We start from the raw sequence: 57,671 nt of genomic DNA, 5'->3' as shown, positions 1-57,671 counted from the left end.
CAAATGGGGGAATTGATACTTCTGCGGATCAAACATTTATGATTACTATTAATCCGGTAAATGATGTTCCTAGCTTTTCTTTACTTACTAGTCCTGATCAAACAGTTGTAGAGGATTCTGGTGCGCAAACTGTAAATGGATTTGCTTCTGCTATTAATGATGGAGATGGAGATACACAAACACTTAGTTTTAATGTAACTAATGATAACAATACGTTATTTAGCAGTCAACCTACAATAAATGCAACTGGAAATTTAACCTATACTCCAGCTGCAAATGCTTTTGGAAGTGCAACGGTTACGGTAAACCTATCTGATGATGGAGGAACTGCTAACGGAGGAGTTGATACTTCTGCGGATCAAACATTTATGATTACTGTTACTAGTGCCAATGACGAACCAACAGTAATTATTACTTCTACCGAAAGTTCTCCAACGGCAACTAATCCTATTCCTATTAGCATAACATTTTCTGAGAATGTATTAAATTTCGATATTAACGATATCACTATTACTAATGGATCACTTACTAATTTTTCTGGTTCTGATGCAATATATAATGTTCAGGTTATTCCCACTACAACCGGAGTTATCACGTTAAACATTGGTGCTAATATAGCCAATAGTGTTTCTGGCGATGGGAATCTATCAGCTGTAGAATTTAGTATTACCTATGACGAGCTACTCAGTACAGAAGAATTTGAAGAGGATACATTTATCATATATCCAAATCCAACTAAAGGCAAAGTATATATAAGTATTCCTATAGAACTAGTTACTGTCTTTGATTACAGTGGTAAAAAAGTACTAGAAACAACTAAAAACACATTTGATCTATCAGTATTAGAATCTGGTATCTATATATTCAATATACAGACCAATGAAAAACAGACAACGAGACGAATAATAAAATTATAAAAATAATATCTGAACGATACTATTCTACTCTTCAAACTTAAAGAAAAACAAAAAACGACCTATTCTCATAGGTCGTTTTTTAAATTTAAGCGCTAAAATTATATATATAATTATAGGACTATTTTATAAACTGCTTAGTAATCACTTCGCCACTCTTCATAAATGTCTTTAATATGTAATTTCCTTTTGGAAATTTTTCAATATTAATAGTATTATTATAGTATGTTCCCAACAATCTGGAGTTTAGATCATAAATTTCATACTTGTTTACCTCTCCCTTTGATTGTACTTTAATTACTTTATTACCTGGAATTGGAAATACTTTTAAATCATTTTCAGAATGATTACCTATTCCATTTTCTTTCTTATCAGAAGATAACATATCACCCTCAGGTCCGAAAGCACCTGAAAAGACTTTGCTCAATTCATTATTTTCTAATCTAGATGAGCTGCAATCTTGCATTTCAATTGCCGTCCAACGGATTACCCAATCTCGATCTGCAGCAGTACTTGCTCTAAGAGGGTTTGGAAAATTTAAAGACCCAACTGTTGGTAAATCACTAGGAGCATCGGTCCATCTTAAATACACCCTGAAACCTGTAGAAGTAGCGTTATAAACAGAAGGCACACCCGATATATACCAATGAAATCCTTTATTACTAATAGATTCTAATGTTACCAAATAATGAGGGGTCGTTGTAAACTCACAAGATTTTGTATCGACATCAACATATATACCTGTGGTATTATAATCTACCCAATCAGCTGGTGAAGTAACCCCTTGACCAATTTTTATTTGGGCATTAGAAGTCGAATAACCAAAAATCAACAAAAAAGAGAATAAAAAAGTTTTCATAATTGTGTGGTTTTAAAATGAATTTTAATTAATAGAACATAGATTTAACTAAATCTTTATTCTTTAAAATTACTTAAATCGACACATACTTATTTACGGAAGCACCATTGAACTAAGGGAATTTTCCCTTAATTAACTCAATAATAACATGAAATGATAAATTATATCATTTTATAACCTTCTATTAAAATTTAGCAACCTTTTCATACCCCAAATTAATTAAGCAACCTTTTAGCAACTATTTTGTAAAAAGTAAAAGTTTTAAAAAACTCTATTCCTGAATCAATATCAAATACTGCCAAGAATTTAACTCATATTCTTTTCCTTTAACACTATCTATATATTCTCCCGTAAGATAATCTTTAAATTTGCCCTCATATTCTGCTGTAAACGTTACCGGTTTTTTTGTCATATTTGCAACGAAAACAACTTTATCTCCATTTTTTTCCCTTTCAAAAGCCAACACTTTAGTATCTGCTGAAGTTTTAATTCTATTGTATGAAGCTGCATTTTTACCTCCATGTAATGCTGAGTTTTCATTTTTAAGCTTTCCTAATTTTTCATATAATGGGTAGAACACTCCTTTCTTTTTGATAATGGTATCCTTTTCAAAAAACAATAAACGCTTATCCATATCATATTCTTGTCCAGAATAAATTAACGGCATTCCAGGAGCTAAATATGATAATGCAGCAAATAATTCTTTAGAATCACCCATTCTTTCTTGCACAGTCCCATTCCAAGAATTCTCATCGTGATTGGAGGTAAAGTTCATTAAGATATCGTCTTTAGCATACATAGAATCCACTTGTACCATTCTTTTATCCCAAGCTTCTACAGTATTTTCTCCTTTAGCGATATGATTCATTACGTGATGCGTATCCCATCCATACCCCATATCGAATGCTTTTTCCATTAATTCTGGTTCCCAGCCTTCTGCTAACATAAATACTGGTTTAATTTTCTTAAGTTCTGTAACTGTGTTATTCCAAAAATCAACAGGTACCATCCCAGCTACGTCACAACGAAAACCATCCACTCCTTCTTGCTCTACCCAATACTTCATTGCATCTAACATTCCTTTTCTCATATCTTCATTATCATAATCAAGGTCTGCAACATCCGTCCAATCAGTACCTACAGTATGCGTAATTTCTCCTTTATCATTTTTAGTATAAAATTCAGGGTGTTCTTTTAACCAAACATGATCCCATCCGGTATGATTTGCTACCCAATCTAACACAACATAAATTCCATTATCATGTGCTGTTTTCACAAGTTCTCTAAAATCTTCTAAGGTTCCAAATTCTGGATTTACTTTGGTGTAATCAGAAATCGCATAATAACTACCTAGTGATCCCTTACTTTTGGTAGTAGATATTGGATAAATAGGCATAACCCAAAGTATTTTTATACCAAGGTTTTTTAAAGTAGGGATATCCTTAGTAAAAGCTTTGAAAGATCCTTCTTCAGAATATTGACGAATATTTGCTTCATATATCACCGCATTTTCCATCATAGCGCCACTAACAGCAGCTAATCCTTTACTTACTTCTTCTACAACAGTTTCTGCTTTTGCAACTGTTTCTTCTTTTTTTTGCTTACCACAGGAAATTATCATACCTGCAAGGACAAGACAGAAAGTTACTTTTCTCATTATTTATAATTTTATTTTTTAAGTTTATTGTAATGTTATGATCATTGATGTTTTAGCAGCAACAATTATATTTTCGCTAACATCTATTATATTATCAGTAATGATATCTTTCCCCGTCTTGAAACTACTCAACCCTTCTTTAAAGCGATTCATATCAAGTTCCTGATTCTCGGAATTATTATTAATAATAACCATTACCCTTTCTTTTTCAGTATACCTGAAATACACATACACATTATTAAAGGGTATATATTGTAATAATTCTCCATTATGAATAGCATTGCTTGTTTTTCTCCAGTTTAACACCTTTTTTGTAAATAAATGAAATGCTTCTTCATCTTGCGTTCTCCCTTTTGTTTTACCTTTAGTGGTTTCTGAAACAAATGCACTTCTTGTATCATCAGGCCATCCGCCAGGAAAATCTCTACGAATATCACCATCGCCTTTTTTATCTCTATTACCTAACATTCCTATTTCATCTCCGTAATAGATCTGAGGAATACCTCTGGTAGTAAAAATTAGGGTCATTACCATCTTATATTTATTAATATCACTCTGATAAATCTCATTGATTCTATTCGTATCATGGTTACCTGCAAACAATAATATATTATCAATATCAGGGTATAAAAAATCATTAGTAAAGTTTTCATAGGCTCTAATCATCCCTTTATCCCAAGAGTTACCATCTTCATCAAACATAACGGTTACCGCATCATGAAGCGTAAAATCCATAACCGAAGGTAAATATGAATTGTAGTTATCAATTGCTCCTATTTTACTGTCTTTTTGCCAATACGCCATCTGCGCTTGATCATGCATCCAAACTTCTCCTACTATATTAAATTTAGGATACTCATCCATAATCGCTTTGGTCCATTTTGCAATTCCTACTTTATCATTATAGGAATATGTATCCACCCTAAAACCATCCAAATCTGCATATTCTATCCACCAAATTGCATTTTGAGTTATATAATTAAGAAGTAATGGATTGCTTTGATTCATATCAGGCATTGTAGTATCAAACCATCCATCCATACATCCTTTTGCATCAATTGCAGAAGCATTGGTATCAAACTGAGTCGTCATTCTGTAATTACTTCTTCTAAAACCCTCAGGCCACTGATGAATCCAATCTTTCGTTGGCAAATCTCGAATCATCCAATGTTTTGATCCCCAATGATTTGTTACATAATCCATAATTAACTTCATATCCAACTTATGCATTTCATCAGCTAACTTTTTATAATCTTCGTTAGTTCCATATCTTGGATCTATTTTATAAAGATCACTCTGTGCATACGTATGATAGGAATAAACAGGTTCATTATCTTCTAATAAAGGTGTACTCCAAAGTGCAGTTGCTCCTAAATCATATAAATAATCTAAATGATCTATCACTCCCTGTATATCCCCCCCATGACGTCCTCCTGGATTAGAACGATCTGCTTTTTCTACAGTATCCTTCTGAGAATCATTATCTGGATTACCATTGGCAAAACGATCTGGCATAATTAGATACATTACATCACTGCTATCAAATCCTTTTCGATCTGCCGAACCTTTTCTTCTATTCTTAAATTCATATGATTTTGAAAAAGCAATTTTATTATTCTCTTTAAATTTAATGACTATTTCACCAGATGGTACATCTTTAGTATCAACAGTTACAAAAACATAATTAGGGTTTTCTGTTTTGGTGACGTCATTAATTGTTATGCCTTCTATTTCTATATTATATTTAGATATTTCTTTACCATAACACATTAATTGTAATTGATTAGAATGCATACCACTCCACCAAAACGGAGGCTCTATTTTTTCTATCTGCCCAAAGGTTAATGAAACGATTAACCCAAAAAGCATGGTTAATATATTCTTCATTGATTTAATTTTGATTTGTATATTTTGTTTAGTTGTAAAACCAGAATTGAATTAAATACCCCAAAAACTTTGGCTTTTGGGGTATTTACATTTCACTTATATAAATGAATTATACGCTCATTAAACTATTCGGAGATATTGTAAATTCTTTTCCGTCTACATATATCAATAATTCATGTTCTCCTTCTAAGTTAAAAGTAGTACCATCTTGAGAAACATTTACTTTTAATATACTGTTCCTAAAGTTCACATTAAATGCATAGCCTTTCCATTCTTTAGGTATTTTAGGTGTAAATGACAATCTATCATTCTTTACTCTTAACCCTCCAAAACCTTCTACAATACTCATCCAAGTTCCTGCCATACTTGTAATATGCAGTCCTTCTTCTACTTCTTTATTATAGTCATCTAAATCTAACCTAGAAGTTCTTAAATAGAACGTATATGCCTGATCCATTCTATCAAGAGTAGCAGCTTGTATACTATGTACACAAGGTGAAAGTGAAGATTCGTGAACTGTAAATGGCTCATAAAAATCAAAATGACGTTTCAATTCTTCTTTAGTAAATTGATCTTCGAACATATAGAAACCTTGCAAGGTATCTGCTTGCTTTATATAAGGAGATCTTAGAATTCTATCCCAACTCCACTTTTGATTAATAGGCCTTTGCGATTTATCCAGATTATCAACAGTAATAAGTTCCTTATCTAAGAATCCATCTTGTTGCAAGTATACTTGGTGTTTTTCGGAATATGGAAAATACATTTTCTCCGCTACTTCCAACATTGCTTTTATTTCTTCTTGGCCAAGTTTTGTCTTTTCTATAATTCTATTATAATCAATCTCATATTCTGACTTAACCTTTTCAATATTTTCAACACAATACTCAATACACCATTTTGCTAAATAATTAGTATACCAGTTATTATTGATGTTGTTCTCATACTCGTTCGGTCCAGTTACGCCTAGTATCACATATTTTTCTTTATCTGTAGAAAAAGTAGCTCTCTGATGCCAAAAACGTGCAATTGCTATCATTACTTCTAATCCCATTTCTGGAATATAACTATAATCACCTGTATATCTTAGATAGTTAAAGATAGCAAATGTCATCGCACCGTTTCGATGGATTTCTTCGAAAGTAATTTCCCATTCGTTATGACATTCTTCTCCATTCATGGTTACCATTGGATATAATGCAGCTCCATTAGTAAATCCAAGTTTCTCCGCATTTTCGATCGCCTTATCTAAATGATTGTATCGATATTGTAATAAGCTTCTAGCTACGTTCTGATTTTTGGTAGCCATATAAAAAGGTATACAATACGCTTCTGTATCCCAATAGGTACTTCCTCCATATTTTTCTCCTGTGAATCCTTTAGGTCCTATATTTAATCGTGCATCTTTACCTAAATACGTCTGATTTAATTGAAAAATATTGAAACGAATTCCTTGTTGAGCTTTTACGTCTCCTTCAATAACAATATCGGCCATTTCCCAAATTTTAGACCAAGCTTTCTTCTGTAAATCCAACAAAGCATCAAATCCAGAATCAGAAGCTTGTTTTAAAACTGCAGCACTAGCAGATGCTATGTCCTCTTGCTTATGATTTAAGGAAACAGTATAACCACCAAACTTATGTAGTTCCGTAGTTTGGCCTTTTTCTACTCTTACTTCATACTTAAGACTTGCATATGTTTTGTTTGTTTCCACAGTAGGATAAACATCTTGTTTTTTACCATTTAAAAACAACTGATTAAGCATTCCAGAGCACACATGGAACTCTGTTTTCATTGTTTTTGAAGATATGTACGCTGCGTTTCCTTTATGAGATACTTCATATGTATCCCAAAATTTATCGTCCCAATTGGTATCTTCATTTGTGATTCCAGCATCTAAATAAGGGGTAAAAAGAACTATAGCTTCTTTATTAAGAGGAGTAACTTCATATTTAATAGCACCAACCTCATCTAAATCCAAACTTAAGAACCTTGTAGATTTTACTAATATCTCCGTATTATTTCCTAAAACTGCTTTAAAAGAACGTTGATACCAACCTTCTTTCATATTAAGTTCTCTACGAAAATCTGATACAGTTTTACATTTATGAAGGTTTAGTTTTTCTCCATTAATCTCTACATCAATTCCAATCCAATTAGGTGCATTTAACACTTTTGCAAAATATTCTGGATATCCATTTTTCCACCAACCAACTCTGGTTTTATCAGGATAATATACTCCTGCGATATAACTTCCCTGAAAAGTAGGGCCTGTATATGTCTCTTCAAAATTTGCACGTTGCCCCATGGCTCCGTTACCTATACTAAAAAGACTCTCTGAGGATTTAACTCGTTCAACATCAAATCCTTCTTCAATTATAGACCAGTTATCTGGTTTAATATAATCCTGATTCATCGGTTCTCTTTTTTATTTTTAGTTGATTGAAACACCAAGCAAAACATCCAGTAGAATACTTTGCTTGATATTCCGAATTATTCTTAATTTTTTCTGGTTGTAACTAATTGGTTAATGAACTCTTCTTTTATTTCTGTAAAATTTTTAAATACATAATCTGCTTCGTGAAGTACTTTTGGATCCCCAATACCAATACTCACCATATTAGCAACATTAGCAGCTTGAATGCCTGCAACTGAGTCTTCAAAAACAACACAATCTTTAGGGTCTACTCCTAATTTTTGCGCTCCAATTAAAAACACTTCTGGATCTGGCTTCGCTTTAGAAACATCTGTTCCATCAACGATAGCATGAAACTTATCTCTAAGCAATACTTTATCGAGAATGATTCTTGCATTTTTACTAGCAGATCCAAGAGCAACAGCTTGATCTTCGGTTAAAAGATAATCTAAAACTCTTGGCACATCTGGAAGAACTTCTGAAGTGTCCATGGTTTCTATGTAATTTAAATACTCCTCGTTCTTTTTAGCCATCAAGGCCGTAAATTCTTGTTCAGAAATGGTTTTATTACCCCATTCTAAAATTTTTTCTAAAGATCGTACTCGGCTAACTCCTTTTAGTTGTTCATTTTGTTCTTCAGAAAAAGAAATATCAAGACCATTGGCTAAATTTTGCCATGCTAGAAAATGATATTTTGCAGTGTCCACTATGACACCATCAAGATCAAATATGAATGCTTTTTTTGTCATTCTAAATTTATTTTGGGTTATATGTGATAGCATCTTTGTTAGTAATCAACAAGTTACAAAAACCAGCTATAATTAGACTAATTCCTGCTACTATCATTGCGTTAATTGTTTCTTCTCCTATAAGTTTATATGTGTAATTTATTCCTCCCAAAGCAGCTATCACCTGCGGTATAACAATAAACATATTAAAAATACCCATAATGACTCCCATTTTTTTAGGATCAACCGAACTGGATAACATCGCATATGGCATTGATAAAATACTACCCCAAGAAAAACCTATTAGCGTAAAAGAAAGTATCAACCAAGATGGGGATGGTATAAAATACATAGATATAAAACCTACTCCACCTAATACTAATGAAAAAAGGTGTACTAGCTTTCTATTAATCCTCCTTCTAGAAGTATAAAAAGCCAAGATCAAAGCAAAAGCCATTGATGATAATCCATAAACCCCCATATATTTCCCCACTTCATTTGATGATTTTTGAAATGCTGTATTAGCTATCTGAAATTCATTTACAGATTCTTCTGAATCCATATTATAATTAGCTTCTACTGGTGCAGGTGTTTTAAAAACATGTTCTGTTAATGCAGGATTAGTTAAACTCCACATAGTAAAAAAAGCAAACCAACTAAAAAACTGAACTAGTCCGAGTTTTTTCATTGTTAATGGCATACTCCCTATATTATTCAAAATATCAGGAATAAATTGATTTTTCTTTTCTTTTTCCCTTTTAAACTCTTCCATATCCTCTGGAGGATATTCTGTAGTTGTAAAAACAGTATATAAGATACTTATAAGAAAAACAAAAGCTCCTATTGCAAAAGCAACCTTTACTGACATCGGAACAACTCCATTAGCTGCAGAATCACTAACACCTAACTGAGAAACCATCCAAGGAAGATTACTAGCTATCCACGTACCTATACCAATAATTAATGTTTGAATTACAAATCCATAAGATCTTTGTGATTCTGGCAACTTATCCGCAACTAAAGCTCTAAAAGGTTCCATTGAAATATTAATAGAAGCATCTAAAATCCATAGAAAACCAGCTGCTACCCACAAAGCTGGAGAGTGCGGTACAAAAAATAGGGCTATAGAACTAAAAATAGCTCCGATTAGAAAATAAGGTCTTCTTCTTCCCCATCTAGGGTTCCAAGTTCTATCACTTAAATATCCTATAACGGGTTGCACTAATAAACCGGTTAATGGTGCTGCAATCCACATGATTGGAATATCATGGATTTCTGCTCCTAACGTCTGAAAAATTCTAGACATGAATCCGCCTTGCAATGCAAACCCGAATTGTATTCCCAGAAAACCGAAACTCATGTTCCAAATTTCCCAGAAACTTAGCTTACGCTTGTTCATTAAGTAAATCTTTAATAATTACTATGATAAGCGCGTACACTTATCAAAACTTATGTTAGTAGAAAGTGAAAATATAAGTTCTGATAGGAGTCAAATATATTATAATATTTTAAATAAAATAATTTTAGTATGTTATTTTTTTGTGGATTGTCTTTGGATCAAGCTTGTATCTATGATCACTGTTTTATATTCTTCAGGAACATCTTCTTCTCCCTCAAGCTTATCTATAAGTAGTTTTGCAGCTCTAACACCCATCTCTTCTCCATGCTGACTAATTGTTGTTAAACTAGGAATAAAATGTTTTGATAAAATACCATCCGTAAAACCAACTATTGAAACATCATCTGGTACTTTTTTCCCTTGATCATTCAGAACTCTGGCTGCCGTAACAGCAAAAAGTTCATTTACTGCGAATATCGCATCCACATCTTTATTTTGAAGAAAATTAGATATTTCGGCTTCACAATTATCAATATCTTCAATTTTTAAGATATAATCTTCTCTAGCCGTAATATCATAAGCTCTTAATGCCCTAAGATATCCATTAGTCCTTAACTTACCTACACTGATATAATCAACAGTAGTAAGAATTGCAATCTTTTTACATCCTAAAGATAGCAAATGATTTGTAGCGGTTTGAGCTCCTTTTCCATCATCAATAATAACTTTATCACATACTAATTCATCAATAATTCTATCAAAAAGAACGACTGGCATTCCCTGACTCATTGTCTCTTCTATATGATGGTAATCTTTTTTTTGCTGTGTTTCTTTTGCTACTGATAAGATGAAACCATCTGCACTACCACTAGCCAACATCTCCAGATTTATCACTTCTTTATCAAAAGAATTATTTGAAGAACAGATAATTACGTTATATCCTTTTTCATTAGCAACCTTCTCAACACCACCAATAACAGTGGTAAAAAAGTGATGAACTATCTCTGGAATAATAACACCAATTGTCTTTGTTTTTCTGTTTTTTAGGCTAAGCGCAATGTTGTTAGGCTTATAATTATACAACTTAGCGAAGGCTTTTACCTTTTGTCGAGTATCTAAACTAATCTCTACACTATCTTTTAGTGCTTTTGACACGGTTGAAATAGATACATCTAATTCTTTTGCTATTTGTTTTAACGTAACTTTTTGCTTCATTTCCCTCGAATTTTTTATTAAAAGTTAAAGTTTAGTGCGAAAATATGCGATATGATCACAATTACCCTTAAAATTTTAACAGAATTTTAAAAGTTATCCACACGCAAACGTTTGAGTAAGGTTACGGCTACACCGTAGCTGAAATTTAACATAGATTTTACATACTTTGGACTCCAGAAAGTGAAAATATAAGGCTAAAAACAATTAAAAACTAATTTAAATTTTTATGAAAACATTTACTAAAAGCGCATTGTTTTTATTGTGGTTGATACCAATGAGCTTTTTTGCACAGTCGTCGGTCAGTGGTACTGTTACGGATGCTGGAAATGGTCAACCTATTCCGGGTGTAAACATCATCATAAAGGGAACAACAAACGGAACTTCATCAGATTTTGATGGAAATTATGTACTAAATGGGGTTAACAATGGAGACATTATTGAGTTCTCTTATGTTGGCTTTATTGCACAGGAATTTACATACTCTGGGACAAGTAGAATTGATGTTGCATTACAAGAAGATGCTGCAGAACTAGAACAAGTAGTGGTCATTGGTTATGGATCCGTAAGAAAGAAGGACTTAACAGGTTCTGTTACTACCGTTACCGCGGATGATTTTAATCAAGGTGTAAATGCTTCTCCTGATCAATTGATCAAAGGACGTACAGCAGGTGTTACTGTAATCGATAATGGTGGTGCTCCTGGTGAAGGGTCTACCATTAGAATTAGAGGAGGGTCATCTCTTAACGCATCTAACAATCCATTAATTATTGTAGATGGTGTTCCATTAGATCCAGGACCTGGAGGAACAAGAAATAATCTAAATTCGATTAATCCAAACGATATCGAATCCTTTACCGTACTTAAAGATGCATCGGCAACAGCAATTTATGGTTTTAGAGCTTCTAATGGGGTAATTATTATAACAACAAAAAAGGGGCTAAACACAGATGGTAAGCTAAAATTTAATTATAACGGAAATGTTACATTCTCCGAAATAGTTGACAAAATTGAAGCTCTTGATGGGAATCAATTTAGAGAATATGTTACTGCTAATGGATCTCAAGCACAAATTGATTTATTAGGAACAGAAAATACGGATTGGCAAGATGAGATTCTTCAAAATGCTGTATCTACAAATCATAACATTAGTCTTTCCAGTGGTTGGGATTGGATTAATTATAGAGTATCACTTGGTTTACTTAGTGAGGAAGGACTTATCAAGACTGATCAGTTAGACAGAACCTCTTTGTCAACTAATATCAGAACAAAATTCTTTGATAATCATTTAAGAATTAATACTAATATTAAAACAGCTATCGAAGACTACACGTATGCAACTACAAATATTGGAGCAGCTCTTGGTTTTGATCCTACACAACCAGTTTTCCAGGATAATAATTTCGGGAATTACTTTCAATGGTTAGATGGCAGTGGTAATGCCATTGCTCTTGCAGGACAAAATCCAGTAGCTGCTTTAGAGCAGAATGATAGTCGTGGTTTAATTTTTAGAAGTCTAGGTAACTTAGAAGTAGATTATAAATTTCACTTCTTACCAGAGTTAAGAGCAAACTTAAATGTAGGATATGAAATAGCAAGTGCTAAAACTGAAAATATTACATCCGCTAATTCAGTAGCGAATGCTGCTCGAACCGGAAATGATAGCTTTAGTAGATCTGAACAAAAAAGAGAAAACTTACTTTTTGATTTCTATCTAAATTACAGAAAAGATGTCGAAAGCTTAAACACTATTTTTGATGTAACTGCAGGATATTCTTACCAGAAATTTCTGGATAGCGGGAATAATTTTAGTAGAGGATTTGATCTTGTAGAAATAGATAATCCTTTTAATAATCCACGAGAAGTATTATTAGGTTTTTTCGGAAGAGCTACGATTTCTATCGCTGATAAATATATTTTCACAGGAAGTTTCAGAAGAGATGCAACTTCCAGATTTTCTGGTCTTGAAAATCAGTGGACAAGCAGTCCATCTGGAGCTTTTTCTTGGAATGCACATAATGAAAATTTCTTAAAAGACTCTAATCTAATTTCTCAATTAAAATTTAGAGTAAGTTATGGGGTTACCCCACAACAAAGTATTGGTGATGCTACACCTTCCCTGGCTAGAATATTAACTAGTGATCCGCAATCACAATACCAAATTGGTCAGGAACCAGATGGAACTCCAATCTTTATTTCTACCGGACTAGCACTTCCTTATAACCCAGATTTAACTTGGGAAACTACTACTCAGTACAATATAGGTTTAGATTATGGACTTTTTAACGGTAGAGTATCAGGTTCTGTAGACGTCTATAGAAAAGAAACTGAAGATCTTTTATTCTTAGCTGCTCTTCCTAGTGGTAGTTTATCAAACGAAGATGATGTTAACCTAGGTAACCTTACAAATGAAGGTCTTGAACTTTCTTTAAATGTTACTCCTATACAAACGGAAAACTTAAGGTGGCAAATTGGAGGTAATATAACTTTTCAAAAAGGAGAAGTTACAGAATTATTTGCTGTAGACAATCCTAATTTCGAAGGTTTTTTTAACACAGGTTTTGTTGGAAGTAATATCAACATCCAAACCGTAGGTTTTGCTCCTAATTCTTATTGGGTATTTGAGCAAATATATGATGCGAATGGTGTGCCTGTAGAAGGAGCTTATGTTGATAGGAACAATGACAATATCATCAATGAAAAAGATAAATACATCTACCGAAAACCCGCAGCAGATTTCTTTTATGGTTTTAATACCATCTTAGATTATAAAAACTGGAACTTCAGTATGTTCTGGAGAGGTAGTGTAGGGAATTATAATTATAATTTTGTAGATGCAGGAAGTAATGGAAGAAGAATTTTGAATTTCCAGAATACGCTTTCTAACACTACTACAGACTTATTACAGTCTAACTTTTTTGATGGTGGAGTTGATAGGTTTTCTTCTGATTATTATATCCAAGATGCTTCATTCCTAAAATTAGATAACATCTCTTTAGGATACACTTTTAAGAATTTCTTAAACTATAAGAATATTGATATGAAATTGTACGGAACAGTGAATAATGTTTTAATTATTACTGATTATACCGGTATAGATCCAGAAATCAGTAGTGGTTTTGATAGTACTATATATCCTAGACCGAGAACATACCAATTTGGAGTTAATTTGGACTTTTAAAAAAATTAATGCAATGAAGATAAAATTTAAAAACTTAGTAAACATTGGTATATGTGCCTTCCTATTATCTATGGGATCATGTACTGATGATTTAGATGTTGAAGTTAATGATGATCAGAATCAAACTACAGACGAATTCTTTAGTTCTGATCAAGCATATTTGCAAGCTCTTGGTAAATTATACTCTGGACTAGCAGTAAGTGGACAATTAGGGCCAGGTAACAGTGATATTTCTGGTATTGATGCAGGTTTCGGTCAATACTTAAGAGGGTTTTGGCAACTACAAGAATTACCAACAGATGAAGCCGTAATTGCTTGGGGAGATCCTGATTTACCTGTACTGAATTTTGGACAATGGACCTCTAGTAATGCTTTTGTAAGAGCATTCTATGATAGAGCTAACTTTCAGGTTTCATCAGTAAACGAATTTTTACGTCAAACGACTGATGGGAAATTAGATTCAAGGGGAGTTTCCGCTGCTCTAAGATCAGAAATTCAAGGATTTAGAGCAGAAGCCCGTTTCTTAAGAGCATTAAGTCATTTTCATCTAGTCGATATGTTTGGAAATATTGCTTTCTTCACAGAAGATAATCCAGTAGTTGGTTTTATTCCTCCACAAATCTCTAGAAAAGAAGCATTTGATTTTGTGGTATCTGAATTATTAGCTATCGAAGATGAAATGCCAGCACCACGAACAAATTCGTATCCAAGAGCTGACCAAGCTGCTGTATGGATGCTATTGTCAAAACTTTATTTAAATGCAGAAGTATATACCGGTGTAGAAATGTATACCGAAAGTTTAGAATACACTAATAAAATATTGAACGCAGGTTTTTCTTTAGTTGATGATTATCAGAAACTTTTCTTAGCAGACAATAATTTCAATGGTTCTCAAAGCGAAAGTATTTTTAGTGTTGCTTTTGATGGAATTAATACGCAATCTTTTGGAGGAACTACTTTCTTAACACATGCACCAATTGGTGGAAATATTCGACCTAGAGCATTTGGTATAGATGGTGGATGGTTTGGAGTACGAACTACAGAAGCTTTTGTCGATTTATTTGGCAGTAGTAATGGATCTTTTGAAATCTATGAATATGATAATGATTTAAGGTTATTAGCTGAAGATGCTGGTACATTAAAAGCATTTGATGCCGACGGTGATTTCGAATACCTAGGATCTGATGAAAATAACATTAATCCTAACTTTGACTCAAACGAGGTATATAACTATGACTTTTTGACTGGTGTTATCACAAATAATGGTACTGAAGTACCAGCACCAGCGATGGCAGTTTCGATTGCCTCTCAACCACTTTGGAATGACTCAAGAGGAAAATTTTATTCTAGCGGTCAAACTCTTGAAATTGCAACGCTTTCTAATTATTCTGATGGGTATGCAATACAAAAATGGAGAAATGTTGGGGTTGATTTAGCACCAGGATCAGATGGAACAGGCACTCACGTAGATGCTGATTTTCACATGTTTAGACTTGGAGAAGTTTTCTTAAACTATGCCGAAGCTGTAGTAAGAGGCGGTACAGGAGGTACCCCTAATGATGCTGTAGGGTATGTTAATCAATTAAGAGAACGTGCTTATGGTGACTCTAGCGGAAATATAAATGCTGGAGATCTAACATTAGACTTCTTACTCGACGAAAGAGGAAGAGAATTATACTGGGAAGGCCAACGAAGAACGGATCTAATAAGATTCGAACAATTTACCGGAGGAACCTATTTATGGCCATTTAAAAATGGTGCAACCAATGGTTCTCCACTACCTCCACACATAAGCCTTTTCCCAATCCCATCTACTGAATTAGTAGCAAATCCAAACATTAATCAAAACTCAGGTTATTAAAAAATTATATAAAATGAAAAAAATATTTTTAACATTAGCTATACTAAGTACATTATTTATTGGATGTACAAGTGATGACAACATAGAAGATAGACCAATTTTTGAATTAGCCGAAGCTCCTGTATTAACTGCTCCAGAAGCTGGAACTTCTTATGTATTTACTTTTGAAACTAAAGATCTACTTGCAGAGAGGTTTACATTTACAGATGCAGATTTCAATTTTGATTCTGCTACAAACTATATTATTCAAGTTGACACTGAAGGAAATGAATTCGCTTCTGCTCAAGAACTAGGGAGTGGTAGTTCATTACAAATTCCTGTATCCGTAGATTCTTTTAATAACGCAGCTTTAGCATTAGGTTTAGCTCCAGGAGAGCCTTCTAACGTAGAAGTTAGAATTGCCGCAAATGTTGGAGCTGGAGAACCTCAATATTCTGAATCAAGAATTGTTGTTGTAACCCCGTTTACTACAGAAGCGCCTAAGTTTTTTATAATCGGTAACTTCCTAAGTGCTGGTGGGTATGGTGACGATTGGACACCTGCGGCTACTTTACCAACTATTGAAGCTGCTGAGTTTGGAGCAACTGCTTTTCAAGGATATATTTTCTTAAACAATGCTAGTCCGGAGTTTAAAGTATTACCTACCAATACTAGTTTTGAAGGAGATTATGGAGATGCTGACGGAAGTGGATCTTCAGGAATTTTAGTACAAGAAGGAGAATCGAACATGAGAGTTTCTGAAGCTGGGTACTATAAAATAGATGCGGATTTCACCGATCCAGAAAACATTACTTGGACATCAAGAAAACAAGTGTGGGGTATTATTGGAGCTGCTACGCCAACTGGATGGGATAGTGATACAGATCTAACCTATGATGCTGCTTCTCAAACTTGGAGTATTGTAATTGATTTAACTGTTGATGAATTCAAGTTTAGAGCTAATGATAACTGGGATGATCCACAGGATAATCTAGGTACAGGTGCAGAAGATGGTCAACTAGGATTTAATGGAGGAAACCTTAGTGTGGATACCGCTGGAACTTACATGGTTACTTTGGACTTAAGTAATCCTAACAATTATACATATACTTTAACACCACAATAGTTAAATATAAACATAGAAAAGGCTGTTATTAAATTAACAGCCTTTTTGCTTTAAACATATAGCGTCATGAAAAAGTTTACTTTATTATTTATGTTCTTTCTAGGACTCATTATGTCTAATGCCCAACAACAAAATGCAACTTTTACAATTACTCCTTCAGCTTTTAACGAAGATGATGAAATCACAATTACTGTATCTGGAGTAGATCTTAGTGCATGGGGGACAACAGACTTATATTTATGGGCATGGTATTTTGATAGCCCAACTGCAACAGCTGCCATCAACTCTCCGAATAATGGTGATTGGACAGATTCATCAAATAGTGCTCAACCTCAGGTCTTTAATGATAATGGAAATGGAACGTATTCCATTACATTAACACCAACTACTTTTTATGGTGCTACTGGGATTGATCGTATAGGTATGTTAGCGAAAGCTCAGGATGGTACTGGTGACAATAAAACTCAAGACAATGTGGTTAACGTAGGTATCTTTCAACTTACTTTGGATGCTCCTACCGAATCCGTAAGCATCATTGATAATGGAAATGATCTTACTATTACTGCTACTTCTACTGTAAATGCAGATTTTGAACTTTTTGCTAACGGAACATCAGTAAACACTCAAGCAAATATTACAAATTACACTACTAATTATACAATCACAGAAGGAGTAGATTTTGAGTTAGTGGCTACAGAAACTGGAACAACAAACTCTTTATCAGAAACTTTTTCTGCTATTACTACCCCTGTAGTTACCGAAGCTCCTGTACCTGCTGGTATGAAAGATGGATTAAATCTAAATGGAACTTCTGCTACCTTTGTATTATATGCTCCTGCAAAAAACTATGTTCACTTAAAAGGAAATTTCAACAATAATGATTGGACTCTTGATAACACATATCTATTAAATAAAGATAGTACACAAGACAGGTTTTGGATTACTTTAGATAATTTAACTGATAATGCTGATATATTATATCAATATGTAGTGGACGCTTCTATTTCGGTAGCAGACCCCTACTCTACCTTAATATTATCTGAATTTAATGATGTATTTATTGATAACGTAACTTTTCCTGATTTGCCAAGCTATCCTACCGGAAAAACTAATGATGCAGTATCTTGGTTTAAAACTGGAGAAGCTGATTATATTTGGCAGACTACAAATTTCCAAAGACCTGAAGTAACTGATTTAGTTATTTATGAATTATTAATAAGAGATTTTGATGCTTTACATTCGTTTGATGCTGTAAAAGCAAGACTTGATTACTTAGAGGATTTAGGCATCAATGCAATCGAATTAATGCCTGTTTCAGAATTTGATGGAAACATTAGTTGGGGATACAACCCTTCATTTCACATGGCATTGGATAAGTATTATGGAACTCCTACTGCATTTAAACAATTTATAGATGAATGTCATGCCAGAGGAATTGCGGTTATATTAGATGTTGTTTACAATCATGCTACTGGTCAAAATCCTTATTATAGAATGTGGAATGATTGTAATGGTTGCTATAATGGTCAGGCGACCGCGGAGAACCCAATATTTAGAGAAACTGATTCTAATCCGACTTTTTCATTCTTTAATGATATAGATCACGAATCACAAGCTACAGAAGATTATATTGATCGATTAAACGAATATTGGTTAACAGAATACAATATTGATGGTTTTAGATTTGACTTCACCAAAGGGTTTACTAACACTATTGGTGATGGAGGGTCATTTGATCAAAGCCGAATTGATATACTTACCAGAATGAATACAGCGATTCAAGCTGTTGACACCAATGCATATGTTATTCTTGAACATTTCGCTCCAAATTCTGAAGAAACTATCTTAATTAATGAAGGTATGCTTGTTTGGGGAAATAGTAATTTCAACTATAATCAAGCCACCATGGGCTATGGAGATTCTAATTTTCAATCCGTTTCTTATCTAGCACGTGGTTGGACTACTCCATCAAATATTAGTTATATGGAGAGTCACGACGAAGAACGTTTAATGTATAAAAACATTCAATTCGGAAATGACACTAATTCTCCAACCTATGATATAACCGAACTATCTACTGCATTGGATAGAGTAGAACTCGCAGGTGCTTTTTACTTTACTATTCCAGGACCAAAAATGATTTGGCAATTTGGTGAATTAGGGTATGGTTTTAGTATCAATAGATGCGAGGATGCAACCATCGATGATGGGTGCAGAACAAACCCTAAACCTATACGTTGGGATTATTTAAACGTTACCGACAGAACGGACGTATATGATGTATATACTAAATTAATTAATTTGAAGTTAAACGAGAAGATATTTGCCACTAATGACTTTACATTATCATTATCATCTGCCACATCAAAGAAAATTCAACTAACAGACGCTTCTGCCACAGGAGATGAAATAGAATATGTAACCATTATTGGAAATTTTGGAGTTAGTACCATTTCTATCAATCCTACTTTTCAAGAAACCGGAACATGGTATGATTTATTAGATGAAGCAGGGTCTTCTATAGAAGTGACTGATGTAAATGCCGTTATTTCATTACAACCTGGTGAATTTAAAATCTATGCGAATCAACAACGCAGTTTAAGTACTCAGGATTTTATTAATGGGAATAGTTTTAACGCATACCCCAACCCCGCTAAAACTACATTTAGTATTGATGAATCTGTACAAAAAGTATTTATTTATAATATCACAGGTTCATTAGCTAAGAAATTTGAAGGCGATTTTGAACCAGGAACTAATTTTGAAATAGGAGAATTAGCCAGAGGACTGTACTTAGTACAAATCCAAAATGAAAAAGGAATAGCCACCACCAAGTTGAGTTTACGCTAAACTTTTAATTGTACTTTAAAAAGGAGTGTTTTTTTATGGAAACACTCCTTTTTCATTTTAGAAGCTTCAATAGTACTATTTATCGCTACCAAAATCTTTTTTTAAATACCCCTTTTTAAAAATCAATTAACCTTCTTCTAAAACCATATACCATCAAATTATGTTTTGATAAAAAAATAACATTTTAACTAACACCTGTATTGGTATTATGTTAAAAAACGGATAATTATAGCAACTTATCAACACTACAACGTTTAAGTGATTTTCTCCCTAGTAACATTTCTCCTTTTCATCGTATTATATAGTAATAGTATACTATCAAATCATTATTAATTTAAAATCATGTAAAATGAAAAAATCAGAAATTTTAAAAAAAATCAAAGGTGAAATCTTAGACAGAAAAGAAGCTAAGCAGATTACTGGTGGTTACGAATATGGGTCTTACCCAAATTGTCCATCTGGTAAAATGTATCCTCCTCATGGGTCTTGGATTAATGGTCAGTACTTATACTATGATACTGAACTGCACACTTGGTGTAAGCCTAACTACTAAGATTTATTCATCTTAATTTATAGAGGATGTTTAACAACATCCTCTTTTTTAAACACACAGTATCATGAAAATAATTCAAAGCTTTTGGACAAAACCTACATATCACAATTCAGATGATGCAAATGCTCGATTTAATGGTGGCTGGCCAAATCAAAAGTATGCATTTTACAGCTTCGCGTTAAGCGCACTAACTATCAATAGATTTTACAGGTCAAATGAACTATTTACTGACAAGAGAGGTAAAGAACTATTTGACGACATGTTAGAATTACCTTATTCTGACATCTATACTAGTTTGGAAAAAATCAACAATTACCATCCAAAACTATGGGCTTTCGGAAAACTCGTTACCTGTGCAGAACAAAGTGAACCTTTTATACACTTGGATAATGATATTTTTATTTGGGACAAAATCCCTTACGACATCAATCACTATGATATCATTGCGCAAAATATTGAGACCAACTTTCCTGGGTATGCAAAAACATTTAAATATATGCTTGCCAGTTTTGATTTTATTCCTAGTGAGCTCATTAGTAATTACTACAAAAACGGAAAGATTTTAGCTCATAATGCTGGTTTTATTGGTGGAAAAAACAATGATTATTTTAAACAATTGTATACTACGGCCAAAAGTTTGATTGAAAAAAACCAACATCATTTTCCTCAAATAGATGTTGGGATTTTTAATACCATTTTCGAACAGCAATTAGGATATGCAATTACAGAAAAAGATAAGTTAAAAGTTCAATATCTATTCGAAAATGTACAACCAAATTTTGCCGAGATCATTGACTTAAGTACAGTTCCTCTTATCTCTAAATTTATTCATTGTATTGGGTTTGCAAAAAAATCAATCTTTGCATGCGAACAGATTGAAGCTAGACTTCAGTATCATTTCCCTGAGTACTATAAAAATATAAAGGCTAAACTTCATAAATTATTTCCTGATCAAGGTTTTGACATTGAGATTAAACCTTCTAGATTACAAAACATATTTGATTTTTATGATTTTGTAGAAAATATAACTATTGAAAAACTATTAACAACAAAGTTTGTTTTAAAAAAAGAATGTATCATTGATTTTAATACAGATCCAATAACTATACAATTTACCATTCCGTATAACGGTAAAGTGGATAAAAAAGATCTAGTAGGTTGGCATAGTATTTTACTCTATTTTATGGAACCTGTTTCTGTACAGGAGCTATATGATGAATTATCAGAAGATGAGGATTTCCTAAAACAATTTGGAGAAAATATTGCGAATTTTAAAACTAAGATGATTTCTTTTGTACTAGAAAAAACGTTATTACTAGAAATTCTACAACCAGAAGAAATTAAAGTTCCGCAACCAACATAAAAATAATAGTTAAAAATAATTGATCTTTCATGGGTAACAAATTGCTAATTAGTTAAACTAATTCATGTAAACAATTTAGTATCTAATCAAGTTTGATAGTATAATCAAAAAGAATTACTTTTCTTTGTAGAACAACTCATCACTCAAAATTAAAACTTTTAATGCCTAAATTTCCTTTTTACAAACAAGCCGAATCAAAAGATTGTGGACCTACTTGTATTAAAATTATAGCTAAACATTACGGAAAAGTACTAAACACTCAGAAACTTAGATCACTTAGTGAAACAACAAGAGAAGGAAGTTCTTTACTCGGTTTAAGCGAAGCAGTAGAAAGTATAGGATTTAGATCCTTAGGAGTAAAACTATCATTAGATCAATTATTAGAAGTCCCTCTACCATGCATAGTACATTGGAATAAAGTGCATTACGTAGTGGTTTACAAAGTAAAAACTACCAAAAAGGGAGGTATGACAATTTATGTATCAGACCCTGCTCATGGTTTAATTACATATACCAAAGAAGAATTCATTAAAGCTTGGATTGGTAATAATGCCGATCAAACTACCGAAGAAGGTGTTGCCTTATTAGTAGAACCTACACCAAAATTCTATAATGATAATATCGATGAGAAAGATGAAGAGTTTGGATTTAAATTTATATCTAAATATGTTTTTCAATACAAAAAATTCATTTTTCAGCTTATTCTTGGATTAACTGCGGGGAGTTTATTACAATTAATCACTCCGTTTCTTACACAAAGTATTGTTGATGTTGGTATAAAAAACGAAGATATCAACTTTGTTTACCTAGTATTAATCGCCCAATTATCTTTGTTTATCGGAAGAACTTTAATTGATGTTCTAAGAAGTTGGATTTTATTGCATTTAAGCACTAGAATAAATATCTCTCTGATCTCAGATTTCTTCATCAAATTAATGAATCTACCCATCTCCTATTTTGATGTAAAAATGACCGGAGATTTATTACAGAGAATTAATGATCACAAAAGGATTGAACAGATACTTACCATGTCGTCATTAAACGTATTGTTTTCGATGGTGAATTTAATCGTTTTTAGTATCGTTCTTATTTATTATAGTTTCTCCATTTTTTCAGTTTTTGCAATTGGTAGTGCCTTTTATTTTGCTTGGATATTAATATTCTTTAAAAAACGTAAGAAATTAGATTATAAACGTTTTTCTCAAATCAGTGAAGAACAGAGTAAAGTAATTGAGTTGGTAAATGGTATGCAGGAAATTAAACTCCACAATGCTGAAAAAAGAAAAAGATGGAATTGGGAGTTTGTACAAGCAAAACTTTTTAAAATATCTATAGAAAACCTTGCCTTAGAGCAATATCAAAGTGTTGGTTCGGCTTTTATAAACGAATTAAAAAACATATTAATTACTGTACTTTCTGCAGTGTTAGTGATTGATGGAGAAATCACTTTGGGTATGATGCTAGCAATTACATCTATTGTTGGCCAATTAAATGCTCCTATTACTCAATTGATTAATTTCTTACGAGAATTACAAGATGCTCAGATTTCATTAGAACGTCTTGGAGAAATTCATAATAAGGAAGACGAAGAAAAATCCGGTGAAGAAAAGATTCGAGAAATTCCTGATAACTCTGGTTTTGAAATTAAAAATCTTAGCTTTAGATATGTTGGGTCTGACAAACCTGTCTTACAAAATTTAAAACTCTCTATTCCTGGTAATAAAATAACAGCAGTAGTGGGTGTGAGTGGTAGTGGAAAGACTACTCTTATGAAAATTCTACTAAAGTTTTATGAACCTGATGAAGGGCAAATATTTATTGGTTCTCATGATTTACAGAACGTATCTCAAAAATCTTGGAGAGATCAATTTGGAGTTGTAATGCAAGAGGGGTATATATTTAATGATACAATTGCTAACAACATTGCTGTTGGAGAAGATTATGTGGATAAGAAAAAATTAGCTCACGCAGTAGATGTTGCTAATATCAAGGAGTTTGTAGAATCTCTACCTCTATCTTATAACACCAAAATAGGAATGGAAGGTGTTGGGTTAAGTACTGGTCAAAAACAACGATTATTTATTGCTAGAGCGGTCTATAAAAACCCTAAATTTTTATTCTTTGACGAAGCAACTTCTGCTCTGGACGCTAATAATGAAAAGGTAATTATGGAAAAGTTAGACACCTTCTTCAAAGATAAAACGGTTATGGTAATAGCACACAGGTTAAGTACGGTTAAAAATGCGGACCAGATTGTAGTACTTGATAAAGGAGAGATTATAGAAGTTGGAAATCATGAATCATTGATCAAAGAAAAAGGAAGCTATTATAATTTGGTTAAAAATCAATTAGAATTAGGAAAGTAACATGCCAGATAATTTAGAAGACATACAATTAAGAAGTGAAGAAGTCCAAGAGATTTTAACTAGAGTACCACATTGGATGATACGATGGGGAAATTTGTTGATATTAGTATTAATTCTATTATTATTATTTCTGTCGTGGATGCTTAAATATCCTGATACTATTCCTGCACAAGCTATTATTACTACAGAAGCTCCTTTACAAAAAGAACAAGCAAATGTTAGTGAAAAAATAGAGGCTATTTTGGTAAAAGAAGGAGATACAGTTCCTGAGGGTACTCCCCTCGCAATTTTAAGAAACACCGCTAATTATGAAGATGTATTTAAACTTAAAGCGATTGTTGATACAATTACTGTAAGCAATAAATCATTTAGTTTCCCTTTGGATGAACTACCAACATTAATTCTTGGAGATATCTTAACTGATTTCGCTACATTCGAAAATAGTTATTTAGATTACTTACTTAATAAGCGATTAAATCCTTTCTCTAATGAAGCTATAGCGAATAAGAACTCTTTATCAGAACTTCGTTTAAGAAAGCAAAATTTAATTGATCAGAAGAAGTTTTCCAAAAGAGAATTAGATAATAAGAAAAGAGATTTCAATAGACAAAAAGTGTTATTTGAAAAAGGTAGAATTTCTCAGCAAGAATATGAACAAAGCGAATCTGAGTACTACGGAGTAGAGAGAAATTATAAAGCAATTGATGCCCAAATTTCGCAAATTACTGAATCAATAGGTAATGCAAATAAAACATCTGTAAATACAGAAATAAACAAAACAAAAGAAGAAAATAATCTTAGACTAAAAGTACTACAGTCCTTTAATAGACTTAAGAAAAGCATTAAAGACTGGGAACTAAGGTATTTGCTGCAATCGGATATCGAAGGACGTGTTTCATTTTCTAATTATCGTTTTGTAAATCAAAATGTAACTGCCGGAGACATTGTTTTTATTGTAATTCCGATTCAAGAATCTTCTTCTTATGTGGCTAAAATAAAAGCTCCTACTCAGAATTCTGGAAAAATAAAATTAGGGCAAAAAGCGAATATTAAATTAGAAAATTTTCCGGATGATGAATTCGGAATGTTACAGGGAACCGTGGATTATATATCTATGTTACCAGATAAGGACGGATTATATCTTATCGATGTAAAACTTCCTAAAAACCTCATCACTACTTATAATAAAGAAATACCTTTCCAACAAGAAATGCGTGGTTCTGTAGAAATCATAACAGAAGATTTAAGACTTATAGAACGGTTCTTTTATCAATTTAGAAGCTTGATGGATAAGTAAACTTAAGTTCAAGCGGCTTTTGGCAAAGAAACTGAAAAAACACTTCCTTTTCCTGGTGTACTTTCTACTTGTATCTTACCTTGATTAAGTTCAATCAATTCTTTACATATCCTAAGTCCAAGACCTGTTCCGGTTTCGTTTTCTGTACCTGTAGTAGTAAACGTATCTTCTGCAAATAATTTATTAATATTACTAGGATCAATACCTATACCAGTATCCTCAAAACAAATTTCATAATAATCTTCTTTTTCCTTAGATACTAGAGCTATAGAATCACCAGGATTACAAAATTTTATCGCATTAGCAATCAGATTCTGAGCCACGATCCCGAACATATCTTTATCAGCGAAGATGAGGGTAGGATCTAATTTATTAATCAGTTTAATATCCTTTTTCTCAGCTTTTGGCTTAAAAAAAGTGAACTTATTACTAATCACCTCTGTAATATCAAAAGTGGTAGGTTGTGCATTAAGCTCTTTCATTTGTGATTTTGACCAATTCAATAAATTATTAAGTAAAATGGATGTTTGATGTGTTCTATTAGCTAATAATGGTACTATTTCTCTAAACTCATCAGTTGATATTACATCCTCTTTCATTAAATTAAGACTACTTTCTAACCCATGTATTTCATTTTTAAGATCATGAGAAATAATAGAAAACAGTTTGTTTTTTACCTGATTAGATTCATTGAGTTCCTTAATATATCTTTTTCTTTCTTTCCTTGTTTTGATAATAAGCACCATAAAGACTAAGATTACTGCAATGACTGCCAAACTAATAAATGCTAATAACCTATATCTGAACAATTCTTCTTTTGTTTTTTGTTCTCGCTTCTCTTTTTCATCTATCAATTTAAGTTGTTCTAACTCGGCTTCGTATCTAGATTTTGTGTTTTCTACCTTTTTTGTGGTAATATCGTTCATTCTCTTATCAGAAAGTTCCTGATATTTTTTTTGCCAAGCTATAGCGTTTAATAAATTACCTCTAGCCGAATCTAGTTTAAATGAATGTTTATAGTTTTTCAAAATTAGTGATGTAACATTTGATTTAACCAAATCCTCTCTTGCTATTTCTAAATATTTCTCTGCTTTATCATATTCTTGTTGTTCAAGTGCTATAATCCCTAATTGTTGTTTTGCATTTATCACTATTATTTTGAAATTGGCTTGGGTACCAACACATTGTGTTGTGTCATAGAATTTTTTGGCTTTTTCATATTCCTTTCCATACATCGCTACTTTAGCCATAATACTATATGATTGAGCCATATGCCTTAGATCATCTTCTGCTTTATTAATTACTAATGCTTCTTCTAAAAGCTTCTGCGCCTCTTTAAGCTTTCCTCCTTCTGTATATAATAAAGCTAAATTATTGATAACCAGCCCTACACCATCGGTCTTCAATTTCTTACCCAAATTCATTGACTTCAAGTAATATTTTTCTGCATTTGGGACATCATTAAGTTCCTTATAAATGATTGCTAAATTATTGTATACTGCAGAAAGACCTACACTATCATTTAATTGTTCTCGATGTAGTTTGGCGTCTAATAAGTAGTTAGCAGCTTGCTCTATATTACCTTTATTTCTTTCGATATTGTATCTATCATTACTTACCATTGCTAAGCCGTTTTTATCATCAATTTTCTGAAAATTGAGTACGGCTTTTTCAAAACTTTCGTTAGAATCGATGCTCTTATTCAATTCGTTATTAATAACGCCTTTCAGCCTGTATACTAAACCTAATCCTTTAAAATACTTAATATCATGGCCAAGCTCAATAAGCTTGTTAGCGATATCATCTGCTCGGTCTAATTGATCTTCATTGACATAATGCTGTAAATCATTTACCGCACTATTAAATAACAAAGAGTCTTTTACGTTTTCTATTTTAGAAAAATCAACGGCTGAAAATTGACTTTGCGTAAAACCAAGTAGGTTCATTGCGCAGAAAATCACAAAGGTTAAAATTGCTTTATTCATATGATCTATTTTGGGGCTAGAATCAGATTAAATACCAATTACACCAGCAAAGTACACAAAAATATCGTAAAAAATGTTATATTGTAGTATTATTCTTACTTAAATTTACAGATTAACCATAATTTAGATCAAAAAAATAGCCTTTCAGCGAGTGAAAGGCTATAAATTACGTATGCCAGATTAATATTAAACCGAATATCAACTTGTTTCTTTAGTTTCCAATGTTTTACGTTTTGATGCTATCCATTCATTCACTAATTCTTCAAGTATAGTAAGCGGTACCGCTCCATTTGTCAAAACTACATCATGAAACTCTCTTATATCGAATAACTCATTACCTAATTTAGACCTAGCACCTTCTCTTAATTCTAGAATTTTATTCATTCCTATTTTATAAGCAGTAGCTTGACCTGGCATTACGATATGTCTTTCTACCATTTTTATTGCATCACTCTCGGCATTTGGAGTATTATCCGTATAATATTTAATTCCTTCTTCTCTGGTCCATTTCTTAGCATGTATACCAGTATCTACTACTAATCTACAGGCTCTCCATAACTCCATTGCTAATCTTCCAAAATTAGAATATGGATCATTGTAAAGTCCAATTTCCTTTGGTAAAAATTCATTGTACAATCCCCACCCTTCTACATAAGCTTGATATCCCCCAAATTTTCTAAACTTAGGAACATCTTCTAATTCTTGAGCAATTGAAATTTGCATATGATGTCCAGGTATTCCCTCATGATAGGCAAGAGCTTCCATCTGATATTTTGGCATTGCCTCCATATCATATAGATTTGCATAATAAGTTCCTGGCCGTGATCCATCTGGAGTTCCTCTTTGATAAAATGCTTTTCCGGCACTTTTTTCTCTAAATGGTTCTACTGCTTTTACTACAATATCAGCTTTGGGTTTAGTGATAAATAACTCATCCATTCTAGATTTCATGTTATCAATCAACCCCACGGCTCTTTTAAGATATTCTTCTCTACCTACTTGGTCATTACTATAATAAAACCTCTCATCTTCCTTCATGAACTTAAAAAAGTCTTGTAACGTGCCTTCGTACTTAAGCTCCGTCATAATATCTTTCATTTCCTTATGAATTCTAGCTACCTCATCCAAACCAAGTTGATGAATTTGTTCTGCAGTCATATTGGTAGTAGTAGTTCGTCTTAAAGCATTATTATAAAACGCATTACCTTTTGGAAATTTCCAAGCTCCATCTTCTGTTGTAGCTCTTTGTTGTTGATCTTCTAAGAAAGTAATTAGTTGATCATAGGCAGTTTTCACATCTCCTTTTAAAGCCAACTCAACTTTAAAAACCAAACTATCTTTTTCTTCTTCTGAAATCTCTAATTTCTCTATTTTAGATTTGAAATCAGATAATAATGTGCTTTCATTGTTCGAATCATCAAATGGTTTACCTGTTACTAGATTACGGCAATCATTAAGAACCTTAGCAAAAACGAACTTAGGAGGAACAATTCCATTCTTTTCCCTGATCTTAATATTTTCTGATTGCTGGGCAAATAGCTCATCCATTCCTTCCAGTCTTGAAATATAAGCATCTGCATCATTCTTATTTTCTATTTTATGCATATTGATCAAAAAAGCTGGGATTTCTGCCTGCATTCCATGCATTTGATTTATTGGATAATCATAAAAACGATATTGAAAATCATCTATTTCATTTCTTAAATCTTCTTTCATCAATCGATAACTCAGAGCAGTAGCTTTATTTAGTTTAGTAATATCAATTGAATCATTTAAATACCTCAATCTTTTTTTAGCTTTATCCAAGTCTTTTACTTCTTTTTTAGAAGAAACATCATCCCATTTACCATAATCTTCTGTTTTTACACCTAAATACGTTTGCATCATAGGAGATTCAGCTACTTCTTCTTGAAACTGAGTCTCAAACCAATCATTAAGTTTTTTAGAGTGTATCTCGATTTGTTCTTCAGCAGACACTAAAGGTTTAATCTCCTCACTAGTATTCTTACAGGCAGAAATAAATAGTAAGAAGCAAAAAGATAACAAAGTAAATTTTGCTTTAATCATTTCTAAAGGGGTATTAAATTTAGTTAGTTTAGTCTATTTTAACACGGAGAACTCGACTGACGAATCCTCAAAAACTTTATGCGTTTGTTTCTTAAAATCTGATGCTTTTGCTTTGAAAATATTAGGTACAAAAGTCTGTGGATTTAGGTCTATAAAAGGAAACCAAGTACTCTGTACCTGAATCTGAATTTTATGACCTTTTAGAAATGTATGATGTACATCCTGAAGCTTTATATTAACATCTGTTTTTTGATTTGGTATAAACGGCTCGGGCTTACTAAAGCTATTTCTAAATCTTCCTCTAAGCACTTCACTTCGGACCATCATATGATAGTTAGACATTTTAAGATACTTCTGTGTTTCTTCTGTATCTTCTGCATCAGCTGGATACACGTCTATTAATTTAACTACCCAATCAGCAGCAGTTCCTGTAGTTGCCACTTTTAACTTTGCCAAAATCTCTCCCGAAAGTGTCATATCTTCTGTAAGCACAGGAGTTTCATATACCAGTACATCCGGTCGTCTCGCTGCAAAACGCTGATCATCTGTCATATATTTTCTAGGTGTAAATACCATTTTTATATCTTCTGTGTACGGTACAGGTTTTTTTGGATCACTAACAAATTCTGAAAATCCATTACCAACAGTTTCTGTTAAATCATCACCAGATAGATACATTGTTTTCTTCTCTACATTTTTTGGAGGCCAACTATCAAATGTATTCCATTCCTTTTTTCCTGTATCAAAAATCTGAATTTCTGTTAATCCACTTTCATTATCTCCTTCTCCTTTAAGAAAATGATTAAAGAATTTTGTTTCTATGTTTTGTTGAAAATTAAGAGAAATATCATCTCCAAAATACACATTTCCTATTGCCTGACGCTTTTTATTTCTTGCCCAATCTCCATGACTCCAAGGGCCAAAAACCATGATATTATAGTTGTCACTGTTTTTTTCTATTTTTTCATACGTCTCAAACGGACCGTATAAATCCTCCGCATCAAACAAACCACCAACAACCATTACTGCAGGTTTGATATCCTTAAGATGCTGAATAATTCCTCTTTTTTGCCAAAACTCATCATAATTAGGGTGTTCTTTGAGTTGGGTCCAGAAGACATTATCTTCTTTATAATATTGATCTAAAGTACTTAGCGGTCCAGCATCTAGAAAAAACTGATATTGATCCTTGGCCTTTAGCTCTGGAAATGTATACCAACTTTCTTTTATCGGCTCTGTTTTTTCATAACCAAATACCGCCGTTGCTCTCCAATAACTCAATAAATACGCTCCATTATGGTGGAAATCATCAAAAAAGAAATCACCAATACATGCCTGAGGAGACACAGCCTTTAGCGCTGGATGAGAGTCTAATAAGGAATATGTTGCATAAAAACCAGGGTACGAAATTCCCCAAACACCTACATTACCATTATTATTTCCAACATTATTTACTAACCATTCAATAGTATCGTATGTATCACTTGCTTCATCAAATTGTTTATCTTTTTTATTAGGAATGTATGCTCTCATATTGTCATATACTCCTTCACTCATCCATCTACCTCGAACATCTTGATATACAACAATATTACCTTCCTTCATCAAAAATTCATTCGGACCTATTTTAGAACGAAACTGATCCTCTCCATAGGGTCTAGAACTATAAGGTGTTCTTTGCATTAATATTGGATACTTTTTACTTGTATCTTTTGGTGAATAAATTGTAGTATGCAATTTGGTCCCATCCCTCATTACAATATCTACTTCTTTTTTAGAGTAAAATTCTTTTACATCATACGTATCTTTTTCTTCACTAGTTGTGACTTCTTCTTTAGTTTCTGTATTATCAATAGTTTCTGTTTTTTTATTACAGGATGTTATAAAAATAAAAAGACTCAGAAAAGATAATAGTAGTATTCTAGTTGATCGCATATGCTCGAGTTTAGTTGAACGCTGAAGATAAAAAAATGGAATGCTGGCAAACTCTATTTTAAGGAGATTTTAACAATCATCAGAAATATTAACAAATAGAGGAGCCTGTAGTGTTCACTACAGGCTCCTCTGTTTATCGGTGTATAATTCCAATATACTACATTCAACCTTTTTATTTAACCGAGAAATTATCAATCCCCTTTTTTAACCAACCTAAATACTCATTCTCGTTAGGAGTATATCCGACTGGTTTGCTCAGGTTTTCTTCATTATGGTCTACTAAAACATAATAAGGCTGCGCATTTGCTTTATACCTAGTAATCTGAAAGTCACTCCATTTATTACCTATTGTTTTTATTTTTTTGCCAGTAGTTTTTGAGACATACTGTTCTGATTCGGGTAGTTCTTTTTTATAATCTACATATAAGGAGATTAAAACCACATCGTTTTTCAATGTTTTCAAAACTGCTGGTTCAGACCATACATATTCTTCCATTTTGCGACAATTTACACAAGCATATCCTGTAAAATCAATTAAAACAGGCTTGTTCACTTTTTTAGCATAATCTAGACCTGTTTGATAATCTGTAAAAGATATTATATCATGTTCTCCATACTTGGCTCCTTCTGGAAGTTCTGAGCCTGGTAAACTGTTACTACTAGAACCTCCAAAACCTCTAGGCGATTCGCTATATGTTTGTGGTGGTGGGAAACCACTTATTAATTTTAATGGTGCTCCCCATAAACCTGGAATTAAATAAATAGTAAACGCTAATGTCAGTAGAGCTATCGATAGTCTTCCTACTGAAATATTTTCTATTGGCGAATCATGAGGAAGTTTCACTTTACCCAATAAATATAATCCAAGCGTTCCAAAAATAGCAATCCATATCGATAGAAAAATTTCTCTTTGCAATAATCCTAACTGTAACACTAAATCTGCATTAGATAAAAACTTAAACGCAAATGCCAATTCTAAAAAACCTAGAAAAACTTTAACTGTATTTAGCCAACCACCACTTTTGGGTAAAGAATTTAACCAACCCGGAAACATAGCAAAAAGTGCAAATGGCAATGCAATTGCTAGTGAGAAACCAAGCATCCCAATTATAGGAGCTATTCCTCCTTTAGAAGCAGCTTCTACTAAAATAGTTCCAACTATAGGACCAGTACAACTAAATGACACTATAGCGAGCGCTAATGCCATAAAAAATATACCTATCATCCCACCTTTATCAGCTTGTCGATCTACTTTGTTTGCCCAAGAATTTGGTAACATAATTTCGAAGGCTCCAAGAAAGGAAAGTCCAAAAACGATAAGTAAGGCAAAAAACAACAAATTAAACCAGACATTAGTAGACAAAGCATTTAATGCATCTGCTCCAAAAATAGCTGTAACCACAGAACCTAATCCAACATAGATTACGATAATAAAAATACCATAAAAAATTGCGTTCTTTATACCCGCGGCTCTATTTTTACTTTGCTTAGTAAAAAAGCTTACTGTCATTGGAATCATAGGAAACACACATGGTGTCAATAATGCGGCAAACCCGGATAAGAAAGCTAAGATAAAGGTACTCCATAGACCTTTTTGACTACCTTTTTCTTCATTATTACTATCCTTACTAGAAGACGTAGATTCTCTATCTGTATCCTCTGAAGAAGATTTAGAAACATCTGGATTTTCTGTTTCATCTATATTTTTTCCTGACAAATTAAGATTAAACTCTACTATATCAGGAGCTAGACATTTTTCATCATCACATACTCCAAAAAACACTTCGGCCTTCACCGTTTTAAGAGATGGATCTAATCGTTTTATTTTTTGGGTAAACACAACACTATCCTCAAAATATTTGATATCCATTTCAAATACCTTATCAAACTTCTGTATACCTTCTGGTTCTATAGTCTCTCCAACTAGTTCGTACGCTTTTTCCTCATTATAAAATGTGAATTCTGTTGCTGTCGGAGCTATGTCGTCTGTATCTACTTCTTTCTGTGAATATATATGCCACCCTTTTTCTAAAGTAGCTGCAAAAGATAATATATAAACATTTTCTGATTCTTCTTTAACGCTACTTTCCCATTTAATAGGTTCAAATATTTGCGAAAATAATGTGGTAGAAAACAACAATGTTGTCAATAATAGTAGAATATTCCTCATTAGGTTATTGTTACTTTTAGTAATTGTTTCGTTTTGGGGTTTATTTTAAATCTGTTATCTGCTCTATAATTTATAATCCATATAATCTCATTATTAGAACATAGCAACCAGACTCTTTCTTTAGCGAGCAAAGATAGTTTTTCATCTTTAAAATACTTACTCAACTTTTTCTTGCCTCTCATCCCTAAGGGATAAAAATAGTCGCCTTCTTTCCATTTTCTTACAATTAAGGGATACTTTAACTTTTCTTTATCTACATAAATTGTTTTTAGATCAGTATTAGACAACTCAGAAACCTCTTTAAGTTGAATCATTCCAGAAGGAATCATAATCATATTCTCTTCTTCAGGAATGGTATATACGCGATCTGAAACATCTTCTATGATCGGGCATAGCAATAAGTGCAATCGATTTTTTACTAATCTATGCGTAGGCGAAAAAACTTGTTTACCAGATTGAGCCGTTAAAATTTGTACAATATCATTCCAAGCAGTAAAACCATATTTTTTTAATAAAAAATACAAATATGTCTTTGGGTCCTTATATTGTTGTAATTTATAAATTGATATTTTGATTGTATCTAGCTCGTCATATTCGAACACTTCTTTTCTAACAATCTCTACTTGATCCTTGACAAAGTTTTGAGTTTGTTTTAAATTATCTAGTGTATTTTCGAAATTATTTAAAAACTTCGTGTTAACTGTCAAAAGTTCGGGAATAACATTATGTCTTAATTTATTTCTGACATACTTTGTACTCTTATTGCTACTATCTTCTCGCCAGGTAAGATTATTTTTAGTTGCAAATTCTAAAATTTGTTCTCTGGAAAAAGGTAATAATGGTCTTACATAGTGATCATTAATTTCAGGAATCCCAGTAAGTCCATCAATTCCTGTTCCTCTAGAAAGGTTTATTAGAAAGGTTTCTAAATTATCATCTAGATGATGCGCTGTTAACACATAATCATATTTATATTCTTGAATCAACACATTAAACCAATCATACCTAAGCTCTCTTGCAGCCATTTGTATAGAAATTTTGTTGCTATTGGCATAGGTTTCTGTATTAAAATGAGTCACAAAAAAAGGAGCTTTAATTGCGTCAGAGAATTGAGACACAAATTGTTCATCTCCATCACTTTCCGAACCTCTTAAATTAAAATTACAATGTGCAATTCCAATTTCAAAATCAAGCAAATGACATATATGCGCTAGCACAATACTATCCAAACCTCCACTACAAGCAATTAGTAATTTACTTCCTTTTAGAAACGGTAAATGATCTTCTATATGGATTTTAAACTGCTGCTTCAATATTCCTGAAAATTTATCTTTAGACTGATATCAAATATACGATTTTGTAAAAGTAAACAAACCTTTCTTTTAAGCTTGTTTAACATCTGAATTTCAGGTTTTTAACACAAAAACTCAATCCTTTTTGTTATTTTTAAACAACTCTTAAAATTTTGATATTATGAATAGGATAGATGAAATGCCAAAATATTATGAAAATGATCATAAAAAAGAGTTTAGCAAAAAACTATTATCTGTAGTACCTCATCTCCATCCATATGTTAAACATCGATTATATATTGCAGAAAGCACTAGAGTTCTTCCCAGAAATATGTATTGTTCTAATGGTATTATAGATGATGCTATTGTAAATCTTTATAATGAAGAGCATTTAGATATTGGTATCGATAAATTATCGTTAGAATTGAAACTTTTTAGAATAGCTGATCATTTGATCGATGAGCTGTACAAAAGAGAAGGTTGGCATCAACAATGTATAAGTACAAATTACTTTTTAAGAGATGAACTTAATAAACTAGAAGAAAACTACACCCTAGAATCCGATAACAAGTTAATCATGAATGAAGATCTTAATGATATTTCTTATCATCAAAACTCAGAAAACAAACAATTGTTTATTTATGATGACTCTGATTCTGCTATCCTTAAATTAATTGACTCCGAGGAATCTACAGAAAACAAGAAACAACAATTATTAGGCAAGTTCTATAGTTGGTTACCATTAGAAACTTCTAAAATTATTGATCTATTTGTTTTCGGGAAATTAAATTTTGAGGAAATTGCCAGAATAAAAGACATTACAGCGCAAGAAGTTAAAGAAACAATTATTGATGTCAGAAAAAGCTTTAGAAAAAACCTTATTTAAAAAAAGAAGCTAAACTTGCTTATTAAATACCTTCTAGCACTTCTCGCATTGCTTTTGCTTTTATCAAACACTCTTCATACTCCTTATCTGGATCGGACTTGGCAGTAATAGCACCTCCTACAGTATAAGATATATATCGCTTGTCTTCATTATATAATATACTTCTTATCACCACATTAAAATCAAAATCACCTTCTGGAGTAAAATATCCTACTGCACCACTATACAAACCTCTTTTAGACGTTTCTAATTTTTCTATTATCTCCATTGCAGAAATCTTAGGCGCTCCTGTCATACTGCCCATAGGAAATGTTGTTCTAATCACATCTACCGGAGACGTTTTTGAATGAATCTCGGAAACCACGGTTGATATCATTTGATGTACTTGCGGAAATGTATAGACCTTACATAATTCTTCTACTTGCACTGCACCTTTAATAGCAGTTCTAGAAAGATCATTTCTGACTAGGTCTACAATCATTACATTTTCTGAACGTTCTTTAGGATCATTTTTTAAATCCTGAATAAGTCGTTTATCTTCTTCCTCTTTTTGTGAACGTTTAGCAGTTCCTTTTATAGGTTGAGAAATAATTTTACTTCCTTCTTTTCTTAAATATCTCTCTGGAGATGCGGAGAGTAAATATTGATGACTTCTTTTAAAAAAAGCTGCAAAAGGTGGTTTAGAGATTTGATTAAGATGATAATAGGTTTCTAGTGGGGCTATACAACTATTTTCGGCAAAAAACTCTTGACAAAAGTTTGCCTCATAAATATCTCCACGAGCAATATGAGCAAGCATTTGTTGGATCTTTTGCTTATAGACATCTTTAGAAATACGCAAACTAATTTTAACCTTACCACAAGACGTATCATCATTAGGAACCTTTATAGTGGATGGAAATCTCCGAATATCAAGAAAATCTTCCTCTATCTCATCATCCACCATATTTAGATATTGAATTTCTAATCTATCATCCTTTAAAAAAAATAACTTCTTAGGTTGAAAAAAGTATAAATCCGGAAAATTTAAACTATCTAAATTCTTGGAAGTTAGTTGCTCTGTATCATTTTTTAAATCATAAGATAGATACCCAAAAATCCAATCAGCTGTTTGTTCCTGATACTCTTTTAGTTTATCAAAACCGGTATAATGATCTGTTTGTATAGCGGTAAAAGCATCGACTGCTAAAACTGCATCATAACTCGAATATTGCTGGGAATATGTATTTGAATCTAGCCATACTATTTCATCAAATTGCTGCGCCCATTGCAATAATTTGATTTTAAAGTCTGAAAAATTTTCTAAAATATATATTTTGGTACTACGCACAAGTTATTTAATCTGATGCGCAAAAGTACTTAGAACTTCCTTTAATCCCAACAAAAGTGTTTCATCTGTAACTTCATTATTTTCTACAGAAAAATTAGCGTGAAACGATGGAAAACTAAAACTTTCTATAATCTCACCTCCAAATCTAGGAAATACATTCTTCGCAAATTCCAAAGAACTTAAACCTCCTCTTTGACCGGGTGATGTGCTCATTAAAAGTATTTTTTTTCCTTCTAAAAAATTACGATCCAATCGAGATAACCAATCAATAACATTTTTAAAAAAAGCACTCCAACTTCCATTGTGCTCATTTACAGAAATAATTAAGGCATCTGCTTCGGATATCTCTTGTTTTAGACCTAATGTCATTCCCGGAAACCCATTCTCTTTTTCTTCATCTTCACTATAAATTGGCATCGAGTAATTTGCCAATTTTAATACTTTAATTTTATGATCGGCTATTTCTTTAGCTACATATTCTACAAGTTTTTGATTGATCGAAGTACTACTATTGGAACCTGCTATTGCGAGAATGTTTTTCATTATTAGTCTAAGTTTAGACTCAAAAATAACTAAATTCAATACAGATGCAAAAGATCACTTACTCTAAATATTATTACTTTAGGGTAAGTGATCTTTTTATTTTTTTATTAACAAGATTAATCGGTAAATTAATACGTTTAATAAATCATAAAACTGCCAACGTATCTGGTTGATTGATCCCCAATAACAATATATCTATATACTCCTGGACTTAAATTTTTAGGTATAAAAGTTATTGTATTAAATGGATCAACTGAATTTTCTGATTCTTCTTGTACTACTTTTCCAAGTACATCAACAACCCTTAGATTTACTTTTTTATGGGCATTTGGAAATGCTATATTAGTAGATTGTCTAAATGGATTTGGGTAAGTTACTAATTGGTTAATCGATTCTTCTTCTATTTCATCATCAGTTTGATCTATTTCTTGACTTGTAGTAAATGCTAGGTTAGAAACACTTACGTCAAATGAAGAAAAGTCTACATAATTACCTTGTATAGAAAAAACAATACTTCTAATATCCTGTAATTGAGTTCCATTATCTCCATTAGGGTTTGTAAACTCCGAAAACGGTATATTAAATGTTTGCATATTTCCATCTCCAGAAATAATATATCGTAACCTATTCTCCCAATCCGCTAATTCCTTATTTACAAGAATAACTTCTACTTCTGTATTCGCTTGTAATTCAAATTCCAATTCATTGTATTCTGACACATTCAATGTTAAATCTCCACCCAGTACACTTCTAAATATATTTAGTGTTTCTTTTACAGAACCTTGTACCATTACGTCTCTTTCTATCAAATAATCATCACTATCATTTTCTGTAATTTCCTCTTTTACAATTTCGAAATTGGTTACATCCACTCCTTCCGAGTTATAATCAAGACCCCAAGGTCCATCGGCAAGATATAAAGCATCTGTTTTATCATTAACGGTAACCGCAAATCCAATATCAAATAAATATCCAGTATCTATAACGATGGTCTCTTTATAAGATCCAGACAATGAAATTGATGAGATCATTAATTCTTCATTGGATAATTCTGTAACCCTTTTATTCCCTCTAAAATCAAATTGATCGACTTGATTTTTATTCACTATATCAAGAATCAACTTTCCATCTTTATAATATCCTTTTTGCACAAATACTTCTGGAATATTAGATGGGATAAACATCTTACCTAAACCTTTATCTTCTAAAAGTTTATCGATAATGGTATTCGCTATATTTACCACTTGTGGAATAGAACCTCCCCAAATTTGGAAGTTCAAATAGTCTCCTTCTGGATATTGATCAATATTCCAAAGACTATACAATTCATTTTGAAACTCATCTATTCTCACTGAAAAATGTAGCGCTTGTTCTAATTCTCCCGAAGGCCTTCTTATCTTAGTATTTACCAAAACATAGTCTCGAACGCTAAGGGTTCTTATATCCTCTACAACTGAACCATTTAATCGGTCACAAATTGTTTTAGAATGATCATAAATTGTCCCACTTGTTACGGTCGCTAGACCCGCGCCAACTCTACTTTCATTATTATAATAATCAATCGAAAACACAGAAGATGCATTTGTTATACCTATTAAATCCTCTGGTGTAGAAACATAAGAAGTTTCTGTTCCAGCCGCTCCCGTTTGTGGAAAGTAAATGCTTAAATCATCATTATTTCTTGTTTTATAGGATATACGGCCTGGTTTAAACTCTTTTTGTAATTTCTTTTTATTGTTAACTTCATTAGTTTTTGATCTAGTAAAATTTCTTTTTGCTATTAAAGTAGCTAAATCTCCATTACTTTCTAATCCACCATCATTGGCTGAAGTTACCTCACTTTCTTCTTCCAAATCAATTATATTACTTGTTTTGATAGCAGAATATTGATCTGCGGTAATATAAAATAGTATATCATTAAAATCATTATCAACGCTCGGATAGTCCCTTCTTTCATCTTCAAATCCTAATACAACTGCTTCGTTTGCATCATCTTTTAGTAATATGTTATGTGGTCGTAATGACTCATCACATTCTGGATTAAACTCAGTCTGAGAATACAATTGCCAAATTCCTTCATCTATACTACTATTATCCCAAGCATCTACCAATAAAACCCATCCAATTCCTGTATTAGCTGGAAAACTTCCCAGATCAACTGTATTACCTGTAATCAATCCGCCACCACTTCCTGAAGCAGAAGAATTAGGTAAGATCACAGTAATATCTTCTGGTTCTGGAGCCTTTGTTAACGGTAAATTTGTATTGTATGTATAATACCCTAAGATATTTTCATATAGTGTATTTTCATTAATAAAAGTGATCGCAACATTTGTAGCTTGCTCTAATATAATATCAGTATCATAACCTCCATATATATAATTAGGATTTAAATCTACTACAGAATCTCCCTCTGGTAATGCGGTATCAATTTTGGTTAAAAGGCCAGAATCTATAGTAATATCTGCTACCAAATAATCTGGTACACCATCGACATCAAATGTCCCCAAATATTGATATCGTTCTCCTGTACTAGCCACAGGAAAACTGCTTGGTGTTTGATCTCCATTTTCTGAGTCAAAAACAGTTTCTTTTATATCAAAACCATCATCAAGTCCATCCTGATCAAAATCGCTATTAGCTAAAACGGTATCTGCTACACCATCATTATTGGTATCATAAGCATCTACAGTGTCTAAAACTCCATCATTATTTGAATCTGTATCAAGAAAATCCGGAGTATCGGTATTATCAGTATTTATATATCCCTGAGGAGTTCCGCCTTGATCAGGATCAAACGAGTCATCTACTCCATCTCTATCCTGATCCAATCCCGATAAAGAAACAAAGGTTTCACGGTTTTGTCCTTCTATAAGATCTATAATTCCATCTTGATCTGCATCAATATCGTAAGGATCATAAATTAAATCTCCATCAGCGTCATCTGGAAAAAATGCAACTCCTGTTTGATCAACATCAACTACATCTGCTATACCATCCAAATCAGAATCTTGAAAACCGGTATCTTCACTATTAAACAAACCATCACCATTAGTATCATAATCTCCGAGACCTGCCTCTACAATATCATAAATACCGTCATTATCGCTATCTAAATCTAACGCATTAGGAATACCATCTCTATCAATATCAAAGGCTAAAGAAACTCCACTATTACAAGTATTACCAAAATCAGGATCTAAGTAATTAAAAATCCCATCGTTATCATCATCCCCATATGGATCTATTCCCCCTCCTTCTACAACATCAGGTATCCCGTCTCCATCAGTATCTTTATCAAAAGGATCTAATACCTCATCTCCATCTGCATCAATTGGCGAAACACCTGCTGCACATTTAAAACCATCATTCTGATTGGTTACATCTGTATTATTTAATAGCGTAGCATAAGGTGATACACCCTCATATTCATTAATCAAATGCAAACCTCCTTTATTACTGGACACATACAATCTATTACTAGTATCTGTATAACAAGCTCCAAAAGTATCATTAGGTAAATCTGTTACTGTTTTAGAACTAAAAACCGGAGTCGATGATGACAAATCCCATTTATAAACTTTTCCTTTACTACCTCCATAAAGATCTCCATCTATAAAAACAATATCTGCACACGTATTGGGAGAAGCCTGATTCGCCACTATTATTTCGAAAGTTGGCGATGTTGACCCATCATAACTCTGAAGATTAACAATTTTATGAAAAGACTGCCTTCCTTGTGCATTCTGGAAAACCCATAAGTTACCCTCATCATCAACATCTGCAGCATAACCTCCACCAAAACTAACACCTCCATTAGAGGCAACGGCTCCTAGATCAATTACTTGATCTGTACCAATTCGCAATAAATGCTTATCATTACTTCTAATAGCATATAAAAAATCATCAACCACATTATAACCTCCAGCATTATAACTAGGTGTCGTATGTAGTGGTTCAGAATAGGTTCCTGTCACAGGATCATAAGATCGTAATGATCCCGAAATTACTTGATAAAATTTAGCTTCATCACAATCAAAAGGAAGCTGAGCGTATGAAAATTTTACAGTAACAAGTAATAATATAAATAGTAAAGTTTTTTTCATTGGAGATAAAGTTGTTTTGTCAAGGTCTTAAATATTATTTTCTATCAAACTTCATGAATACACAGCACTTAAATATTTTTTGACATAGTTATAACAAGAGTGCTCTTAACATTAATATCGCACCTTATTTTTATTGAGGTTTTAACAATAAACAAAGTAGTTATTTAACCATAGACATTTCTTTTTCTTGATTAAAAATAGGTTGTAAAACAGGCCTGTTTTTCCTTTTAAAAATATTTACATAATTAATCCAGATAAGAATCAGATTAAGGGGAATCAAAAAAGAATCTTTTAAAGTAATTTTAGAACCTTCTACTTCTATCCAACTATCCAAAGGTTCTTCGCTTATAGTATTCAGCAAATCATTTAATCCGATATGTTTTTTAAGTCTTAGAAAAATTTCTATATCAAACAACCATTTGCTAATGAACTTTCTATGATAAATGTTTTTGATGATTTCTTTTTTGAAAACTTTTGCTCCGCACTGCGTATCTTTTATCGGTAATTGTAAAATAAATTGAATAAAAAATCCTACAAAATTGGACAATGCCTTTCTTGTAAAACTTCTTTTTATATCATCCGAATCATCCGCTTTTCTAGAACCAAAAACCATTGATAGTTTACTCTCACTATTTAGTTTTTGTACCAACTTATCTAATTCTTCTAGAGAGGTAGAAAGATCTGCATCCAAAAATGCTACATTATCAATAAAAGGTAAAGAGTTTAGATAGTTTGCTCCTGTTTGTACAGCGGTAGCTTTACCCTGATTTTTCTCTAAATCTATTACGTGAATCTTTTTTTCATTAGTCTTTTTCAATTGATGTAACATTCTAGAAGTATCATCTGTACTCCCATCGTTTACAAAACATAAATAATAATCATCATAATTGGTTAAAAAATTGCAAAACTTCTCCTTGTCCAATCTATAATATTCATTATAGGCTGGAATAATAATTCCTGTCTTTTTAGTCATTGTATTTTTAGATTTGGATGTACCTTATAAAACTTATGATAAACGGTTTAACAAAGTACTCTAGAATAATCTTTTGTTCTTTTTTTAAAAAACGTTATTTCTTACTCTTAATGGTTCGTATTTCTTCTGGGGCTTCCTGAAGATCGCATCGTTTGCACTAGTATTGAGCTCTGATTACCAGCGCATTGTAAAAGTAAATGAATCACGGTTTAGTTGTTTGCGGTAAAACCGCAATAGTTTTACGTTATGTTAAAAAAACGTGTATTTCATCGCTTTTTTATGCATTTAACATTTTTTTTAACACGTTTTAACACGAAAAAAAGTTTTCGTACTACAAATAAAATCATTTAATACAAGTAATAAACAATAAAAAAATGAATAATTTAGGGGAAAAAACCCTTTTTTAACAATTAACAATTAGGGGAAAAAACCACTTTTTTGGTTTTTCCTAATCAAAAATTACTTTTTTTAAATGTTTCTTGCTCCTAAATGATAAAATACTTTGTGTTATTTAACAAGTTTGCGAATTGACACAGAAATACCTTTTAAAAATTAATAATCAAAAGAATAACAAGCTAAAAAGAGAAGGTCATACTACAATAAAATGAAATATTATATGATTATTTAAAATAAAAAATCCAATCACAGAAGTGATTGGATTTTTTTGTCGGGGTGGCAGGATTCGAACCTGCGACCTCCGCGTCCCAAACGCGGCGCGATAACCGGGCTACGCTACACCCCGAAAAGGTTATCCTTTTTGCGGGTGCAAATATAAACAAACTCTTTTATTAAAACCTACTATTATTTTAAAATTCTTTTAAACTGAAGGTTTAATAAATATCCTAATTTCTTATAACATTCTCCAATTCTTAGAATTGTTCCGAATTCTCCATATGCATAGTTCCCTATAATTTTTGGTGTCTGTGTAGCATATAATACATTCTCAGGATCTAACGGATCAACAAATTTTAAGGTTACTTCTAACTTAGCTTCTTCTCTACCAACACTTGCACCACCTCCATAACCTGGGTAAATCCAATCTCCTTCTATAATTAATAAATAATTCGTTTTTTCTTCGGATTTCACAAATCTTAAATCACTATACTCTTCTAACGCTTTATTTATCCCATCTAAAAAATCAATCTTCCAAGTTGTTTGTTTAGCTTTATTATATTCTGCTAACCACATACCCCCTTTCGTTGGATCTTTTTTATTTCTCCTATCCTTCATATATACTATAAACTCTTCTTCAGATATATTATCACTCAAAAAAGTAATATCCTCCGGAAATGTAAGCTGGACACCTATGCTAGTTTCGTTTTTTAAAAAGTTTAGTTTTTTCTTATCTATTTTAATTCTTTGAGCAACAGAAACCGAACTGAACGCTATAAAAACAATACAAACTATTTTTCTAATCATTTAATAACTTATTTAATTGATTTCATTTTTTGATTTAGCAGCAATTATAAGTTATTTTTAAGAACCAATACATAATTAGTTCCCGATATTTGATCAAAATTGCACCTTTTGAGAAAAACAATATTACTTCTTTTCCTTTTCGTTACCTATAGTATTCAAGCTCAAGTAGAAATTTCTGGACTGATTATAGATAAAATAACATTACTCCCGATTAGTAATGCCAGCATATTAGATATAAAAACAGGTCAAAAAGTACTATCCAATGAACTAGGTAAATTCGAAATGATCAGTTCTGGAAATATTGAAATTTCGTTTACAGGTTACCAAAGTAAAATAATTACAGCCCTAGAGAAACAGTATTTAATTATACCTATCGAAACTAAAGTAAATGAATTACAAGAAGTTTTCATTAACACGCAATCAATTCCTTTGCAAAAAAAATATGCTACAGATGCCATAACTATTCTTAATACACAAGACATTAATAGAGGTAATACGATTGAGCTACATCCAATTCTTAATAAAGTTCCTGGGGTTTTTATGCAAAATGGCGCTTTAAATACAAATAGAATAACTATCCGAGGTATCGGTGCGAGAAATTTATTCGGTACTGCCAATATCAGAACTTATTTTGGAGATATTCCTTTAACTGATGGTAATGGAGAATCATCTATTGAAGATCTAGAGTTAGGATCCATCTCTAGGATTGATATCCATAAAGGACCATCATCTAGTAGTTATGGTGTTGGCTTAGGTGGTACTATTCTATTAAGACCTGAACTTATTACAAATAAAGGTATAGAAACTTCGCTGTCAACATCCTTAGGAAGTTATGGACTCGTGAGAAATGTTGCTAAAATAGCTATTGGAGGCAAAAGATCAAGTATAAATGTTTTATATAGTAACAACCATTCTGATGGATATCGAGATAATAATCAATATACCAGAAATACAGCTACTATAACTTCTTCTTTATACCTCGGAGAAAAAAATGATTTTTCGATAATTGCTAGTTATGTTGATCTAAAAGCGGGTATTCCTAGTTCGTTAGGCCAAGATGATTTTGAAAATAATCCAAGACAAGCAGCATTTACTTGGGGGCAATCTCAGGCATTTGAAGATGTTACGTACGGAATATTTGGATTTTCTTGGAAACATCAATACAATGCATCTTTTTCACAATATACAAGTCTATTTACTTCACTCAGAAAAAATTATGAGCCAAGACCTTTTAATATTTTAGAAGAGAAATCTAATTCAGTTGGAATTAGAAGCAGAGTCGTACATAACTCCAGACTATTTGATAAAAAATGGGATTGGACCGTTGGGGGAGAACTATTTTTTGATTTCTATACAGGTAAAACGTTCGACAACCTATATCAAGATTTTCCAACAGGAACTGGCAGTGTCTTAGGAGATCAGCTTTCTAATCTAAATGAAAGAAGAAACTATTACAATCTTTTTGCAGCATCTAATTTATCTATAACAGATAAACTGAAAATTAATATGGGAATACACCTCAATCAAACATTTTTTAATGTCGAAGATAATTTTTTAGAAGATGGTGATGATAGCTCTGGGAAATTTGAATTTGATCCAATACTATCTCCCAAGATCGGTGTCAATTATGCATTGAATACTAATGTTATCTTTTTTGGAAACATTGCACATGGATTTTCCACTCCTACTACTTCTGAAACTTTATTACCAGATGGAGAGTTCAATCCAGAAATACAACCAGAAATTGGATGGAACTATGAAATTGGAACCAGATATAACCTGATGAAAAACAGACTTTATGGTTCTTTTTCTTTATACACCTTAAAAGTAAAAGATCTACTAGTAACAAGGAGAACTGAAGAAGATAATTTCTTTGCTATCAACGCAGGAAAAACAACTCATACTGGAATTGAAGGAACAATTAATTATCAACTTATTAAATTATCAAAAAAACAATTAAACCTACAAGTAAGTGGAACACTAAACAATTATAAATTTGATGATTTTGTAGACCTCGATGATGATTTTTCTGGTAATAAACTTACCGGAGCTCCATCACATGTTATTAATTTTGGAATGGATTATATAACTAAAAAAGGAATTTATGGGAATCTAAATTTTCAGATTGTTGGTAGCATCCCAGCAAACGATAGCAATACAATTTTTAGCGATCAGTATGAATTACTAAACGGAAAAATAGGGTATGCAAATTTAATTAATGAGCATATTTCTTTTGATTTATTTCTCGGAATGAATAATATTTTAGACAAACGATATGCATCCCAACTACAGATCAATGCCACGGGATTTGGAGGGAGTCAACCTAGATATTTTTATCCAGGATTGCCTTTAAATATGTATGGAGGGATTAACATAAAATATAGAATATAAATAATTTTTATTTGTAATTTTCAAGTGCAAATCACAATAAAACAATGAACAACCTTTTATTTTGTATATCCGCAGTGTTATCTACCCTCTTCTCTTGTGCTCAAGAAAAGAAAAATGATATATCAATTGATCCTGATCCAAAAAATTATACTACTGAAATTGTCATTCCTGATTTACAAATTCCTTGGGGAATGGCTTGGCTTCCTGATGGAAGTATGCTCATTACTGAAAAAAGTGGTGAATTAATCCATTATAAAAATGAAACAAAAACTATTATCGAAAATGTTCCAGAAGTATATAATCGCAATCAAGGAGGGTTATTAGATATCGAAATACATCCAGAATACGATAAAAATGGTTGGTTATACATTACTTACTCCTCAAGAGAAGGAGCAGAAAAAGGAGGACATACCGCGCTTATTAGAGCTAAATTAGAAAACAACAAGCTTATCTCTATAGAAAACCTATACAAAGGAACTCCGAATACTACGAGAGGCCATCATTTTGGATCAAGAATAGAGTTTGACAAAGAAGGTTATCTTTATTTTAGTATTGGAGATAGAGGAAATAGAGACGAAAACCCGCAAGATATCACCAAGGATGGTGGAAAAATTTATCGTCTTCATGCTGATGGAAGTATTCCTAAAGATAATCCTTTTGTAAAAGAGAATAATAGCAAAAAAGCTGTTTTCTCATATGGGCATAGAAATCCACAAGGAATGGCTATTCACCCAACTGATGGCAAAATATGGGTACACGAACATGGTCCAAGAGGAGGCGATGAAATCAACATCATCAATAAAGGAACGAATTATGGATGGCCAATTATTACTTATGGTATTAACTATAGTGGTACTACTATTACAGATATAACTACCAAAGAAGGAATGGAACAACCTGTTTATTATTGGGTTCCTTCTATCGCTCCTAGCGGAATGGATTTTGTTACAAGTGACAAATACCCTGATTGGAAAAATGATCTTTTAGTAGGATCTCTAAAATTTCAATATTTAGAATTAGTAGAATTAGATGGCAACAAAGTAATTGGAAGAAAAAAAATAGCAGAAGATATTGGGAGAGTTCGTAATGTTCGTCAAGGTCCCGATGGTTATATTTATATTGCTGTAGAAAATAAGGGAATTGTAAAAATAATTCCGAAATCATAATTTTATTAAATAAAATGAAAAAACGATTCAAGCATATCTTATTTCTCGAAGTACTTTCTATAATATTTTGTATTTCGATTATAGCAAAACAAGAAAGCCCTTCAAAAACATATATTTCAGTCAATAATTTAAATTTTCAGGATACAGAATTATCTAAAAGTATCACTCGTGGCAAAGAAGTCTATATGGATTTTTGTATGCAATGTCATTTACCTAATGGAAAAGGAACTCCCAAAGTTTTTCCTCCATTAGCAGGTTCCGATTGGCTAGTTAACAAGCGTAAAGAAAGTATACACTCTATTAAATATGGGCTAAATGGACCAATTAAAGTTAATGGGGAATCATATAATAGTGCCATGACTTCATTAGGATTAGAAGACGAAGAGGTTGCTGATGTTATGAATTACATTATGAACAGTTGGGGTAACAAACAACAAAAAATGGTTACTATAGAGGAAGTTATAAGCATTCAAAAGTAATATTCATATATTAGATGTGTAGACAACTAATTAATAACCTAAAACAATCCTACCTCTTTTTTTACATAACAATATTTACATAATTTACGTTACTACTTTTGTAGATCAGAAATATGCACTTTAAAATATAGGTGTAGAAATCAATATTTATGAAATCCTTCTTATTTTTTGTTATACTTCTAGTAGGCTACTCTGCCTATAATCAAGAAATAGACGACATTTCTCCTAATCGATATCGGTTTAAATACAAATCTATTTTATATAAAGGATCTAGGTTACAAATTACTGCACAACTTAGAACTATAAAAAACAGTCCAAAATTCTCTGGAATACCTGAAGAAATTCAAGTTGGACTTAATGAACTATTTATTGACGCCAAAAAACAAGCTTTTCCAAGAGTATATAAAAAGAAAGCTATTTTGTTTCTGGATGCCTTATATAATTATGAGAAATTCGTAATCATGTATAATGGTGCGCTCTACGAAGTTGTTGAAAAACTTAAAAGAGATATGAAACGCATCGATTTTAAGCTCGAAAGACAATACATAAAAGCAAAAACGGCAGTAGATCGAATCAAGAAAGAAGATTCTACAAACACAAAAGAAATACAGTATTTAAGTGAAGAACGACAAAAAAGTTTGGTTAGATTAGCAAGTCATCGATGGATGAAGAATAAATTTGACGGCTATAAAGGCATTAATATTGTAGAAAATCCCGATGATCTTATAACAGAATTCAAAAAAGCTGAAGCAGCGTACATATTTTCTCTTTATGGAAAAAAAACTGTTACCGACATTAAGAACTATCTAGAAAATGAGATTATAGATTTTTACTACAACAAAGCAATCTTAGAAATCGATACAGAAAAACTTGACCTGCAATACATAAATAAATATAATTAGTCAAAGTGATTTTGTTCAAAATATTTTGGTAGTTTGCATCCCTATATGTCCACTTTTTATAAAACATATAAAGTAATTGGATTAATGTCCGGAACCTCACTAGATGGTTTGGATATCGCCTATTGCCACATAAAAAAACACGAGGGCTCTTGGACATTTTCTATTGTCAATACAGAAAACATAGCATACTCTGAAGATTTTAAGAATAAATTAAAAAACACTGTAGATCTTCTCAGTACGGATCTACTAGCATTTCATAATACCTATGGAACCTGGCTAGGAAAACAAGTGGCAAAATTTATCAATAAGAATTCAATAGCTGTAGATTTCATTTCTAGTCACGGGCATACTGTTTTTCATCAGCCTGAAATTGGATTAACCTATCAGATTGGATCTGGCCAGCATATCGCTAATACTTCTAATTTAAAAGTAATTTATGATTTCAGAACTAATGATGTAGCTCTTGGCGGACAAGGCGCACCCTTAGTCCCAATAGGAGACCAACTATTATTTAATGAATATGATTTTTGCCTTAATTTAGGAGGCATTAGCAACATTTCGTTTGATCTTGATGAAAAAAGAATAGCCTATGATATCTCTCCTGCTAATATGTTATTAAATCTTATTTGCAATTCTATAGATCTTGAATATGATGATGGAGGTAAAATAGCAAGAACAGGGGAACTAATCGAAGAATTATACAATACTCTAAACGACTTATCATACTATAAAGATCCTTATCCAAAATCACTTGGATATGAATGGTTCTTAGATAAAATTGTACCAATTATAGAAAAGTCCAATGAACCTGTCGAAAATCTGCTATACACATCTGTTCATCATATAACGGAACAAATTACAAACGCAATAAAAAACACAGGGAAAAAAAAATCATCGATCTTAGTAACTGGCGGAGGTGCAAAAAATGACTTCTTAATAGAAACCCTAAAACAAAAATTACAAAATTACACAACTGTCATTATACCAGAAGAAAATGTCATTGATTATAAAGAAGCATTAATTTTTGCCTTCATGGGAGTTTTAAGGGAGCTAAATGAAGTAAACTGCCTACGATCAGTTACTGGTGCTAAGAAAGATTCTTCCTCTGGAATTATCTGCTATCCTCAATAATTTTTTTTCATTAATCATGTAGGTTATAAAAACTCTCTTACACAAAAACTTAATAACTCAATAAGTATTTCTAAATTTGTCAAAAAAATATTGGGAATGCTAATTATTGGTATAGCTGGAGGAACTGGTTGCGGAAAAACAACCGTAGTAAATCAAATTGTTAACGAATTACCTGAAAATGAAGTATGTGTCATCTCTCAGGATTCTTATTACAAAGACACTAGTCATCTTAGATATGAAGAGCGAACAAAAATTAATTTTGATCATCCTCAGTCTATCGACTTTGAATTATTAGGAGAACATCTTAGTGCTTTAAGGAAAGGAAAAACTATTGAACAACCCGTTTACTCCTTTGTGGAACATAACCGCACTAAAGAAACTATATTGACCAAACCTAGTAAAGTGATTATTGTAGAAGGTATTTTAATCCTAACAAACCCTAAAATACGGGAAATGTTTGATATTAAAATATATGTACAAACAGATAGTGACGAACGCTTAATTCGTCGTTTAAAACGTGATATTGCAGAGAGAGGTCGTGATATGGAAGAAGTTTTAGATAGATATCAAAACACGCTAAAACCAATGCACCAACAATTTATTGATCCCACAAAAGAATTTGCTGATCTAATTATTCCAAATAATAATTATAATAATGTAGCAATTGATATAGTTCGTACTATAGTGAAAGAACGCTTGAATTAACTTTTGTACCTTTATAAACTAATAAATATTTTAATCTAAATTGAAGCTACAACGCTATTTCGAAAAGCTTAGGAATACTCCTGCATTGATTCCTGTTTTTGCCATATTTTTTAATAAATATGTGCTTATCATTTTGGTATTCGTAGTGTGGATTCTATTTTTAGACACTAATTCTTGGCTTATTCATAGAGAATTGGATCAAGAAATTAAAGAATTAAAGGATAATAAAGAATATTATAAAAAGGAAATTGTTAAAGATCAAAAGGACATAAAAATTCTAAAAGATAGCGGTGAACTAGAAAAGTTTGCAAGAGAAGAATATTTTATGAAAAGAGATAATGAAGAAATTTACATTATCGAATACGAAGACAGTATCCCTAAAAAAAAGAACGATGACTAAAACTTTATTTAATGATTTCGATAAAGTTTCTGCGAAAGAATGGAAACAAAAAATTCAATTTGATTTAAAAGGTGCTGACTATAATGAAGCACTAATATATAAATCTTATGAAGGTATAGATGTCAAACCATTCTATAATGAAGAAGATATTACTCCAAATCAGAAGAATGTAAATCACCCATCTACCTGGAAAAATTCTCAAAAGATAGAAGTTAAAGATGCAACTACAGGAAATAATGCTGCATTAACTGCAATCAAAAAAGGAGCGGAGAGTCTATATTTTATTATTACCAATGAAAATATTAACCCTGCGACATTACTATCCAATATTTCCCCTAATGTATTTGTCTTTATTGAAACCTTATTCCTATCAACGGATTATGCAAATAAGTTAAACAACCATGTTCTTACATCTAAACTTTCCATCCACCTATTAACCGATATCATTGGAAACTTAGGGAAAACAGGAAATTGGTACGACAGCCTAAAAGATGACCATAATAAATTAGAAAGTATTGTTTCGGAAAATCCTGATTTAAAAAGCAGCATCACGGTAGACCTTAGTATACTGCAAAATGCGGGAGCTACAATGATTCAGCAATTAGCATATGGTATGGCTCACGTAAATGAGTACCTTAATTATTTTGAAAGTAAAAAAGACAATCCTTTTATTAAAACACCTGTTATTTTTAAAGTAGCGATTGGGGGAAATTATTTTTTTGAAATTGCAAAATTAAGAGCATTAAGAATATTATGGGATTCTTTATCCGAAGAATATAATATGTTAAAAAAATGTTATATATTCGCACATCCTTCACACAGAAATAAAACTATTTTAGATTATAATGTAAATATGCTTCGTACAACAACGGAGTGTATGAGTGCTGTTTTAGGCGGGGCAGATATTATTCATAATGTAAGATATGATGATATTTATAATCTTGAAAATGATTTTGGAACAAGAATAGCGATCAATCAATTGTTGATCTTAAAAAATGAAAGTTATTTTGATATTGTAAACAATCCATCATCTGGATCATATTATATTGAAAGCTTAACGAATCAATTAGCGGATAAGGCCCTATCATTATTTAAGAATATTGAAGAAAGTGGTGGTTATTTAAAGCAATTAAAAGCTGGAACAATTCAGAAAAAAATAAAAGAAAGCGCAGATAAAGAGCAAGAACTTTTTGATAAGGAGGAAATTATTTTAACAGGTGCTAATACCTATAAAAATCCTGAAGAAGTAATTCCACCATTACAAAAGTCTTTATTTAAAGAAAAAAATATAAGAAAAACGTTAATAAACCCAATTATCACTAGAAGATTGTGCGAAAAAACAGAGAAAAACTATGTATAACGCAAATAATTGATAATTTATTGTTAACTTTCGTTGAAATTAACATTTAACTAACAAATAATTAACAAAACTAAATCTTAATCGATGCCCCAAATGATTAGATCTAGAATCGCTTTAGTAGCATTTTTACTTATTACGGTATTTGGCCACTCTCAAAGTGGTGTCAATTGTCTAAGTGTAGATAGCAGTGGACTTTATTCCAAAGCTTTTAATTCTTTCGAAAAAGACTTATTTGCGCACTACAAATTCGGAAATGATTCTATAAAAACGTATCGAACTTTTCTAGCAGAAGTTGCAAGTCTATCGCTGGATTTAAGAAAATTACCATCTAACAATTCTATCCAATTAGCGAGAACCTTTAAAAAAAAATCTAGTGATCCTAACTCAATTTGGGTAAAACTAAGTGATTACGAAAATCAAGAGGCAACGAAAAAAGCATCTCCCTACACAAACCCTTCCAAAAAAGGAGAAGAAGAAATATTGATATTTAATTACAGAGGTGGATTAATTCAATGTCTTAAAAATAATAGTGATAGTGATGATTTTCAAAATATAATCAGCACACTTGAACAAGATGGAAACGTTAGTACTTCTTTAATAGCGCAAAGAATTTATTACATCCCTGATAAAAAAATTAAAGCTGCCGAAATAAAGAAATTTATAGCTTTTGATATATATTATTCAATTCTAATGGTTATTGAAAAAGCTTTTGGTTAGACATTATTGCAATATTCTTTCATAAACAGTTAACATATTTTATATTTTCTAAAATAGATCATTAATAAAACCGTAATTTTACATTTTTAGCAATGATTTTCTTCAATGAAAATAAGATATAATCCTCTAATTTGTACCTTATAGATACTAGTTACTTGTAATTCACAAATACAAGTAACTTAGAATTGGATTGAAAAAATGAAATTTTAAAATGACCAGAAAAAATATTCAACATATTACACTGCAAAAAGAAACCAGTACAACTAAAGTTACTTCGAAAAACAAAACCTTTATTACTTCTGAAGGAATTGAAATAAAAGAGGAATATACGGGTGAAGAAATAAAAGATCTTGAGCATCTTAATTTTGCCGCGGGAATCCCTCCTTATTTAAGAGGTCCGTATTCTACAATGTATGTAAGAAGACCTTGGACTATAAGACAATATGCCGGTTTTTCTACAGCAGAAGAAAGTAATGCTTTTTACCGTAGAAATTTAGCAGCGGGTCAAAAAGGATTATCAGTTGCTTTTGACCTTGCTACTCACCGAGGATATGATAGCGATCATGAAAGAGTATTTGGAGACGTAGGAATGGCAGGAGTAGCTATCGATACTGTTGAGGATATGAAAGTCCTCTTCGATCAGATACCACTAGATAAAATGTCTGTTTCTATGACTATGAATGGAGCAGTGTTACCTATAATGGCTTTTTACATTGTTGCTGCAGAAGAGCAAGGAGTAGATCAAAAATTACTTTCTGGTACTATCCAAAATGATATTCTTAAAGAATTCATGGTTCGTAACACTTATATTTATCCTCCTACTCCATCTATGCGAATCATTAGCGATATTTTTAAATATTGTTCTAAAAACATGCCTAAGTTTAATCCAATAAGTATTTCTGGCTATCATATGCAAGAAGCAGGTGCTACCTGTGATATAGAATTAGCTTATACGCTAGCCGATGGATTAGAATATATCAGAAAAGGTATCGAAGCAGGACTGGATGTAGATTCTTTCGCTCCTCGCCTATCATTCTTTTGGGCTATTGGAATGAATCACTTTATGGAGATTGCTAAAATGCGTGCTGCTCGTATGCTTTGGGCTAAATTAATTAAACAATTTAACCCTAAAAACCCGAAATCTCTGATGCTAAGAACGCATTGTCAAACTAGTGGATGGAGCCTAACAGCCCAGGATCCTTTTAACAATGTAGCCAGAACTTGTATCGAAGCGAGCGCGGCGGCTTTTGGAGGAACGCAAAGTTTACATACAAATGCATTGGATGAAGCAATTGCTCTACCAACAGATTTCTCTGCTAGAATAGCTCGAAATACACAAATATACCTTCAAGAAGAAACACAAATAAATAGAACGGTTGATCCTTGGGCAGGAAGTTATTATGTAGAATCATTAACCAATGATATTGCAGAAAAAGCTTGGAAATTACTCGAAGAGGTAGAAGAATTAGGAGGAATGACTAAAGCCATTGAGGCTGGAATTCCTAAAATGCGGATAGAAGAAGCTGCAGCCAGAAAACAAGCTAGAATAGATAGTGAACAAGATGTTATCATTGGTGTAAATAAATTTCAACTAGAAGAAGAAGAACATATTGCTACTCTAAAAGTGGATAATGACGCTGTTAGAAATCAACAAATTGAAGGTTTAACAAATGTCAAAAAGTCAAGAGATGATAACGCTGTAAGGGAAGCACTTGATAATTTATCAGAAGCAGCCAAAGATGATAAACAAAATTTATTAGCTTTAGCAGTAAATGCTGCTCGATTAAGAGCTACCTTAGGAGAAATTAGTGATGCCCTTGAGAAAGAATTTGGAAGATATAAAGCAGAAATTAAATCATTTACTGGAGTGTATGCTAAAGAAATAAAGAATGACGAGTCTTTTAATAAGGCTCGAGAACTTGCAAATCAATTCGCTGATTTAGAAGGCCGAAGACCAAGAATAATGATTGCAAAAATGGGGCAAGATGGCCATGACCGAGGTGCAAAAGTAGTAGCTACTAGTTATGCCGATGTAGGTTTTGATGTAGATATAGGCCCGTTATTTCAAACCCCAATAGAAGCCGCTAAACAAGCTGTAGAAAATGATGTACACATCGTTGGAGTCTCTTCGTTAGCAGGCGGACACAAAACACTTGTGCCGCAGATTATTGCAGAGTTAAAAAAACACGGAAGAGAAGATATTATGGTAATTGTCGGAGGAGTTATCCCTCCAGATGACTATGACTTTCTATTCCAAGAGGGCGCTGTTGCTATATTTGGCCCAGGAACCAAAATTAGTGATGCTGCAATTACGATACTTGATATTTTAATTTCTACTTTCGAATAATTTTATTAAAAAAATAAAACGCAGGCTATTGTAATTAATGACTTAATTTTCAAAAAACAAAAAGTGTTTTTTGAAAATTAAAAATATGGCATAGTATCCTATACTAACACGAAGTTTTATGAAGTAAAATAGGATTAAAAACTATTTTAAAAATAATTATTTATCTACTAAATAAAATAGTTCAAAGTTCGTTCTACAAACAAAGTTTATAGAATTATTCCCCATTTTATTAATAAGATGAAAAAAAAGCTTAACCTTTTCACAAGAAGAGCATCTGTTGTTATTAATGATGAAAATAGGAAAAATATTTACCGCATCCTAAAAGAGTCATTACATTTCTGGGTTGTTAAGAAAGAAATTCCTTATTTCTATTTTGGAAAATTCTTATACCGAAGAGATGTTTCAAACTATAAAGATTATCTAAGTAGTAAAGAAGTCGATAAAATAACGTTATCCAAAAAACTTCATCAGATTCAATTCTCCAAATTGTTACGAAACAAACTTTCTTTTGCCTTATTTATGGAGGAAAACAATTTCCCTGTTCCTCCGCTAGTTAGCTATAATCATAAAAATCAGTTTTATTTTAAATCACAACTAACTATAATTAATTCCGAAGAGAGGCTAATCCAATTTTTCGAGTTTCAATTCAACCAAAATGAGATCAACAGATTATTTCTAAAATCTACCACAGGAATGGGAGGAAAAGGATGCTTTCTTATCAATAGAAACAGCATTCGTAATCAAGTAAAAAAACACTATGAGGAAATAGTTAATAATGACTTAATTCACCAAAAAATAATCGTGCAGCATCCAAAAATCAATATGATATACCAACATAGTATTAATACTATTCGTTTCACGACTTATATCGATAAAAATGGAGAAAAACATATATTATCTGCTTTTATGAGATTTGGAAGTGGAGGCAGTTTTATAGATAACAGTAGCGCAGGTGGTATATGTGTTTTGGTAGATTTAAAAGAAGGAAAACTAAAAGGAAAAAGCCACCAACTGATGAAACATGGAGGAAAACAATTAACAAAACACCCTGACTCTAATATTATATTCAATGATTTTCAAATTCCCTATTTTGAAGAATCGAAAGAATTAGTTTTAAGAGCAATTACACTCATCCCTGATCGTATTATTGGTTGGGATATTGCAATAGGAAAAAAAGGACCAATATTAGTAGAAGGAAACGACAATAATTCTTTAATAACACCAGATATTATCTATGGAGGATATTTAAAAAATCCAATATTTAAAGAAATTCTAGAAGAAGCCTAAGATTATTCCCATAAAAGATCCTCTCTCCTATTCTAATTACCCAATATTACTATGTTAAACAACCTACGCAACACCCTATTCTGGACAATCGACACCCTAACTAGAGGTAAAAAAAAGTCAAACTTTAAGGATATACAATCTTTACTAGAAAACGTTAATTCTAAAACATCCATTAAAAGAAAAAAGGAATATCTAGACTCTATTTTACAACATGCTATCAATACTGTACCCTTTTACAAAAACACGCAACCACTAATCACAGCATTTCCTGTAATAAATAAAAATATTTTTAGAGAGAATTTCAAAGACTTCCAATCAGAATCTTTCCAAAATGAGAAAAAAAGAACCGTTTCTACCAGTGGTTCTACTGGAACTCCATTTACTGTTCATCAGGACATATCAAAAATCATTCGTAATACTTCGGATAATCTATTTTTTTGGGAAAAAGCTGGTTACAAAATAGGAGACAAATTGTTTTTTTTCAGGTTATGG

39 protein-coding genes and 1 tRNA gene (2 of these 40 cut by a window edge) are annotated in these 57,671 nt (G+C 32.1%); 22 read left to right on the top strand and 18 right to left on the bottom strand.

The genetic code is table 11. The features are described 5' to 3' along the window. On the top strand, positions 1-917 hold the end of the coding sequence (locus tag J8L88_RS14080; protein ID WP_211061024.1) for an Ig-like domain-containing protein. It extends 1,930 nt beyond the left edge of the window; 917 of the gene's 2,847 nt are visible here — the last part of the coding sequence; its start codon lies off the left edge, out of view; it ends in the stop codon at positions 915-917. Between the two features lie 118 nt (positions 918-1,035). On the opposite strand, the gene J8L88_RS14075 is transcribed toward J8L88_RS14080, so the two are convergent. From J8L88_RS14075 to J8L88_RS14045, 7 genes are all read right to left on the bottom strand, one after another. After that, complete coding sequence (locus J8L88_RS14075) at positions 1,036-1,773, bottom strand: T9SS type A sorting domain-containing protein (RefSeq protein ID WP_211061023.1); 738 nt, start codon at positions 1,771-1,773, stop codon at positions 1,036-1,038. A 271-nt stretch (positions 1,774-2,044) separates the two neighbouring features. After that, entirely contained in the window at positions 2,045-3,430 is a 1,386-nt protein-coding gene (locus tag J8L88_RS14070; protein WP_211061022.1) for an alpha-amylase family glycosyl hydrolase, read from the bottom strand. A 24-nt stretch (positions 3,431-3,454) separates the two neighbouring features. Further along, the gene (locus J8L88_RS14065; RefSeq protein WP_211061021.1) at positions 3,455-5,317 is read right to left on the bottom strand and encodes a glycoside hydrolase family 13 protein; all 1,863 of its coding nucleotides are present in this window, start codon (positions 5,315-5,317) and stop codon (positions 3,455-3,457) included. Positions 5,318-5,426: 109 nt separating this feature from the next. Next, entirely contained in the window at positions 5,427-7,733 is a 2,307-nt protein-coding gene (locus J8L88_RS14060) for a glycoside hydrolase family 65 protein (protein ID WP_118386712.1), read from the bottom strand. 83 nt (positions 7,734-7,816) lie between these two features. Then, on the bottom strand, positions 7,817-8,482 hold the full coding sequence (gene pgmB / locus J8L88_RS14055; protein WP_211061020.1) for a beta-phosphoglucomutase: 666 nt from the start codon (positions 8,480-8,482) through the stop codon (positions 7,817-7,819). Between the two features lie 7 nt (positions 8,483-8,489). Further along, the gene (locus J8L88_RS14050) at positions 8,490-9,860 is read right to left on the bottom strand and encodes an MFS transporter (protein ID WP_027394060.1); all 1,371 of its coding nucleotides are present in this window, start codon (positions 9,858-9,860) and stop codon (positions 8,490-8,492) included. A gap of 132 nt (positions 9,861-9,992) precedes the next feature. After that, positions 9,993-11,015: a LacI family DNA-binding transcriptional regulator gene (locus J8L88_RS14045; protein WP_027394059.1), complete on the bottom strand. Its 1,023-nt coding sequence runs from the start codon at positions 11,013-11,015 to the stop codon at positions 9,993-9,995. A gap of 226 nt (positions 11,016-11,241) precedes the next feature. On the opposite strand from J8L88_RS14045, the gene J8L88_RS14040 reads away from it, so the two are divergent. The 8 genes from J8L88_RS14040 (at position 11,242) to J8L88_RS14005 (ending at position 25,588) form a co-directional block, all read left to right on the top strand. Then, entirely contained in the window at positions 11,242-14,193 is a 2,952-nt protein-coding gene (locus J8L88_RS14040) for a SusC/RagA family TonB-linked outer membrane protein (RefSeq protein WP_211061019.1), read from the top strand. A 13-nt stretch (positions 14,194-14,206) separates the two neighbouring features. Beyond that, positions 14,207-16,054, top strand: a complete 1,848-nt coding sequence (locus J8L88_RS23565; protein ID WP_247666483.1) for a RagB/SusD family nutrient uptake outer membrane protein — start codon at positions 14,207-14,209, stop codon at positions 16,052-16,054. A 13-nt stretch (positions 16,055-16,067) separates the two neighbouring features. Next, the gene (locus J8L88_RS14030; protein WP_211061018.1) at positions 16,068-17,159 is read left to right on the top strand and encodes a SusE domain-containing protein; all 1,092 of its coding nucleotides are present in this window, start codon (positions 16,068-16,070) and stop codon (positions 17,157-17,159) included. 66 nt (positions 17,160-17,225) lie between these two features. Next, a complete protein-coding gene (locus J8L88_RS14025) occupies positions 17,226-20,009 on the top strand; it encodes an alpha-amylase family glycosyl hydrolase (RefSeq protein WP_247666482.1) in 2,784 nt (927 codons plus the stop codon). 349 nt (positions 20,010-20,358) lie between these two features. Beyond that, positions 20,359-20,562, top strand: a complete 204-nt coding sequence (locus J8L88_RS14020) for a hypothetical protein (protein WP_027394054.1) — start codon at positions 20,359-20,361, stop codon at positions 20,560-20,562. 64 nt (positions 20,563-20,626) lie between these two features. Continuing rightward, the gene (locus J8L88_RS14015; RefSeq protein ID WP_211061017.1) at positions 20,627-21,925 is read left to right on the top strand and encodes a DUF6734 family protein; all 1,299 of its coding nucleotides are present in this window, start codon (positions 20,627-20,629) and stop codon (positions 21,923-21,925) included. A 161-nt stretch (positions 21,926-22,086) separates the two neighbouring features. Beyond that, complete coding sequence (locus tag J8L88_RS14010; protein WP_211061016.1) at positions 22,087-24,291, top strand: peptidase domain-containing ABC transporter; 2,205 nt, start codon at positions 22,087-22,089, stop codon at positions 24,289-24,291. A gap of 1 nt (position 24,292) precedes the next feature. Next, positions 24,293-25,588, top strand: coding sequence for an HlyD family secretion protein (locus J8L88_RS14005; protein WP_027394051.1), 1,296 nt, complete (start codon positions 24,293-24,295; stop codon positions 25,586-25,588). 8 nt (positions 25,589-25,596) lie between these two features. On the opposite strand, the gene J8L88_RS14000 is transcribed toward J8L88_RS14005, so the two are convergent. The 5 genes from J8L88_RS14000 to tilS all read right to left on the bottom strand — a co-directional run bounded on the left by J8L88_RS14000 (position 25,597) and on the right by tilS (position 35,058). After that, positions 25,597-27,573, bottom strand: coding sequence for an ATP-binding protein (locus tag J8L88_RS14000; protein ID WP_211061015.1), 1,977 nt, complete (start codon positions 27,571-27,573; stop codon positions 25,597-25,599). 198 nt (positions 27,574-27,771) lie between these two features. Beyond that, the gene (locus J8L88_RS13995; protein WP_118386722.1) at positions 27,772-29,640 is read right to left on the bottom strand and encodes a DUF885 family protein; all 1,869 of its coding nucleotides are present in this window, start codon (positions 29,638-29,640) and stop codon (positions 27,772-27,774) included. 33 nt (positions 29,641-29,673) lie between these two features. Further along, positions 29,674-31,575, bottom strand: a complete 1,902-nt coding sequence (locus J8L88_RS13990; protein ID WP_211061014.1) for a CocE/NonD family hydrolase — start codon at positions 31,573-31,575, stop codon at positions 29,674-29,676. Between the two features lie 172 nt (positions 31,576-31,747). Beyond that, the gene (locus J8L88_RS13985) at positions 31,748-33,745 is read right to left on the bottom strand and encodes a thioredoxin family protein (RefSeq protein WP_211061013.1); all 1,998 of its coding nucleotides are present in this window, start codon (positions 33,743-33,745) and stop codon (positions 31,748-31,750) included. Further along, entirely contained in the window at positions 33,745-35,058 is a 1,314-nt protein-coding gene (gene tilS / locus J8L88_RS13980; RefSeq protein WP_118386725.1) for a tRNA lysidine(34) synthetase TilS, read from the bottom strand. Before tilS ends, J8L88_RS13985 begins: the two co-directional genes overlap by 1 nt. A 160-nt stretch (positions 35,059-35,218) precedes the next feature. Here tilS and J8L88_RS13975 point away from each other — a divergent pair, with 160 nt between their 5' ends. Beyond that, on the top strand, positions 35,219-35,923 hold the full coding sequence (locus J8L88_RS13975) for a hypothetical protein (RefSeq protein ID WP_027395679.1): 705 nt from the start codon (positions 35,219-35,221) through the stop codon (positions 35,921-35,923). Positions 35,924-35,945: 22 nt separating this feature from the next. Here J8L88_RS13975 and pabB read toward each other — a convergent pair whose 3' ends face one another. From pabB to J8L88_RS13945, 6 genes are all read right to left on the bottom strand, one after another. After that, positions 35,946-37,253, bottom strand: coding sequence for an aminodeoxychorismate synthase component I (pabB, locus tag J8L88_RS13970; protein WP_211061012.1), 1,308 nt, complete (start codon positions 37,251-37,253; stop codon positions 35,946-35,948). Positions 37,254-37,256: 3 nt separating this feature from the next. After that, the gene (locus J8L88_RS13965; RefSeq protein WP_027395677.1) at positions 37,257-37,796 is read right to left on the bottom strand and encodes an NADPH-dependent FMN reductase; all 540 of its coding nucleotides are present in this window, start codon (positions 37,794-37,796) and stop codon (positions 37,257-37,259) included. Positions 37,797-37,933: 137 nt separating this feature from the next. Further along, positions 37,934-41,902: a DUF4114 domain-containing protein gene (locus J8L88_RS13960; RefSeq protein WP_211061011.1), complete on the bottom strand. Its 3,969-nt coding sequence runs from the start codon at positions 41,900-41,902 to the stop codon at positions 37,934-37,936. Between the two features lie 160 nt (positions 41,903-42,062). Then, positions 42,063-42,875 carry a glycosyltransferase gene (locus J8L88_RS13955; protein ID WP_211061010.1) on the bottom strand — a complete coding sequence of 271 codons (813 nt, stop codon included), beginning with the start codon at positions 42,873-42,875 and terminating at the stop codon, positions 42,063-42,065. Between the two features lie 667 nt (positions 42,876-43,542). Next, positions 43,543-43,617 (bottom strand) — tRNA-Pro (locus J8L88_RS13950). A 59-nt stretch (positions 43,618-43,676) separates the two neighbouring features. Further along, positions 43,677-44,294: a hypothetical protein gene (locus J8L88_RS13945; RefSeq protein WP_211061009.1), complete on the bottom strand. Its 618-nt coding sequence runs from the start codon at positions 44,292-44,294 to the stop codon at positions 43,677-43,679. A 108-nt stretch (positions 44,295-44,402) separates the two neighbouring features. On the opposite strand from J8L88_RS13945, the gene J8L88_RS13940 reads away from it, so the two are divergent. The 12 genes from J8L88_RS13940 to J8L88_RS13885 all read left to right on the top strand — a co-directional run. Further along, positions 44,403-46,685 carry a TonB-dependent receptor domain-containing protein gene (locus tag J8L88_RS13940; RefSeq protein ID WP_211061008.1) on the top strand — a complete coding sequence of 761 codons (2,283 nt, stop codon included), beginning with the start codon at positions 44,403-44,405 and terminating at the stop codon, positions 46,683-46,685. A 44-nt stretch (positions 46,686-46,729) separates the two neighbouring features. Beyond that, positions 46,730-47,851 carry a PQQ-dependent sugar dehydrogenase gene (locus tag J8L88_RS13935; protein WP_211061007.1) on the top strand — a complete coding sequence of 374 codons (1,122 nt, stop codon included), beginning with the start codon at positions 46,730-46,732 and terminating at the stop codon, positions 47,849-47,851. A gap of 14 nt (positions 47,852-47,865) precedes the next feature. Then, a complete protein-coding gene (locus tag J8L88_RS13930) occupies positions 47,866-48,330 on the top strand; it encodes a cytochrome c (RefSeq protein ID WP_211061006.1) in 465 nt (154 codons plus the stop codon). Between the two features lie 149 nt (positions 48,331-48,479). Further along, complete coding sequence (locus J8L88_RS13925) at positions 48,480-49,232, top strand: hypothetical protein (RefSeq protein WP_118386732.1); 753 nt, start codon at positions 48,480-48,482, stop codon at positions 49,230-49,232. Between the two features lie 45 nt (positions 49,233-49,277). After that, a complete protein-coding gene (locus tag J8L88_RS13920; RefSeq protein WP_211061005.1) occupies positions 49,278-50,363 on the top strand; it encodes an anhydro-N-acetylmuramic acid kinase in 1,086 nt (361 codons plus the stop codon). A gap of 96 nt (positions 50,364-50,459) precedes the next feature. Then, entirely contained in the window at positions 50,460-51,068 is a 609-nt protein-coding gene (gene udk, locus J8L88_RS13915) for a uridine kinase (protein WP_118386734.1), read from the top strand. A 40-nt stretch (positions 51,069-51,108) separates the two neighbouring features. Continuing rightward, positions 51,109-51,468 carry a septum formation initiator family protein gene (locus J8L88_RS13910; protein WP_369862757.1) on the top strand — a complete coding sequence of 120 codons (360 nt, stop codon included), beginning with the start codon at positions 51,109-51,111 and terminating at the stop codon, positions 51,466-51,468. Next, positions 51,461-52,828: a methylmalonyl-CoA mutase subunit beta gene (locus J8L88_RS13905; protein ID WP_118386735.1), complete on the top strand. Its 1,368-nt coding sequence runs from the start codon at positions 51,461-51,463 to the stop codon at positions 52,826-52,828. The genes J8L88_RS13910 and J8L88_RS13905 overlap by 8 nt, the downstream gene beginning before the upstream one ends. Before the next feature lie 84 nt (positions 52,829-52,912). Further along, positions 52,913-53,545, top strand: coding sequence for a hypothetical protein (locus tag J8L88_RS13900; RefSeq protein ID WP_118386736.1), 633 nt, complete (start codon positions 52,913-52,915; stop codon positions 53,543-53,545). A gap of 211 nt (positions 53,546-53,756) precedes the next feature. Next, entirely contained in the window at positions 53,757-55,892 is a 2,136-nt protein-coding gene (scpA, locus tag J8L88_RS13895) for a methylmalonyl-CoA mutase (protein WP_211061004.1), read from the top strand. Positions 55,893-56,129: 237 nt separating this feature from the next. Next, positions 56,130-57,179, top strand: a complete 1,050-nt coding sequence (locus J8L88_RS13890; protein WP_211061003.1) for a sugar-transfer associated ATP-grasp domain-containing protein — start codon at positions 56,130-56,132, stop codon at positions 57,177-57,179. 51 nt (positions 57,180-57,230) lie between these two features. Next, positions 57,231-57,671, top strand: partial view of a CoF synthetase gene (locus J8L88_RS13885; RefSeq protein WP_211061002.1) — the 5' portion only. Its footprint extends 843 nt past the window's final position; 441 of the gene's 1,284 nt are visible here — the first part of the coding sequence; it begins with the start codon at positions 57,231-57,233; its stop codon lies off the right edge, out of view.

It is taken from the genome of Aquimarina sp. MMG015 (assembly GCF_018100855.1).
Lineage (GTDB): Bacteria > Bacteroidota > Bacteroidia > Flavobacteriales > Flavobacteriaceae > Aquimarina > Aquimarina latercula.
Note: the sequence above shows the minus strand (reverse complement) of the source record. Positions and strands in the feature narration are given on the sequence as shown.

Bases quoted from the DNA above. Each gene is read 5' to 3' on its own strand.
- J8L88_RS14075 (WP_211061023.1), bottom strand. From the start codon at position 1,773: ATGAAAACTTTTTTATTCTCTTTTTTGTTGATTTTTGGTTATTCGACT.
- J8L88_RS14070 (WP_211061022.1), bottom strand. From the start codon at position 3,430: ATGAGAAAAGTAACTTTCTGTCTTGTCCTTGCAGGTATGATAATTTCC.
- J8L88_RS14065 (WP_211061021.1), bottom strand. From the start codon at position 5,317: ATGAAGAATATATTAACCATGCTTTTTGGGTTAATCGTTTCATTAACC.
- J8L88_RS14060 (WP_118386712.1), bottom strand. From the start codon at position 7,733: ATGAATCAGGATTATATTAAACCAGATAACTGGTCTATAATTGAAGAA.
- pgmB (WP_211061020.1), bottom strand. From the start codon at position 8,482: ATGACAAAAAAAGCATTCATATTTGATCTTGATGGTGTCATAGTGGAC.
- J8L88_RS14050 (WP_027394060.1), bottom strand. From the start codon at position 9,860: ATGAACAAGCGTAAGCTAAGTTTCTGGGAAATTTGGAACATGAGTTTC.
- J8L88_RS14045 (WP_027394059.1), bottom strand. From the start codon at position 11,015: ATGAAGCAAAAAGTTACGTTAAAACAAATAGCAAAAGAATTAGATGTA.
- J8L88_RS14040 (WP_211061019.1), top strand. From the start codon at position 11,242: ATGAAAACATTTACTAAAAGCGCATTGTTTTTATTGTGGTTGATACCA.
- J8L88_RS23565 (WP_247666483.1), top strand. From the start codon at position 14,207: ATGAAGATAAAATTTAAAAACTTAGTAAACATTGGTATATGTGCCTTC.
- J8L88_RS14030 (WP_211061018.1), top strand. From the start codon at position 16,068: ATGAAAAAAATATTTTTAACATTAGCTATACTAAGTACATTATTTATT.
- J8L88_RS14025 (WP_247666482.1), top strand. From the start codon at position 17,226: ATGAAAAAGTTTACTTTATTATTTATGTTCTTTCTAGGACTCATTATG.
- J8L88_RS14020 (WP_027394054.1), top strand. From the start codon at position 20,359: ATGAAAAAATCAGAAATTTTAAAAAAAATCAAAGGTGAAATCTTAGAC.
- J8L88_RS14015 (WP_211061017.1), top strand. From the start codon at position 20,627: ATGAAAATAATTCAAAGCTTTTGGACAAAACCTACATATCACAATTCA.
- J8L88_RS14010 (WP_211061016.1), top strand. From the start codon at position 22,087: ATGCCTAAATTTCCTTTTTACAAACAAGCCGAATCAAAAGATTGTGGA.
- J8L88_RS14005 (WP_027394051.1), top strand. From the start codon at position 24,293: ATGCCAGATAATTTAGAAGACATACAATTAAGAAGTGAAGAAGTCCAA.
- J8L88_RS14000 (WP_211061015.1), bottom strand. From the start codon at position 27,573: ATGAATAAAGCAATTTTAACCTTTGTGATTTTCTGCGCAATGAACCTA.
- J8L88_RS13995 (WP_118386722.1), bottom strand. From the start codon at position 29,640: ATGATTAAAGCAAAATTTACTTTGTTATCTTTTTGCTTCTTACTATTT.
- J8L88_RS13990 (WP_211061014.1), bottom strand. From the start codon at position 31,575: ATGCGATCAACTAGAATACTACTATTATCTTTTCTGAGTCTTTTTATT.
- J8L88_RS13985 (WP_211061013.1), bottom strand. From the start codon at position 33,745: ATGAGGAATATTCTACTATTATTGACAACATTGTTGTTTTCTACCACA.
- J8L88_RS13975 (WP_027395679.1), top strand. From the start codon at position 35,219: ATGAATAGGATAGATGAAATGCCAAAATATTATGAAAATGATCATAAA.
- J8L88_RS13965 (WP_027395677.1), bottom strand. From the start codon at position 37,796: ATGAAAAACATTCTCGCAATAGCAGGTTCCAATAGTAGTACTTCGATC.
- J8L88_RS13960 (WP_211061011.1), bottom strand. From the start codon at position 41,902: ATGAAAAAAACTTTACTATTTATATTATTACTTGTTACTGTAAAATTT.
- J8L88_RS13955 (WP_211061010.1), bottom strand. From the start codon at position 42,875: ATGACTAAAAAGACAGGAATTATTATTCCAGCCTATAATGAATATTAT.
- J8L88_RS13945 (WP_211061009.1), bottom strand. From the start codon at position 44,294: ATGATTAGAAAAATAGTTTGTATTGTTTTTATAGCGTTCAGTTCGGTT.
- J8L88_RS13935 (WP_211061007.1), top strand. From the start codon at position 46,730: ATGAACAACCTTTTATTTTGTATATCCGCAGTGTTATCTACCCTCTTC.
- J8L88_RS13930 (WP_211061006.1), top strand. From the start codon at position 47,866: ATGAAAAAACGATTCAAGCATATCTTATTTCTCGAAGTACTTTCTATA.
- J8L88_RS13925 (WP_118386732.1), top strand. From the start codon at position 48,480: ATGAAATCCTTCTTATTTTTTGTTATACTTCTAGTAGGCTACTCTGCC.
- J8L88_RS13920 (WP_211061005.1), top strand. From the start codon at position 49,278: ATGTCCACTTTTTATAAAACATATAAAGTAATTGGATTAATGTCCGGA.
- udk (WP_118386734.1), top strand. From the start codon at position 50,460: ATGCTAATTATTGGTATAGCTGGAGGAACTGGTTGCGGAAAAACAACC.
- J8L88_RS13905 (WP_118386735.1), top strand. From the start codon at position 51,461: ATGACTAAAACTTTATTTAATGATTTCGATAAAGTTTCTGCGAAAGAA.
- J8L88_RS13900 (WP_118386736.1), top strand. From the start codon at position 52,913: ATGCCCCAAATGATTAGATCTAGAATCGCTTTAGTAGCATTTTTACTT.
- scpA (WP_211061004.1), top strand. From the start codon at position 53,757: ATGACCAGAAAAAATATTCAACATATTACACTGCAAAAAGAAACCAGT.
- J8L88_RS13890 (WP_211061003.1), top strand. From the start codon at position 56,130: ATGAAAAAAAAGCTTAACCTTTTCACAAGAAGAGCATCTGTTGTTATT.